At 42.2% G+C, this 57,671-nt stretch carries 54 protein-coding genes (1 of these 54 running past the window's edge); 38 read left to right on the top strand and 16 right to left on the bottom strand.

Going from position 1 to position 57,671, the window contains the following annotated elements:
* From L4D20_RS11860 to L4D20_RS11850, 3 genes are all read right to left on the bottom strand, one after another.
* A protein-coding gene (locus L4D20_RS11860) for a retention module-containing protein (RefSeq protein ID WP_428801800.1) crosses the window boundary here: on the bottom strand, positions 1-5,164 show its 5' end (the start). Its footprint begins 7,604 nt before the window's first position; the window shows 5,164 of its 12,768 coding nt (coding positions 1-5,164); its start codon is at positions 5,162-5,164; the stop codon falls past the left edge of the window.
* A gap of 354 nt (positions 5,165-5,518) precedes the next feature.
* On the bottom strand, positions 5,519-6,163 hold the full coding sequence (locus L4D20_RS11855; RefSeq protein WP_428801799.1) for a helix-turn-helix domain-containing protein: 645 nt from the start codon (positions 6,161-6,163) through the stop codon (positions 5,519-5,521).
* A 174-nt stretch (positions 6,164-6,337) separates the two neighbouring features.
* Entirely contained in the window at positions 6,338-7,150 is an 813-nt protein-coding gene (locus L4D20_RS11850; protein WP_428801798.1) for a hypothetical protein, read from the bottom strand.
* 305 nt (positions 7,151-7,455) lie between these two features.
* Here L4D20_RS11850 and L4D20_RS11845 point away from each other — a divergent pair, with 305 nt between their 5' ends.
* The 16 genes from L4D20_RS11845 (at position 7,456) to L4D20_RS11770 (ending at position 20,678) form a co-directional block, all read left to right on the top strand.
* Positions 7,456-8,373, top strand: a complete 918-nt coding sequence (locus L4D20_RS11845; RefSeq protein ID WP_428801797.1) for a cation efflux transmembrane domain-containing protein — start codon at positions 7,456-7,458, stop codon at positions 8,371-8,373.
* Between the two features lie 362 nt (positions 8,374-8,735).
* On the top strand, positions 8,736-10,004 hold the full coding sequence (locus tag L4D20_RS11840) for a serine hydrolase domain-containing protein (protein WP_428801796.1): 1,269 nt from the start codon (positions 8,736-8,738) through the stop codon (positions 10,002-10,004).
* A 112-nt stretch (positions 10,005-10,116) separates the two neighbouring features.
* Positions 10,117-11,397: a serine hydrolase domain-containing protein gene (locus tag L4D20_RS11835; protein WP_428801795.1), complete on the top strand. Its 1,281-nt coding sequence runs from the start codon at positions 10,117-10,119 to the stop codon at positions 11,395-11,397.
* Positions 11,398-11,697: 300 nt separating this feature from the next.
* Positions 11,698-12,501: a hypothetical protein gene (locus L4D20_RS11830; RefSeq protein ID WP_428801794.1), complete on the top strand. Its 804-nt coding sequence runs from the start codon at positions 11,698-11,700 to the stop codon at positions 12,499-12,501.
* A 102-nt stretch (positions 12,502-12,603) separates the two neighbouring features.
* A complete protein-coding gene (locus L4D20_RS11825; RefSeq protein WP_428801793.1) occupies positions 12,604-13,935 on the top strand; it encodes a YadA-like family protein in 1,332 nt (443 codons plus the stop codon).
* Between the two features lie 87 nt (positions 13,936-14,022).
* Entirely contained in the window at positions 14,023-14,187 is a 165-nt protein-coding gene (locus L4D20_RS11820; protein WP_428801792.1) for a hypothetical protein, read from the top strand.
* Positions 14,174-14,716, top strand: a complete 543-nt coding sequence (locus L4D20_RS11815; protein WP_428801791.1) for a phosphatase PAP2 family protein — start codon at positions 14,174-14,176, stop codon at positions 14,714-14,716. The genes L4D20_RS11820 and L4D20_RS11815 overlap by 14 nt, the downstream gene beginning before the upstream one ends.
* A gap of 11 nt (positions 14,717-14,727) precedes the next feature.
* Entirely contained in the window at positions 14,728-15,048 is a 321-nt protein-coding gene (locus L4D20_RS11810) for a hypothetical protein (RefSeq protein WP_428801790.1), read from the top strand.
* A 40-nt stretch (positions 15,049-15,088) separates the two neighbouring features.
* Complete coding sequence (locus L4D20_RS11805; protein WP_428801789.1) at positions 15,089-15,748, top strand: DsbA family protein; 660 nt, start codon at positions 15,089-15,091, stop codon at positions 15,746-15,748.
* Between the two features lie 3 nt (positions 15,749-15,751).
* Positions 15,752-16,093, top strand: a complete 342-nt coding sequence (locus L4D20_RS11800; protein ID WP_428801788.1) for a nucleoside triphosphate pyrophosphohydrolase family protein — start codon at positions 15,752-15,754, stop codon at positions 16,091-16,093.
* Positions 16,094-16,111: 18 nt separating this feature from the next.
* Positions 16,112-16,624, top strand: coding sequence for a type II secretion system protein (locus L4D20_RS11795; RefSeq protein ID WP_428801787.1), 513 nt, complete (start codon positions 16,112-16,114; stop codon positions 16,622-16,624).
* A 74-nt stretch (positions 16,625-16,698) separates the two neighbouring features.
* Positions 16,699-17,571: a zinc ABC transporter substrate-binding protein gene (locus L4D20_RS11790; protein WP_428801786.1), complete on the top strand. Its 873-nt coding sequence runs from the start codon at positions 16,699-16,701 to the stop codon at positions 17,569-17,571.
* 86 nt (positions 17,572-17,657) lie between these two features.
* On the top strand, positions 17,658-18,278 hold the full coding sequence (locus L4D20_RS11785; RefSeq protein WP_428801785.1) for a DUF1007 family protein: 621 nt from the start codon (positions 17,658-17,660) through the stop codon (positions 18,276-18,278).
* On the top strand, positions 18,268-19,080 hold the full coding sequence (locus L4D20_RS11780; RefSeq protein ID WP_428801784.1) for a nickel/cobalt transporter: 813 nt from the start codon (positions 18,268-18,270) through the stop codon (positions 19,078-19,080). The genes L4D20_RS11785 and L4D20_RS11780 overlap by 11 nt, the downstream gene beginning before the upstream one ends.
* A gap of 319 nt (positions 19,081-19,399) precedes the next feature.
* Positions 19,400-19,705 (top strand): isoamylase early set domain-containing protein, encoded by a 306-nt coding sequence (locus L4D20_RS11775; protein ID WP_428801783.1) that lies wholly within the window; start codon positions 19,400-19,402, stop codon positions 19,703-19,705.
* A 226-nt stretch (positions 19,706-19,931) separates the two neighbouring features.
* Complete coding sequence (locus L4D20_RS11770) at positions 19,932-20,678, top strand: substrate-binding periplasmic protein (protein WP_428801782.1); 747 nt, start codon at positions 19,932-19,934, stop codon at positions 20,676-20,678.
* Between the two features lie 83 nt (positions 20,679-20,761).
* Here L4D20_RS11770 and L4D20_RS11765 read toward each other — a convergent pair whose 3' ends face one another.
* From L4D20_RS11765 to L4D20_RS11740, 6 genes are all read right to left on the bottom strand, one after another.
* Entirely contained in the window at positions 20,762-21,190 is a 429-nt protein-coding gene (locus tag L4D20_RS11765) for a DUF3319 domain-containing protein (RefSeq protein ID WP_428801781.1), read from the bottom strand.
* A gap of 192 nt (positions 21,191-21,382) precedes the next feature.
* Positions 21,383-23,146, bottom strand: a complete 1,764-nt coding sequence (locus L4D20_RS11760) for a glycerophosphodiester phosphodiesterase (protein ID WP_428801780.1) — start codon at positions 23,144-23,146, stop codon at positions 21,383-21,385.
* Between the two features lie 247 nt (positions 23,147-23,393).
* Complete coding sequence (locus L4D20_RS11755; RefSeq protein ID WP_428801779.1) at positions 23,394-24,137, bottom strand: transglutaminase-like domain-containing protein; 744 nt, start codon at positions 24,135-24,137, stop codon at positions 23,394-23,396.
* Between the two features lie 218 nt (positions 24,138-24,355).
* A complete protein-coding gene (locus tag L4D20_RS11750; RefSeq protein WP_428801778.1) occupies positions 24,356-25,057 on the bottom strand; it encodes a DUF1028 domain-containing protein in 702 nt (233 codons plus the stop codon).
* Between the two features lie 19 nt (positions 25,058-25,076).
* Positions 25,077-26,468 carry a YfcC family protein gene (locus tag L4D20_RS11745; protein WP_428801777.1) on the bottom strand — a complete coding sequence of 464 codons (1,392 nt, stop codon included), beginning with the start codon at positions 26,466-26,468 and terminating at the stop codon, positions 25,077-25,079.
* Between the two features lie 141 nt (positions 26,469-26,609).
* Positions 26,610-27,857 carry a M20 family metallo-hydrolase gene (locus L4D20_RS11740; RefSeq protein WP_428801776.1) on the bottom strand — a complete coding sequence of 416 codons (1,248 nt, stop codon included), beginning with the start codon at positions 27,855-27,857 and terminating at the stop codon, positions 26,610-26,612.
* A 219-nt stretch (positions 27,858-28,076) separates the two neighbouring features.
* On the opposite strand from L4D20_RS11740, the gene L4D20_RS11735 reads away from it, so the two are divergent.
* Positions 28,077-28,814: a FadR/GntR family transcriptional regulator gene (locus tag L4D20_RS11735; protein ID WP_428801775.1), complete on the top strand. Its 738-nt coding sequence runs from the start codon at positions 28,077-28,079 to the stop codon at positions 28,812-28,814.
* Positions 28,815-28,876: 62 nt separating this feature from the next.
* On the opposite strand, the gene L4D20_RS11730 is transcribed toward L4D20_RS11735, so the two are convergent.
* On the bottom strand, positions 28,877-29,632 hold the full coding sequence (locus L4D20_RS11730; protein ID WP_428801774.1) for a helix-turn-helix transcriptional regulator: 756 nt from the start codon (positions 29,630-29,632) through the stop codon (positions 28,877-28,879).
* Between the two features lie 33 nt (positions 29,633-29,665).
* Positions 29,666-30,181 (bottom strand): GNAT family N-acetyltransferase, encoded by a 516-nt coding sequence (locus L4D20_RS11725; RefSeq protein ID WP_428801773.1) that lies wholly within the window; start codon positions 30,179-30,181, stop codon positions 29,666-29,668.
* Positions 30,182-30,502: 321 nt separating this feature from the next.
* Here L4D20_RS11725 and L4D20_RS11720 point away from each other — a divergent pair, with 321 nt between their 5' ends.
* The gene (locus L4D20_RS11720; RefSeq protein ID WP_428801772.1) at positions 30,503-31,951 is read left to right on the top strand and encodes a vanadium-dependent haloperoxidase; all 1,449 of its coding nucleotides are present in this window, start codon (positions 30,503-30,505) and stop codon (positions 31,949-31,951) included.
* A gap of 89 nt (positions 31,952-32,040) precedes the next feature.
* On the opposite strand, the gene L4D20_RS11715 is transcribed toward L4D20_RS11720, so the two are convergent.
* On the bottom strand, positions 32,041-33,216 hold the full coding sequence (locus tag L4D20_RS11715) for a sensor histidine kinase (RefSeq protein ID WP_428801771.1): 1,176 nt from the start codon (positions 33,214-33,216) through the stop codon (positions 32,041-32,043).
* Positions 33,217-33,378: 162 nt separating this feature from the next.
* A complete protein-coding gene (locus tag L4D20_RS11710) occupies positions 33,379-34,266 on the bottom strand; it encodes a LysR family transcriptional regulator (protein WP_428801770.1) in 888 nt (295 codons plus the stop codon).
* Positions 34,267-34,371: 105 nt separating this feature from the next.
* Here L4D20_RS11710 and L4D20_RS11705 point away from each other — a divergent pair, with 105 nt between their 5' ends.
* Together L4D20_RS11705 and L4D20_RS11700 are read left to right on the top strand one after the other, a co-directional pair.
* Positions 34,372-35,331, top strand: a complete 960-nt coding sequence (locus L4D20_RS11705; RefSeq protein WP_428801769.1) for a nitrilase family protein — start codon at positions 34,372-34,374, stop codon at positions 35,329-35,331.
* 155 nt (positions 35,332-35,486) lie between these two features.
* Positions 35,487-35,960 carry a hypothetical protein gene (locus L4D20_RS11700; protein ID WP_428801768.1) on the top strand — a complete coding sequence of 158 codons (474 nt, stop codon included), beginning with the start codon at positions 35,487-35,489 and terminating at the stop codon, positions 35,958-35,960.
* A gap of 100 nt (positions 35,961-36,060) precedes the next feature.
* Here the strand turns inward: L4D20_RS11700 and L4D20_RS11695 are convergent, their stop codons facing one another.
* Positions 36,061-37,395 carry a glycerophosphodiester phosphodiesterase family protein gene (locus L4D20_RS11695; RefSeq protein WP_428801767.1) on the bottom strand — a complete coding sequence of 445 codons (1,335 nt, stop codon included), beginning with the start codon at positions 37,393-37,395 and terminating at the stop codon, positions 36,061-36,063.
* A 370-nt stretch (positions 37,396-37,765) separates the two neighbouring features.
* Positions 37,766-39,208 (bottom strand): glucose-specific PTS transporter subunit IIBC, encoded by a 1,443-nt coding sequence (gene ptsG / locus L4D20_RS11690; protein ID WP_428801766.1) that lies wholly within the window; start codon positions 39,206-39,208, stop codon positions 37,766-37,768.
* Positions 39,209-39,524: 316 nt separating this feature from the next.
* Here ptsG and L4D20_RS11685 point away from each other — a divergent pair, with 316 nt between their 5' ends.
* The 13 genes from L4D20_RS11685 (at position 39,525) to L4D20_RS11625 (ending at position 52,771) form a co-directional block, all read left to right on the top strand.
* Positions 39,525-40,232, top strand: coding sequence for a response regulator transcription factor (locus L4D20_RS11685; protein ID WP_428801765.1), 708 nt, complete (start codon positions 39,525-39,527; stop codon positions 40,230-40,232).
* Complete coding sequence (locus tag L4D20_RS11680; protein ID WP_428801764.1) at positions 40,222-41,667, top strand: ATP-binding protein; 1,446 nt, start codon at positions 40,222-40,224, stop codon at positions 41,665-41,667. The genes L4D20_RS11685 and L4D20_RS11680 overlap by 11 nt, the downstream gene beginning before the upstream one ends.
* 14 nt (positions 41,668-41,681) lie before the next feature.
* On the top strand, positions 41,682-42,956 hold the full coding sequence (locus L4D20_RS11675; protein ID WP_428801763.1) for an ABC transporter substrate-binding protein: 1,275 nt from the start codon (positions 41,682-41,684) through the stop codon (positions 42,954-42,956).
* Positions 42,957-43,057: 101 nt separating this feature from the next.
* On the top strand, positions 43,058-44,431 hold the full coding sequence (locus L4D20_RS11670; RefSeq protein WP_428801762.1) for a sensor domain-containing diguanylate cyclase: 1,374 nt from the start codon (positions 43,058-43,060) through the stop codon (positions 44,429-44,431).
* 431 nt (positions 44,432-44,862) lie between these two features.
* Entirely contained in the window at positions 44,863-46,365 is a 1,503-nt protein-coding gene (zwf, locus tag L4D20_RS11665) for a glucose-6-phosphate dehydrogenase (protein ID WP_428802138.1), read from the top strand.
* The gene (gene pgl, locus L4D20_RS11660) at positions 46,362-47,078 is read left to right on the top strand and encodes a 6-phosphogluconolactonase (RefSeq protein WP_428801761.1); all 717 of its coding nucleotides are present in this window, start codon (positions 46,362-46,364) and stop codon (positions 47,076-47,078) included. The genes zwf and pgl overlap by 4 nt, the downstream gene beginning before the upstream one ends.
* 26 nt (positions 47,079-47,104) lie before the next feature.
* On the top strand, positions 47,105-48,553 hold the full coding sequence (gnd, locus tag L4D20_RS11655; protein ID WP_428801760.1) for a decarboxylating NADP(+)-dependent phosphogluconate dehydrogenase: 1,449 nt from the start codon (positions 47,105-47,107) through the stop codon (positions 48,551-48,553).
* A 362-nt stretch (positions 48,554-48,915) separates the two neighbouring features.
* Positions 48,916-49,491 carry a class I SAM-dependent methyltransferase gene (locus L4D20_RS11650; protein WP_428801759.1) on the top strand — a complete coding sequence of 192 codons (576 nt, stop codon included), beginning with the start codon at positions 48,916-48,918 and terminating at the stop codon, positions 49,489-49,491.
* Positions 49,492-49,731: 240 nt separating this feature from the next.
* Positions 49,732-50,439, top strand: coding sequence for a hypothetical protein (locus L4D20_RS11645; RefSeq protein WP_428801758.1), 708 nt, complete (start codon positions 49,732-49,734; stop codon positions 50,437-50,439).
* A 167-nt stretch (positions 50,440-50,606) separates the two neighbouring features.
* The gene (locus tag L4D20_RS11640; protein WP_428801757.1) at positions 50,607-51,083 is read left to right on the top strand and encodes a hypothetical protein; all 477 of its coding nucleotides are present in this window, start codon (positions 50,607-50,609) and stop codon (positions 51,081-51,083) included.
* 142 nt (positions 51,084-51,225) lie between these two features.
* Positions 51,226-51,588: a hypothetical protein gene (locus L4D20_RS11635; RefSeq protein ID WP_428801756.1), complete on the top strand. Its 363-nt coding sequence runs from the start codon at positions 51,226-51,228 to the stop codon at positions 51,586-51,588.
* Positions 51,589-51,722: 134 nt separating this feature from the next.
* Positions 51,723-52,172: a GNAT family N-acetyltransferase gene (locus L4D20_RS11630; RefSeq protein ID WP_428801755.1), complete on the top strand. Its 450-nt coding sequence runs from the start codon at positions 51,723-51,725 to the stop codon at positions 52,170-52,172.
* A gap of 146 nt (positions 52,173-52,318) precedes the next feature.
* Entirely contained in the window at positions 52,319-52,771 is a 453-nt protein-coding gene (locus L4D20_RS11625; protein WP_428801754.1) for a hypothetical protein, read from the top strand.
* 419 nt (positions 52,772-53,190) lie between these two features.
* Here the strand turns inward: L4D20_RS11625 and L4D20_RS11620 are convergent, their stop codons facing one another.
* Positions 53,191-54,345, bottom strand: coding sequence for an IS110 family RNA-guided transposase (locus L4D20_RS11620; protein WP_428801753.1), 1,155 nt, complete (start codon positions 54,343-54,345; stop codon positions 53,191-53,193).
* Positions 54,346-54,464: 119 nt separating this feature from the next.
* On the opposite strand from L4D20_RS11620, the gene L4D20_RS11615 reads away from it, so the two are divergent.
* The 5 genes from L4D20_RS11615 (at position 54,465) to L4D20_RS11595 (ending at position 57,278) form a co-directional block, all read left to right on the top strand.
* On the top strand, positions 54,465-54,791 hold the full coding sequence (locus L4D20_RS11615; protein WP_428801752.1) for a hypothetical protein: 327 nt from the start codon (positions 54,465-54,467) through the stop codon (positions 54,789-54,791).
* 189 nt (positions 54,792-54,980) lie between these two features.
* Positions 54,981-55,628 carry a glutathione S-transferase family protein gene (locus tag L4D20_RS11610; RefSeq protein WP_428801751.1) on the top strand — a complete coding sequence of 216 codons (648 nt, stop codon included), beginning with the start codon at positions 54,981-54,983 and terminating at the stop codon, positions 55,626-55,628.
* 135 nt (positions 55,629-55,763) lie between these two features.
* Positions 55,764-56,264 (top strand): GNAT family N-acetyltransferase, encoded by a 501-nt coding sequence (locus tag L4D20_RS11605; RefSeq protein ID WP_428801750.1) that lies wholly within the window; start codon positions 55,764-55,766, stop codon positions 56,262-56,264.
* A 71-nt stretch (positions 56,265-56,335) separates the two neighbouring features.
* Positions 56,336-56,761: a GFA family protein gene (locus tag L4D20_RS11600; RefSeq protein ID WP_428801749.1), complete on the top strand. Its 426-nt coding sequence runs from the start codon at positions 56,336-56,338 to the stop codon at positions 56,759-56,761.
* 127 nt (positions 56,762-56,888) lie between these two features.
* On the top strand, positions 56,889-57,278 hold the full coding sequence (locus tag L4D20_RS11595) for a GFA family protein (protein ID WP_428801748.1): 390 nt from the start codon (positions 56,889-56,891) through the stop codon (positions 57,276-57,278).
* Positions 57,279-57,671: the final 393 nt, after the last annotated feature.

The following is a 57,671-nucleotide window of genomic DNA, read 5'->3' as shown; positions in this document are numbered from 1 at the left end:
CAATGGCCTCAAGCAGAGTAAATGTATAAGAGCCATTGTCAGTTAACACTAAGGTAAAGACAGTGACGCCATTAGCCATACCTTGATAACTGGTACTGTTGGCATCGCCTGTCACTTTTTCGATGGTGATGCTTTCACCACCCGAGAACAACCCACTCGCTGTATCAGCTAAGTTTTGTAACTCATAAGAAACTACGCTATCCGCCCCTTCTGTGGTAACAAATGAGCCAGTGACTTGAGGATTGCTACCAGACAGCGCATCTTCATCAACACTGAATGTACTTGTGTTTGCCGTATCAACAATGGTTGGAATATCATCAGTAACGGTAACGGTTAACGACTTCATAGCCGAGTCGTCACCGTCGGTATCAACCGCATATAAGGGCAGTTTGAACGCAAGCTCGTTATTTTGTAAACCTTCAGGATGATCAATCGCTTCAATTAGGGTAAAGGTATAATTACCTCTATCAGAGCTGTTGGCATCTGCGTAATTATTAAACGCAATGGTGAAGACCTGAGCCTCTTGCCCTTGTGCATCCTTAGTGAAACCAACATATTGACCAGAGTCGGCCGGCTCTTCTTTTAACTCAACGACCAAACCGTTTGAGGTTAACGACCCGTCAGCATTAAACTCGTCACTGGCAATTCTAAAGTGGCTAACATCATCACTGCCTTGTGTGTAAGTAATAGACGCGGTCACGCTCGCGCTTGTAACGTTTGGTGAAGATCCATCATCAAGATTTGCTTCTGACAGCTCAACGCTTGGTATTGCATTGATTTCAGGATTATCACCATCTTTTATGGTCAGCGTCACCTTAGACGTCACAACATCTTTGTCACCATCACTAGAGGTGATGACAATAGACTTAACAATGTCTCCTTTCGAGTGGTCGAGATCTCGATTAGGCTCAAAGCGCACCTCACCAGCTAGAGTGACGTAAAGTGTTCCTTCAGGGAAATCAAACGCTTGCTCACTTGCTATCGATTGCTCAAGCGTAATGACATCTCCACCATCAACGGTGAATTGAGTGATTGTCGCGCTATCTGCACTTTGTGTAGGCAGTATATTTATCGTGTCTGTCGTTGGTGTTCCGCTGCTTAGATCTAATGCACTTGGTTCTGTGATCGTTAAGCTGCCATCTTTCATCACTTGTACATCATCGGTGATGCTGACCGTCAACGGTTTCACAATTGAATCATCACCATCAGTATCCACCGCGTAAACCGGTAGGTCGAAGGCGAGCTGGTTATTGTCGAGGCCATTGGGGTGATCGATCGCTTCGATTAATGTAAAGGTATAGTTGCCTTTATCACTGCTATTATCGTCAGCGTAATTATTGAAAACGATGGTGAATACTTGAGTCTTCTGCCCTTGAGCACCGGTGGTAAAGCCGACATATTGCCCAGACTCACTAGGCTCTTCGATTAGCTTAATCGTTAATCCATTTGAAGTGAGTGAAGTACTAGCATTGAACGCCTCAGTGTCAATTCTAAAGACGCTTACATCATCACTACCTTGCGTATAGGCAATGGACGCTGTAGTACTAACACTAGCAACATTAGGTGAAGAGCCATCAACAAGACTTGCTTCTGATAGATCAACACTCGGAAGGATATTAATTTCAGGATTTTCACCGTCTTCAATGGTTAGCGTCACTGTTGAAGTCGCCACATCTTTATCACCATCAGCTGAAGTGACAACGATGGATTTGACGATATCACCATTCGAATGATTTAAGTCTCGATTAGGCTCAAAACGCATCTCACCGTTTAATGTGACGTAAAGTGTGCCCTCATCAAAATCAAACGATTGTTCACCTAGTATTGTTTGGTCAAGCGTGATTGGGTTACCACCATCAAAGGTGAACTGGGTGATTGTCGCACCATCAGCACTTTGAGTCGGCAGTACGGTGACCATATCGGTTGTTGGCATGCCATTGTTTAAGTCTGATTCACTAGGCTCGGTGATCGTAAAGCTACCATCTTGCATCACTTGTACATCATCTTTGATGTTGACCAACAGCTGATCTACCTGTGAATCATCATCGTCAGTGTCAACCGCATAGACAGGCAGTTCAAAAGCTACATTGTTATTTTGTAATCCATCTGCATGATCGAGTGCCTCGATCAATGTGAAGGTGTAGTTGCCTTTGTCACTACTGTTAACATTCGTATGGTTATTGAAAACAATAGTGAAAATTGGGGTCTCTTTCCCTTGTGAATCTGTTGTAAAACCAAGGTATTTACCGGAATCTTTGGGCTCTTCTCTTAACTCTACAGCTGAGCCATTGGAGGTTAGTGCACCATTCGTATTGAACTCATCACTAGCAATTCTAAAGTGACTAACATCGTCACTACCCTGTGTGTAAGTGATTGATTGTGTGCAGCTTAGGCTGGCATTACTAGGTAAAGAGCCATCATCAAGACTTGCTTCTGATAAATCAACGCTCGGTACGAGGTTAATTTCTGGGTTTTCACCATCTTCGATAGTCAGTGTAATTGTCGAGCTAACCACATCTTCATCGCCATCACTTGAAGTGACAACGATAGACTTAACAATATTGCCTTTGGAATGGTCTAAGTCTCGGTTCGGTTCGAAACGCATTTCACCAGCTAAGGTCAGGTATAAAGTACCTTCATCAACATCAAACGCTTGCTCTCCCACTACCGATTGATCAAGCATGAATGGGTCACTGCCATCAAAAGTAAATTGGGTGATGGTTGCACCGTCTGCGCTTTGCGCTGGCATTAGGTTAATAGTCTCAGTGCTTGGCGTGCTACTGTTAACATCATCCAAGCTTGGCTCATTGATGGTAAGACCGCCGTCTTGCATCCCTTGAAAATCATCAGTAATGCTAACTGACAGCTGTTTCACTTCTGAATCATCACCGTCAGTGTCTACCGCATAAACAGGTAGTTCGAAGGTTAATTCGTTATTTTGTAAGCCATCAGCATGATCGAACGCCTCAATCAAAGTAAAGGTGTAGTTGCCTTTGTCACTACTGTTAATATTTGCATAGTTATTGAAAACAATAGTGAAAACTTGGGTCTCTTGCCCCAATGCATTCTTAGTAAAACCAACGTATTGACCCGAATCGCTAGGCTCTTCTTTTAACTCGACGGTCAAACCATTTGAGGTTAGAGATCCATCAGTATTAAACTCGTCACTGGCAACTCTAAAGTAGCTAACGTCATCGCTGCCTTCAGAATATATGATTGACTGTGTGCTGCTTAAGTTGGCGCTACTAGGTACAGAACCATCTTCAAGATTGACTTCAGATAGGCTGACACTTGGTACAACATTGATCTCAGGATTTTTGCCGTCGGTAATTTTAATATCAACGTTTGCTGTGTCCTCGTCACCATCCGCATCTTTTGCCGTAAACACAAACTGCTTAGCAATAGTTTCATTACTAGAGTGGTCAATATCACGAACCACAACGAACTCAAATTCACCATTTAGCGAGACAGAGAGCGTCCCTTCTGCAAAGGTAAAAATTTGCAATGCGCCATCAGCAGCACTTTGATCTAATTCATACGTCTCATCAGAGTAAGTAAAAGATTGAATCGTTGCAGTATCAGCCCCCTCAACGTTGAACAAACTATGAGATACCGACGTTTCGCCGTCTAACGTTGGCTCAGTAACGGTGAAGCTATTGTCCACCAGTTCAAGAACATCATCTTGAACATTCACTTGTATCATTGCCGCTTGAGCGTCAGCCTCTCCTTGAGAAAGGCTAGAACGGTCACCATCGGCATCAACAGCATAAACCGGCAGGTTAATGATCGTAGACGCATCCTCAGCACCAAGATGATCAAGCTGCTCAAGTAAGGTGAATTCATAGCCCCCTAAAGCCGGGGAGTCGATTTTCACTTCAAAAACCGTAACACGAGCACCGTTTATTTGGGCGTAACCTTCATAAGTGCGAATGCCATTTTCGTTGCTGACCAATTCAAGCTGAACGGGTTGCCCTTGCGATAACAGAGCACTGTCGCTGTTAAATTCGGTAGGTTCTAATTCAAAGTGATCGATAGTGTCGCTGCCTGCATCAACTGAGATTTGACCATTTCCTGAAACTATTGCTGCCCCTTCGTTAGAGCCACCAGTAACCCCTGACTCATCAAGATTGATTGAAGAGACATCAGTAATCACAGGATTGTTGCCGTCATCAATCGTAATCGCTGCGTCGATTGGAACAATCAGAGCATTACCCGCGGAATCAGCGCCTTGTATCTCAAATGAGATCGTAATTTGATCATCAACTATTGAAACCTGTCCGCCGCCAACAGATGACACATGGTCGATAGGTTGAGTTATCGTCGTCGTAAGTTCAAGCGTGACATTGCTTCCTAATAAAACAGCGTCAATGTCTATTCGAAGGACTTCGCCTTCACCGTTTGTTCCGACAATCGCATTTTCAGCTTCATCATAAACAAATTCGACGGCTTCACCGGATGAGGTGATATCTGAGTTAAGTTCCGTAAGTAGTAACTCTAGTGATACGGCTGAAGGTGAAAATGAACCGGGGTCTAAAGCAAGATCACTAGATTCAACAGTTATTGAGGTTGTAGTCGATTGAGGGTAAGAATTAAGTGATAAAGACCCTTCTTGGACTGATTGACTAATGCTTTCACCACCAGTTGGAAGAGCAGTCGTTCTTCTTTCATCATCAGCCGTCGCTATTTCATCACGAACAATCGCAGAGGTTTCAAAGAACGTACTCGCAAGGACTTGAGCGCCGTTATATTCAATGGTCACAAAGCCTGCGTTAGCTGAACCACCAACACCACCCGCAGCGGTTGCTTCTAATAATTCCGTTGGATCGGCGCCTGCTAGAATAGCTTCTTGAATGGCTGCGAGATCTTCTTCACTAATATCCGTATTCTCAAGTTGCTCTAGATTGAAGTTCACTTCACCCGCTACAGGCGCCACACCCCAACCACCGTCAGCGTCCCCACACGCTATACAGTTAGCATTCAAGTTAAGCTGTGAGTCAGCATCAATCATTGTAATCGTTGAGTTATACCCAGTGATTACAATATGGTCTTTAGTAATGATCTCGCCGACTTCCGCCTTTTTCGCGCTTCCATCAACCCAGACAACAACAACGTCACCCGACACTTCTTTTACGACTACATTGTGACGAATTACATCGACATCCATAAAAACCCCAAGCGCGCCAAAATGGCATCAAAACAAATGTAACAAGATATTTCTTATATCAGTAAGGATATCAATAATTGCGAGGGACGTCATGTTTATGGCAGCGTCAAAATGACGCTAGAAACAAATGAATATTTCTAATGTGTCAACATTAGCTTACAGAATTGAAAGCGTGATTATCAATCCTATAAAAGCGACTCAAATAAAGAGAAATTGTCTACGAAATAGTGAGGATTTGACGCGCGCTTATTCGCTCAATGCAGCAGTGAAACTCAGAGGAAAGGAAGTAAGCTTCAAGAGGTGAAACTTACTATTTGAATTGATTACTCGTTAAAAAAGGATATGTATCAGCGATTAGAATCTTCTCGACCAAGTACCCCAATACGCGACACCAATAATATCAATTTCATCTTCAGTAATCGTATGAAGCGGGCTTTGAGTCGTATCTTCACCATACCAAACATGAATACTATCAGACACTTTTACTAAGGTGAAAAAGTCTGGGGTTGGGTTATTTCCAATACGAGCGAGAACGATATCATCATTGACCCACTCTCTATCTCTAGCGATTAATGCCGCGCAATCCCATTGTTTCGCAATCGGGCCTTGAACATGGTAGACAACAGCAAAACAGTTCTCATACTTTTTATGTACAGGCATCGTGCCAAAAACTGGCGCTTCACCGGTATCAAAGAAAGTGTTCAGATCACTACGACGATAAATATTCACCGTCACCGCATCTGAACTACTCAAACTATTGATAGTCTCTAGACTCGTGTGTTTATCACCTATGCCAAAGCATAGCCAATGTGCCTCTACTCCTAGGTACTTCGCAATATCCTCTAACTCTTCTAGGCTTGGATAGGTTCTATTGTCAGAACTTGAAAGGTAGCGTCCAATTGTCGCCTTCCCTTTTCCAATTCCAGTTGCAAGTGAGGCGTTATTTTCACCACGCTCTTTTAGCAATGAGATGATTCTATCTTGATAGTTTTCTTGCATTTATGGCATCCCTTTAGCAAATAGGATTTATGAGTAAATCAAAAATGAAACTAAGTGCAAGATAAACTCTTTTATTGCTACGTTCAAGATTCGATTAGCACTCAATGCCATTCTAGTTCAAATAACTGGCCTATTTATGTGAGATGACTCTTTTCACCCTATAGGCCAATAGAATTAGAAGTAATAGAACATATTGACCCACCCTTTTGTATCGGTTTTGTTTTGAAAATGACTAATGTCATATTTGAAACCAACACTGGTATTACTAGAGGTCATATAACCACCGCCCAACTCAAGCTCGGTTATCCATTTTTTACTGTCACCAATGTAGTTTGCTTTCGGATTCGCATATAACCAATGACCAGAATCGAACGCGTACATTGCGTACAATGCAGGTTGAGCAACCCAAGTATCAGCTTTGGTTTTCAAGCCACTATTTTGAGTCTGGTTGTAGAGTTTACCGACTCCAAACATAGGGAATAACTGAATGTTGTCAGAAACAATGAACCGCTGCATCACCCCTGCTAACACACCATTGGTGTTCGAGTTTTTGGAGTTATCACCCATAACATCAACAGACCAACCAAACCCACTGTCGTCATCAGTATTGAAATAGCGTATGCGATGAGTAAGACCTTTATTTGAGTTAGAACCAAGCTCAACCACCGCGATATGTTTACCGCCACCGTAGATACCAGACACTGACCAAGCATCATTCGTACCTTGTACGCCGACACCTTTGAACGAGGCCATTGGATCGCCATAGTTAACTTGCTTTTCTTGTAATGTGTCTTCCCCTTCAGAGTCTATTTCATCTGGATAATAGATCGCCCCTAACATATCTTCATTTTCGGTATCCGCAACGATAACAACTTCACCCGTCTCTTCATCGAGATAGGCAGCGTGTGTGTAAGCAGACATACATACACCCGTTGCTAGGGCAATAAGAGAGAGTGCTGCAATCATTTTTGCTGCTTTAACTTGCATTGTTTTTTCCTGAAATAAGCCTGTGATAACAAGCCTTGGTAGATTGAAACTGGTTAGTCACCTAAAAGGCATCAGCTTTGATTCCACAATCTTGCTTTACCTTATCAATAAATCATAAATGACCAACGCCAACCATAAATATATCAAATAAAAACCAATCAATCCAGATATTAGCATCACAAATGAACCACGCACACTTTGTTAGAAACAAAAACAATGATAAAAACCAAAATTAGAATCACAATTGAAATCACAATCAGTCATCTGCTACACTCAAATTCAATTATGAATTTCATGGTGAAGTAATGAACAATAATATCGCAGCAATAGAGAAGAGAGCGCTGCTTATCGGTGTCATAGCGAACTTAATTATGGCTATTTCTGGATGGGTGGCGTTTAACCTTTCAGGCTCTGAGGCATTACTGCTCGATGGGAATATGTCCTTTATCTTATTCATTACCGCAATTGTTGCGTTAAAGATTGCCAAAATAAAATCGATGAAATCAGATGCGTTCCCTTTTGGTTTATACGTTACCGAAGCTCTGTACACCTTTATGAAAGGATTATTGCTTTTAGGAGTCGTTATTTCAGCCATCGTAACGAATAGTTCGAAAGTACTGAGTTACTTACAAGGAAACGAAATAGCGCTAATTAAAACGGGAATCATTGCTTATTACGCTATTGCTATGGTGATAATTTGCGGTGGGTTAGCACTGTTTTATCGGTCTCAAAACAAGAAGATTAACAACACCAGTTCAATGTTAAAGGTCGATCAGAAAGCCTCATTTATAGACGGTGTTCTTTCTGCATCGACAGGGGCTATTCTCATAGCTATCGGATTTATTGATCCAGCAGGCGCTATTGGCTTCTTACTTTATATAGGTGATTCTTTACTGGTTATCATCTTGGCAACGTTAATGGTCGGTCAACCGATAAAAATCATTAAAGAAGCCTTTGTTGAATTAGCAGGAGGCACGCTTAGAGATGAACATGGCTATAAAGATATTAAAGAGAAAGTTCATGTTTACTTAGATGTCGAAGAGCAAAAAATATCATCACTGCATATCTCAAAAACCGGATCGAGTTACTTGGTGGTTGTAGGCATGGATCATTCTCGATTAAGTGATACTGCCGCTAAATCATTACTTGAACGCAAGCAGACACTGACAAAAGAGCTACAGATTTCTTATCCTATTATAGATATTGAAATGGTGATTGCTTAAGAAATCACTTAAGAAGCGAGCAGTCTCTCTGCTCGTTTACTTATTACCACACCCTCCACGACCGTCTTTTAAACAGCTTAAATACTCTCATTAATCGCCTGTTACCTATCCTTTTTTTAGCCCTATTCGAGTAGGGCTGCTCTCAATAGTTATCAATTTAAAAACCACCCTAGCTCATTTGCATCATTTATGAACGCACCACTGATGTCACGAAGACTTAATTTTCATTTATTAACTCATAACACCTAAAAACCTCATAATTGAATCGCAAATGTACAAAAACCTTTCAATTGTGACTTTATTGATGTAGAGTGCTAATTGTTGAATCAATTGTGATTAAAAAAAGACAGGAGGCATCAATAATGAAAAAGACTCTACTAGCACTAGCACTATCGGCTCTTACTTTTAACATCAGCGCAGCTGAACTCCATAAGCCTGATGCAGCATTCATCAATGACGTTTCTTCAGTCGGCCTTTCATTACCGAACTGGGATTATGGCAAATCAACTAAGCTCACACTAAAGAATGCTTATCGTTTTACACACAACATTGAAATGTCTAAAGGCGAGTTTGTTCATGATCTTGGCAACGCGAGTGGGTTTGACTTAGATAGTGTTAGCGCACATGACTTCGACGGTGAACTACCAATGTCCGTGATATTGCGTGATCGTTTAAATCAAGAGTCATTAGTGATCCTTAAAGATGGTCAGTTGGTAGATGAATACTATTGGAATGGTATGAATAAGGATGCGACACATCTGCAGCGCTCTATTACAAAGTCGTTCACAGCTCTAACGCTTGCTGTACTCGCTGAGCAAGGCAAGGTAGATATGAATGCGCCTATCACGCAATACGTCCCAGAGCTAAAAGCTTCTCCTGCATTTTCTAAGGCTACTGTTCAAGAAGTTGCGGACATGCGTTCTGGTATTAAAGCAACAGAAGCAGAAAGCTGGGACTTAATGGGCTCCGTACAAGAGTGGAATGGTCCAGATACACTTGGCAGGTTTGGATCCATTGTTGATTACGGCGCAACAGTACCGGCACGTGATGATGTTCAATCTGGTGAAGAGTATGAGTACCTATGTGTGAATACTGAAATGCTAGGCATGGTGATCACTCGAGTAACCGGTCAGCCAGTAGCACAGGTAATGGAAGACGTTTTATGGAAAAAAGCAGGATTCGAACATAACGCTCATTTTATGTCTAACTCTAAAGGTGAAGCCGTGGCATCGGCTGGCTTGAATGCAACCGGACGAGATGTTGCTGTGATGATGGACATTCTTGTCAACGACGGTAAAAACCGAAACGGTGAGCAAGTTATTCCACAGCAGTTTATAAACAACTTACTTGAAGGCAATGACGACGTTCGCAATGCCTGGGCTCTTGGTAAAGAGAGTAAGTCGATTAAAGACGGTTGGTATAAAGACCAAATTCGTACTTTCAATCATGCGGGTCACACCTATTTAGCGTTTGTTGGAATTAATGGTCAAGTAACAGTCGGTGAACCTGCTACGGGTATTGTTCTACATATGAATGGAGCACAAGACGAAACCAAGGGCGATAGAGCCGTTGCGATTACTTTTCTAGATGTAATCCCTACTCTACTTAGCGCAGTTTCAACCAAGCAATAGAGTTAACCGAGCACTTAAAAACAACCTTCCCCAATCAATAACCTTAACCTTGTGTAAGGGGTATTTATCAACATGAAATACCCTTTTGCACATTTACTCACGGGCTACAATTATGAAAAAAACACTTCTGGCAACTGCGTTGTCTATTTTGGCTTTTGGCGCTAACGCAATTGAACTGCATAAACCTGATTACGATTTTATAAATTCTGCTACTAAGTTTGGCGTTACTCAAGCGAATTGGGACAACGGTAAAGCTGCCAAACTAACCATGAAGCACGCTTACAAGTTCACCTCTAATGTAGAGATGTCTAAAGGGCCATTTACTCATTATATTGGCAAGGCATCTGGGTTTGATCTCAACAGTGTTAGTGCTATTGATGCAGATGGGGAGCACCCAATGTCTATCATCTTACGTGATCGATTAAATCAAGAGTCGTTGGTTATTCTTAAACACGGCCAGTTAGTTGATGAGTACTATTGGTCAGGGATGCACAAAGACCAAACGCACCTACAAATGTCGGTGACCAAATCATTTACCGCGATGACACTGGCTACATTAGTTGATGAAGGTAAGGTGGATATGAGTTCGCCCATCACTGACTACCTTCCAGAATTAAAGACCTCGCCTTCTTATTCCAAAGCGACAGTACAGGAGGTGGCCGACATGCGTTCGGGAATCAAAATCAACTTTTCTGAAGGTAAGCTTTGGGACGATCGCATGACCAATGTTCAAGAATGGAATGGTGTAAATGAATACCCAGAACTGAAATCCGTTCTCGATTTTGGTTCATTGGTAGATGCTCGCACTGATGTGAAGCCTGGCCAAGCGTATGACTACCAATGTGTAAATACAGAAATGCTTGGGATGATTGTGGCACGGGTGACTGGCAAGTCCCTTGCAGAGGCGATGGAAGAACGGCTTTGGAAGAAAGTCGGTTTTGAAAACAACGCGTATTTTCAATCGAACTCAAAGGGTGAAGCGGTTGGCTCTGGAGGCTTAAACGCAACGACTCGCGATATCGCAATAATGATGGATGTTCTCATTAATGACGGAAAAAACCGAAACGGAGAACAGATCATTCCTCAACGTTTCATAAATGAGTTATTACAAGGAAATAATGACGTTCGAAACGCTTGGGCTCAAGGCAAGGAAAGCAAACTTGCTGAAGATGCGTGGTACAAAGATCAGATACGCACGTTCCACATTCAAGGCCATACATTCTTAGCGTTTGTTGGGATTCACGGCCAAGTTACCATTGGCGAGCCGTCTACAGGTATTGTGCTCGCAATGAATGGCGCTCAAGACGAAATGGAATCACACAGAACCGTAGCAATCACGTTCTTAGACGTACTCCCTAGCCTATTGGACGCTGTCGCGAGCTACAATCACTAATAACCCACACACTACTTATTGGAGCATTATAGGCATCAACAGTCTCTAATGACTTGATTAATTCGCCCCGCAAACATCAATAATGAAACCACAGGCCTTAAGACTCTATTCTTAAGGCCTTTTTTATAAAAAATTTAAACTTTTTTTAATCTTTAATGAAAATAACACTTCACAAATGATCTCGTCGTGTATATAGTCCACATCCAGAATCAAAAATGAAACACGAAAGACATGAGGTCTTTATTTTTGATTCAACCCAAGGACGGTTTTTCCATAAATAAATCAAATTAGGAATTACCAATGAAAAAATTAGCAGTAGCATCAGCAGTTCTAACAGCACTAACAGCAACAGCAGCATTCGCAGAAGTCACCGTAGACGTATACGGTGATCGTTCAACCAAATCTGAGTTCGGAAACAAAAGCACTCAAGGAGTAGAAGTTGGTTACGGTTTTGGTAACGGTCTTGCATTATCAGCAGAAGCGACCACCAACAAAGACCTAGACTTAGACGCGTCTTGGAAGTTCAACTACTCAGAGCAGTCTTACGTAAAACCATCTATCGGCTATGTATTTAAAGATTCTAAAACTACAACGATGACCAACCCAAACCTACCTAAGAACCAATACGAATTTGTTGAATTCTCAGGTGAAGATTCAAACGTAGCAAAACTTGGTTTGGAATTTGGTTCTGACTTAGGAAAGCTATTCACGTCTGCTCGCATTCGTTACGAAATGAACACAGACAAATATTCAGTTAAGCACGAAGAAGGTAACGTTGATTCAAAAGGTAAGCACACTGCCACTTTCTCTGAAACACGTGGAGCTCGTTCTGAAATCGCACGTATCGATGTAATGGCTGGTTATCGTTTTGACGGTGTCACTGTTTCCGCCAAAGGCATCACTAAGACTGAAGTCAATAAAGATCTTCGTCGCCTTCATGATCTTGCAGATATTGACCGTACAAAATCATCTTACGAATTTAAAGCGATGATGACAGCTTATGATGGCGTTACACCATACGTTCAGTACGCAATCAACACTTCAAATATCAGTGGCGTAGCAAACGACCACGTTATAAAGATTGGTACTAAATTCACATTCTAACAATTCCCCCCAACCAAGCTCGATATACGTCGTAGCTCAAGGAAGAAGATTGGCAAGGGATAGCCGTTTTTAAACAATTTAATTATTAACGGTATTAAACAAATGAAAAAGACTATTTTGGCTCTAGCTGTAACTTCAATCTTCTCTGTACAAGCTTTTGCTGCTGCTCCAACCAACGATGACGTTAACGCTTCCGACGTTTTCAAAAACTTCAAAGTAGTTACTGACGCTGACGGATTCGACACTGTTGTTACACGCGATGGTCAAACATACATCGGTGACATTGAATCAGGTGAAACAACTACTAGAATTTACGACCGCGACCTAAACATGGTTGAGATTGACAATGCAACGGGTGAATACACTACTACCAATTCTGATAACGTTATCGTTCATAACGGTAAAATCATCGACAACTCTGTTGCTCCTGATAACAGCAAAGGCCCAAGTGACCGCACTCAGACTAAAAAGCTAACTGATGCAGCTAAATACCTGGCATCTAACGGTAGCCTAAGCAAAGACGGTTCAACTATCACTCTTGATAAAGGCGACTACGCAGGTCACAAAGTTGATCTTAACACTGGCAAAGTGACTAAAGACGGCAAAGAAGTAGCGAACATTACAATTGATGGCATTGAAGAAGGCCGACACATTCGCGTTAACGAAGTAAAGACTCCTAATACTGATGGTAAGAACAACGATGCTGCTTACCGTCCAGAAGATCGCAGCAACGGCCAAGATAGCCACATAAAAGAACGTTATGTAGCTATGGCTGACGGTATGGATGAAGCTCTTGCTCACGCAGTTAACGGAAACCACGCAGTTGAAGTAGACGGTGTTAAATACACTAACGAACAAGTACGTGACGCTGCTAACTACTTCGCTGATATGTCAAAAGAAGAACGTGCCGCTGCAATGGCTATGATTGAGAATCAAGTTGAACACGGTGACATTAAAGATGTGAAGATTGTTGATGGTGCTAGTAATGATGACAGCAACAACAACGATATTATTGCGATTGATGGCGAAGTAAATGCTCGTATCGCTGAAGCAGGCAAGCAAGTTTATAAAGACGCTGACACTTACGTTACAACTACAAACACGAAGCTAGCCGACCATGAAAAACGTATCGGCACTCTTGAGCAAGATATGAAAAAAATGGGTAACAAGATGCTAGTTCTTGAAGACCGCATGGATGGTGTTGTTGCTTCTGCTCACGCAATCACAAATGCTCGTCCGGTACTTTCTCAAGCTGGTCAATTCGGCATGGGTGTAGGTGTTGGTGCTGCAGGTTCTAAACAAGCAATCGCGCTTGGTGGTGCTTACCAAATCTCTGAAAGCTGGTCGGGCACTATGAGCGTGAACTACGAAACTAAAGGTAAAGTTTCTGAGCACCAACTTTCTGCTGGTGTCGGCGCACAGTACATCTTCTAACTAAAGAGCAACTGCTAGAATTCCACGGATGGTGTTCATTGTCCTAAGCAAAGGCCGCTCTGCGGCCTTTTTTGAAAGGTTAATTCAATGACACTTAATTTAAAAAATACAAAACGATTAAAGTTTGGAAAGCAGGTCCGTGTTACTGGGATCTACTGGCTAATCTTGGTGTCTTTACTTGGCTTTATTGTTCAAAAGCACTCAAACAAAGCTCACCAGTTACAGATCGAGGTCAGTAATGTTCTCCGTTAAAAACATCCTGATCGCTACGTCGATGCTAATCCCCTTTTCACTTCACGCCTCCTCCAACACGGAAACGGCTGGCGACATTGGGCAAATTGCTATTCCAATGTTCGCCCTAGGAACATCGTTATACAAAAATGATACCGAAGGGTTTTGGGAAGCAACAAAAGTCATCGCGATTACCGCAGGTACTACCCATTTATTGAAGAATACAACCGGAGTTCTTCGTCCGAACGGTTCAAACTTTCAATCGTTTCCATCGGGGCACACCTCGGCTGCATTCAGTGGCGCTGCTTTTTTACATCACCGTTATGGCATTGAGTATGGACTCCCTGCTTATCTAGCCGCTTCGTATGTGGGTTATTCACGCTGCTATGCCAATAAACATTGGCAATCGGACGTGCTCGCAGGTGCTGTACTCGCTTATACGGTGAGTTACTTCGTCACCACAGAATACAACGATCCGAACCTAAGCATTGCCCCCGCCAGATTTGGTAATTCAGATGCGCAAGGCATCACTATTCAATACAAACTTTAAAGAGAGAAATCATGCTAGGTAATCAATTTTCTGCAATGGCCTCTGTCAATTCATTCTCTACCTTTTCCGATTGGGTAACGATTGAATCAATACGTCTTGTGGGAATCAAAAATGAACCTCAAAACCATATTGGATTCAACTCCGATACGGCCATAAGAAAAGCGGATGCAAACTATCGCGAAGGCGTGGAAATCCACATACGCAATGCCAATGGGCTTCGTTCCGTTATTGCTCAAGTGGGAATGCACTCTCAATTCAAACAAGGTTCAGCAGTACTACAAGAGGTCATCCAGAACGGCCAGAAGTTTCTTCGAGTGCTTCCAAACCGATGACGTTTGAATACCTCAACGACCTATTAATAAGAGAGCAATTATGAGCTTACCGAACTTAAATCAAATTATCCCAAAGGAACGAGCACAAGCACTAGTTTTGAGTTTCGCCTTTTGCGCACTCATTGCTGTATTAGCGATTGTCGCAACCAAACATATGCCAAAAGTAGAAGCCTCTGAATTCGTAGAGGGTGTTCACTACTCAATTTTGCCAATGGCAACCACTCAAGAACCTGAAGTTAAGATGTTTTACACCCCCTACTGTCAGCCGTGCGCCATGATTCACACACCACTTAGAAGCATGACAGAACGCACTGATGCAACTTTTAAAGAGGTTCCAATTAAGACTGGTTACTTAGGGCAAGAGTTACAAGAAGTCATCATCACAGCTGAGGCTCAAGGTGTTGGGAAAAAATATCTACAACAACTACTTAAACTCATTCACGACAAGAAAGGTGCAGGACCAACTTCTAGAGAAGACTTAGCGCAGCTGCTTGAGTCTTGCGGGGGTAATGCAGACGAATTTCGTAAAGGTTGTTCAGCCACACTTGAAAAAGTCGCAGAACTAGACCGACTTACCAAGCAGTACTACGTGAGAGCAACACCAACGATCATCGTTAACGGTAACAAACAATTACACCTACAAAGCGTGAATAGTTTTGACGAACTAGAAGAACTGCTTAACACCCTTATTGAGGCTTAACCCATGCTAGAAATGAAACTAGAACAAGCGAAGAGATTCGGTACTCAAGGTCTTACTCGTACTCTTGATTTTGACTTAGCCAAACTCGTGGAAGAAGTCGGTGAACTGGCGGTCGAAATTCAAATCAATCAAGGACGTCTTCCCGAATCAAAAGGCGGTGACGATGGTGTTCTTGGTGAAGCGGTCGATGTCGTCAATGTAGCTTTGGATATCGCTTTCATTGCAATGGCGCAAACAGGCGATCACTCCGTTGACTTAATGGCTCAAACGCTACGCGATATTTCAGAAAAGAAACTGGCTAGATGGGCTGACAAAGTCGCCATTCTAGAAGCTTCAAATTACTAATCAGATTTAGGAAAAACAATGAAACACTCTCAAGGCTTCACTCTTATTGAAATGATCGTCACCATTTTGATCGCCGCTATACTTGCAATTACTGCAACCCCATATTTTATTGATTTGGCTAAAGACGCTCGAATCTCAGCACTTAAGGGGGCACAAGCTGCAATCATTAGTTCTGATTGCCTCGTTTATGGTAAGTCAGCAATGGCTGATACTCATAAAATGCCAACAAGTGAGGTGGTGATTGAGGAAATTAACGGAGAGGTTATTGAAAGCGTAACAGCCATTTACGGACACTTTATCAACAATAAGGAGAACCTACGCAAAGTAGCAAACCTTGATGGATACTCTATACATGATATTAAAAGTGGCACTTTTGATGATGACAAAGATAGCAGCACGATCATTACTCTAACCCCAAAAGGTGAAGACGACAGTTTTGATATTGATGGCTTAAACAAGTGCTACCTAGTTGTTAAGCAAGCTAGCAAGAACGGAAGGCTTGAGTTCGATTTAATCGATACCGAGTGTTAATTCCGATTGAACTTATAATCAGCATATAACCACCCAGTAAAACTGTTAGTCGGCTTTCCCTACTTCGGATTATTATGAAATTTATACATATTGTAGCCATTGCTGCTTCCTCATTGCCTGCATACGCTTTGCAATTGGACATTCTAACTTCTATTAAGCCTATCGAAATGATCGCACACGAACTGGTTTTAGAAGAGGATACCGTTTCATCATTGTTAAACGCTGCAGCGTCACCACACGATTATGCGCTAAAACCTTCTGATGTTGTACGAATGAAAAAAAGTGATTTAGTTATCTGGTTTGGCTCTGAGCTAGAGTCATTTTTAGCAAAACCTTTAGCCAGTCAAAGCAACACATTAACACTGTCAGAGCACGAATCGCTATCGCTTCGAAACTTCGGAAAAAAGTGTGGCTGCGGTAAGAGCCACGGAAGTCATGACCCTCATATCTGGTTAGGTCCGCAGCAAGCAAGAGAAGTCGCAGAGATCATTACAGACCAACTGATTTTAATGGATGAGGAAAATACCGTTCAGTACAAATACAACCTATATCGATTCAATATGAACCTCACTAAAACAGAACTCAAAATTGGTAAGCAATTGAAGCAAATAAAGCACAAGGGCTATTTTGTTTTCCATGATGCGTACGGATACTTTGAAGAGTACTTTGGGACGAACAACCTAGGGCGCTTTACTGTTGACCCAGAACGTAAAACGGGCGCTAAAAAATTAATGGCAATTAGAACAACACTGATTGAACAAAACGTTCAATGTGTTTTCACCGAGCCTCAATTTCAGCCCGGCGTCATTGAGTCTACTGTTCGAGGCACATCGACAAAAATCGGAAATTTGGATCCACTGGGGGTTGATATTGAAGTCCATGATGGAAGCTACTTTGAGTTCTTAGAATCAATATCTATAAGCTTAACTAACTGTTTATCCAGTTAATACTGTACTTGGTAACCAAGTAATCCAATAAGGTCATTAACTTGGCCTTATATTACTCAATAATACAGCTTAAGACCTCATTCAATATGAAAACATCAATCTTTCTCGCAGCCATGCTCGGGTGTGTATCTGTGGTTCATGCCCACCCCCACTCATGGATAGAAATGGACACCTATATCCAAGGAAATGGTAATACGATTACTGGCTTTGCTATGAAGTGGGAGTTTGATGCGATGACGTCGACTTACATCCTCGATGGGGAGCCCAACACCAGTAGCCAAACGCTTCAAAACATCGCAATTGAAGTTCTTGATAACATGCTAAGTAGCCACTACTTCACCTATTTTTATCAAGCTGATAATCCCATCAAATACCGCCGGGCTATTGACCCTACGATGAACTACCATAGGGGTAAAATCACAATGACGTTTGATTTGCCTTTATCTAAACCCATTACACCAAATGATGAAGAGCTTAAATTGCTCATTTTTGACCCGTCCCACTTTGTGGATATGAGCTGGAATTCAAAAAATGCCATTCACGTAAATGAAGCGCTTAACTGTACCGTGAGATTTGAAAAACCAACGCCTACAGCTGAACAAATCGCGTACGCTTTAGCACTTCCCATTGATGCCGATCCTGACAATGAGTTAGGACAGCTATTTACTGAAACTCTATACATCAAGTGTGAAAACCATGACCAATAAACAAAAACTCATCATTATTGGGACCCTTACGTTACTTGTCATACTCATCACTCTACTTGTCTGGTGGCCAACACTGTGGCTTCAATCATTAAAGCTAGAAAGAGTATTAACCAATGAACTGGGCGAGTTGCTTTACGATATACAAGATCAAAAACCTGCGGCAATCTCGACACTTATTGTGGTTAGCTTTCTCTATGGTCTACTTCACTCACTTGGCGCAGGCCACGGCAAATTCTTGGTAACCTCTTATTTAATAACGAACAAGAGCTCAATACTGACTGCGTTGTTTATTACGATTACATCAGCATTTTTACAAGCGTTCGTCGCGATTGTAATTATCGAATTCATGATTGATGTTTACGCCTCTTCTATGGAAGAAATGTACAACCAGATAGATGTGATGATTAGATTTAGTTACGGGTGCGTCATCGCTCTTGGCTTTTACTTGATGTTTAAATCGATTCGTTCAAGTAAGGAAAATAACGCCAGTATTTATGGAATCATTCTGGCGGTCGGTCTGCGGCCCTGTACAGGCGCAGTCATGGTATTGCTATTTTCTAACATGATTAATTTAAGAGACGCAGGTGCAATAAGTGCTCTTACCATGGCATTTGGAACAGCGTTGACCACCAGCATTATTGCCTGCGTTGCTGTGGTGACTAAAAACACATTCGCCATTTGTTTAGGTGAAAAATCTCGTTTCGCTCTAATGGTTCTTAAGTTCAATGGAGGAGTGTTATTGGTTTTGTCTGGGTATTTTTTGATAACTCGAAGTAATGTTCTTGGGTTAATTCAATTTTAGTTAAAAATATATTTGCCCCCTTTGAACAAACCTATTTTAGGGTGATTAAGGTGATTCTTAACCATCAGATCTCGATTGATGTCTATAAATGATCGTTCTATATAAAACAGAATCTTCAAGCTAATGGAAAAACCAGTGTTGGACAACTCTACCTGCATAAAGATTCAACCTATTTTGACCTTTGCATCAATAAGCAACAGCTTGCACCAAAGCTGTGCTCATTGTAGGGTAATGGCAGTTGAAACGAAGGATAAGCATGCTTTTTTAATTGGCACTTTACTTGCTTTAATTCAAACAGTTAAATTCAAAGGGAATAGATATGTTTACAAAAAAATATTTTAAGACAAAAAACGAAGTAGAAATTACTTTCCAGTGGCCAAAAGAAGATGTGGAAACAAAGAGCGTCGCTGTATGTGGTGATTTCAATCAATGGCAATCCACGCCAATGAAACTCAACCGCCAAAAAGTGTTCACGACTAAAATTCGCCTTCCAAAAGAGAGCAATTTTGAATTTCGTTACCTCGTTAACGACACTCAATGGGAAAACGACCCTGCAGCTGACGGTTACGTAAGTAACTCATATGGGAGCGACAACTGCCTGCTTTCGACACACGTCTCAGCGTAACACTACCTATATACTAATTAAGCCCAAGCGCAATGTTTGGGCTTAATCGCCTCTGTAGCTTCGACAAAATCCTTAATTTATCAAATGGTTAATGCTTATTTACAAGCTCCCTATTTGTCTACCCCGTTTCACCCAACAAACATTTTAATGCTACTGACCTTTAATTAGCTCACACATAAAGAATATTGAAGTATGCTAATAATGTGGGTTGATTGCAGGTAATGGTATGAAGTTCATTGTTGGATTATTATTGTTTTCTCAATATGCATTTTCTGAAGTGTTGATTGCACACTGTCGAGACAGGCCTCCTGAGTTACAGATAACACAAGATGGCTGTGGTGGCCCCGTTGCCGAGATGATCGAATTAGCTGTCTTACGAATTGGGCATGAGGTTAAGTGGGTCAACGTGCCTTGGGCTAGGACAATTAATACCGCAAAATCAGGCATGGTTGATATTATCCCCCGCCACTCTATTTCAGCCGAACGACGAAAATTTCTCCATGCCGTTTCGTATGGTTGCCAAGTAAGACACGTTAGTTTTATCGTGAAACTTGGAAGTGATATTAAAATTGAAGATTCAAACTCTTTGTCTAGTTATAGAGTTGGGGTTATCCGAGGTAGTTTCTACTCAAACTCAATAAGTAAGAGACAGTATTCTGGTTTACACGCAGTTGACGATAATGAGCAGTTGATAAGTATGCTGTTGAATAATCGTATCGATATAGCTATAACATCCTCAGACCATGGCGTAGAGATATTTAAGGCTCAAGAAGGTCTCGCTGAGTTAGACTATAAAGAAAAATTTCACAACTCACGGTATATAAGTATGCCAAAACAATCGGATAAGAGCCGCTATTACTCAGACTTTGGTATTGAGATATTGGAGATGAGACTTTCAGGAGAGGTAGCCAAAATATTTTCCAAACATAATTTACCTCCCCCAGAACAAAACTGTCAGATTAATAAGCCATAAACAACTCATCCATAATTAATGGCCCATCAGCCGTAATTCATGGAGTATTTCGATCGGGATAATGTAAATAGAATGGGAGAGCGTTAATCATCAACCTTCGACCGCTTCTGTTCTAATAGATCGAGAGCTTCAATAATCTTCCCCTTAGATCCTTTCATCAGCCTGCCGCGATAAGTGATATACCATTCGTTATCGCCTCCATGGTCATTTTTAAGTTTGAACTCTTTATGATCAAACGTAAGCTGCTCGGAAAGTTGCTGCTGGCTTTTCTCAAAATGTTCAGGAGCAACAATGACCTTATGATCACACCATTGGTCTACTGACATCTTCAAGTATTCCAACTTACCTACCATAGAACAGTCAGTAATAGTCGCGCTCCAGTAATCTGGGTGCGCGGGGTTTCGTTTAAGCAAGTGACCTCTATAAAACTCGGTTCTCACCATGTTTTGTTTTTTAGACGAAGAATCCTTTGGTCCAAACAATGCTCGTAATGCTGTTGACATTATGCTCATGACTTCCCCTCACCACCGACATAGTGTGATATTAGTTCAATATATCAGGTTATAAATGTCACTTTTGTTTCTAACTCAATATTTGGGAATCAAAACATACTAAATATGTGAAAACATTGATGTGGGCAGAAAATTCTTCGAGGCAAATCTAGAGTTTTCGACGACTGTTAGCTTGTCAGCTATTCCTACCGCTTATAGAGATAACCAATAACGCAAGGTTAATAATGCACGCTCTGAAAAATCCATTTCATCAATGACGGATTGAGTATCTAATGCGAGTTTTGGTTCATCGGTAATAATGCCATCAACCCCAAGTAAGAAAAGCCTCTGCATAGCCGCTGAGTTGTTGATAGTCCAAACGAGAACCTCTTGTTCTCGCTGCTGTATTTCTAAGATTCGCCACGTATTGAGCCATTGATCACTCACCATCAACATATCGACCTCTCGTTCTATCTCTGCTTCACCAACACTGGCGGCATAAATGAGCGCATAACGAAGTTGTTTCGGTCTACTTTCTGTTAATTCGCTCATTGTTCGAGTTAATAACTCGACATCAAGACTCGAAACAATCATTGCTTGTTGATAATCAGGAAGTAGCTTTGCCATCGCGATAGCAAGCTTAAAGCCTTGGTTGTAGCGCTTTAACTCAATATTGAATTCAATGTCTTGAGCATAGTCGTCCAACAGCTGCGTCAGCAACGGCGGTGGAATTCGGTCTTGCTTCCGATAAGCTGCGACAATTTCCGCATAGTTAGATTCTTCAACCACTAAAGAGGAGCCAAGCAAGCGACCTAAATCTTTATCGTGATACACCACCACTTGTCCATCTTTGGTGACCTGCACATCAATTTCAGTACTCCGAATCCCCAGTGAGATAGAGTACTGTATGCCCGCTTCACTATTTTCAGGTTGGTTGAATCCCCCTCCCCTGTGTGCGGTGATATAACCCGATGTGCCCGTTTGTAAATGTTTAACGAAATTACGAACGTCTGAGTAGCCATTAAACGCTGCAAACGCAATCAGCAATAACATCACACTACTGAGTGAAGCTCTACGTTGTGTACTTTGTTTCAGCCCGACGAATCGCTCTTGATCATTAACTAGTTTCAGGCGTTTGGTTTGCAAGCGAAGCACATAGTATTGACAGCTCGCATAGATAAACCGATCGACAAAACTGAGAAGTAAAGTCAATCCAAACAGCAGTAAACTAACCAGCATGAGCCACGGGTAACGCTCTGGATCAGAGGTGGCCCACTGCAGTATGGGCCCAAGTGTAAATAAAATGCTTCCGGCAAAAATAGCGGTAATAGCGACACGAACAAATAACCACGCGACATGACCAACGAAAATATGCGGATAAATGTCTTGGCTTAAGCGTCTAGCTTGTTTGAATAACTGCCATTGTGAGCAATTTTGAAAAAGGCTGAGTGGCAATGCTAACCACCAATTCGCCCAGTAACGAAGAACCAGTAAAACACTTGGTAAAGTGATGAGTATCAGCAAGCCAACGGCCGCCCATAAGGAACTCAGTTGATTAGTAATGTAGTAGTTGATATCCCAGTCATTGAGCATCAGCCCATAAACCCAGCGTCCGCACCAAAGTAAAGTGGCAAAAAGTAAACTCACCCCTATAGATTGAGCAAGTACCACTTTAATCACGCGCCAACTGCGTTGAATAATCAGTCCAAACGTATCAAGGATCGACCGTTTCCCTAGATCGTGTTGAGCAAGCAAAATACTAATCGTTGATTGCTCGATAAAAAAAGCGAAACTCAGCTGGGTCACAAACCATAAGGTCAATAGAAAACCTACTGGTGAAAGAAGGAAAGCAAGTAGCTCCTGATTAGCAATAGCATTCACGCCATAAAAGCCCATCAACTTTGAGCTGAGCCATAAATCGAATGGGACGAATAAAGTAATAAGAGCACTTCGTACTAGAATAAAACAAGCCAGCATCTGCAAACCACTGGCTTTGAGTCGATGCAACATAAAATACAAAATATGCCGACTGCGATGAAAAAATGCACTTATCAAAAGTTTGTTTCGCCTAATTTGTCTTAATCTTTCAGACCTCAATTATAACACTGGAAGTGATGGGAAGATCAGTTTGGAGTAAAGAAGCGAAGTAACGGTTATTTAAACCCGTTACCACTGCTTACTCATCAACATTTATCTATTCACACTAAAAGCTATCAATACTTAGTTAAGCCAGATCAGGGATCCCGTATTGGCGGATCTTGTCGACATTGCGATTCATTAAGTGGCGCAGTACAAAACGGAACATAACTTTCTTGATACCAGAGAGATTACTTCCGTAGTTTTCGTAGAAGTCGTCCGGTTGGGCGTATGTCCCATAATCATCAGCAATACCTTCACTTTGAATATAGGTATCTCGCCCGTTCCAATTCACATCCGGATTAGACAAACACTTTGTAGAAATAGCGTAACCCGAGAAAGATTCATTTTGATCCGCAAAGCGCGTTTGAATCTGTTTTAGATACTCTTTATCTAAAATATAACCTTCTAGATTCACCCATTTTCCATCTTGATACACTTCAACCCAGCTGTGAATAATACGAGGAGGGGCAACAACAAATAGATAGTTCGGAATAGCCCCACGCTGTAGTTCATTATAAATCGTGAAACCGTGGAAACGCGTTGAAATACCCACAGCTCGAAGCAGTGCCATTAGTAACGTGCCCTTGGTATTGCACTGACCATAACCATCTTTTAACACTTGGCTTGCCGGTAGACGATCATCACTGTTGTAGCCAAACTGTATCTCATCACGAACAAAGTGATAGATAGCACCGATGGCATCATATTGAGACAATGCTCGCCACTGTCTTTGTTTGACTAGGTTTTCGATTTCTGGGTGATTGAAATCCAACATTGGAGTGATTTGTAGATATTCTTTCGTGAGTTCATTCATACGTAATTCGCTCATGGGGTATTCCTCTTATTGGACTTTCTTCTCATTGGTTTTCTCACAATGGGTATGACGAAAGAATAACGAGAGTGGCTTAGTAAAAATTGAATAAACTGGCTATGTATGAAAAAACTGCGCTAAAAAAACAAAAGCTCACCAACATACGCTAGTGAGCTTTATAGATTGATTCATCTTGTATAGATTAAGGTTACTTTGATTAAGTTTGGACGGTGAGTTTACTTCGTTGGGAGACAGCTTAAGAACGAGTCAAAAGGCTCAGCTCTTACACGACGTAAAATCCCTCTCATATCTAAAATTAGCGAATCATCTGACCAATCCACGCGAATATCAATGGGTGCTTGCGTCATGCTTTCAACTCTCAGTGAGGCTGAATACGTTCCTCGTTTATCACCACCAGCAAGAAGCGCACTCTCTAATGAGGTGATCAACATTTCAGGTAACGAACGTTCATACCCCTCTTTATAGATAGGGGTTTCTCCGCGGCGGACATCTTCACTGTTAACCGTAACAAGCTTAGTAAACGTCGTGATAAAGGCCGTTAGTACAGTCTCACTTTCTAGCATATTTCCTGCGACGGCAATATGAGGAAAGGCGACAGAGCCCGTATAAGCAATATTGCTCTCACCATGAATAAACGCGCTGTTTCCAAGTCTATCCATCACCATACATTGACGCTTATGGAACTCACTATCTTGCTGTTTGAGAAGTTCGATCACCTCATCGCAAGACAATTCATTCGTCAAATGTGACTTGGCGTATTCCGCATACCAAGGATTAGTATATAACCCCTGGGTCGCGCAACCACCAAGGCCGCGCCAACTGTGATTCACATACCCACCAACGGAAACACCACCAGTTGCAGATAGGGAAGCAGAAAGACCTGTTTCTGGATTAAAGTGAACTAGAGAGATCGTCATTATCTTTTTGCTTCAACCCTTAATAGCCAACAAGCTGTCCGATGAACAACGCTACAAAACACAATAAATAAACAAACAGCATGAAAGGAAGAATTGCACGAAGCCACTGCTCGTACGACACCTTACCTAGCGCTAGCATCGCTAATGTTCCGCCTGAAGTAGGAACTATCAGGTTCGTTAGGCCATCACCCACTTGGAATGCCGTGATCATCAGCTGACGGCTCATACCAACCAAGTCTGCCACTGGTATCAAAATTGGCATAGTAACCATCGCTTGACCAGAACCAGAAGGAACGAACAGGTTAATCAAACCCTGTACCAAACTAGCAACGATTGCAGAGATAGCGATCGGCATATCTTGAATCAAAGAGCTTAGCGCATAAACGATGGTATCAATGATCTGAGCTTGGTCGAGAATCACTTGAATCGACGCAGCAACACCAATCACTAGTGCACCAGCTGTTACGCCGGAAGCGCCTTCCATCATCTGCTTAACAATGCCATTCGCACTGAGTTTGTTCACCATACCAATAGCGATCGCCATCATCAGGAACAAGCCAGCAATTTCATTGATGTACCAGCCGTTAGCAAAAACGCCGTACAGCATGATGCCAAGGCCAGACAAGAATACACCTAGTGTTAACTTATCTTGCTTACCTAAATGGTAATCCGCCAAGTCTTTTGACAGACCTTCACTGCCTTCTGGCTCTTTGAAATCCATCTTAGTTACTTTAGCGCAGATGTAGTAAGCCAATAGACCTAGTGACGCTAAAACCATCACAGTACGAAGCCACGCACCAGAAAACGTTGGTAATTCAGCAATACCTTGAGCAACACCGACTGTGTATGGGTTAATTGGAGATAGCGCGAAACCAATGCCAATACCACCTACTGCCATTGCCGTTCCCACGAGGCTTGAATAACCAACCGCTGCAGAAATAAGTACAGCAACAGGCACGAGGGCAATGTTGTTTTCAAAACCTACAGCCACACCAAAGAAGCCGTAAATAAACGTACCGATAACGATAATCAGGTTACGGTTCTTCACACCTACTTTATGAACAGCAACGCCAATCGCATTCTCTAACGCACCCGTCTTTTGCAGAATATGGAATAAACCACCCGCAATAAATACGATAAATAAGTACGGCGCAGCACTAATCAACCCTTGAGGGATTGAAACAAAAATATCGAAAACATGCACTGAGGGAGCATCTTTAAGATAAGTGAATGAGTCTGCTATCACTGATGTTTGGCCATTAATGACAACACGTTCAAACTCACCTGCTGGCACGACAAACGTTAATAGAAACGTTGCCACAAGGATCATGAAAATCAGCACCATTGGATCTGGCATATTTTTATACCAAGGCGTTTTTTGCTGTGTTTCCATCTTCTCTGTTATATCCATAGAAAGTACTCTCCATATTATACAGCTTGAATGCCCACTATCGCGAACAGACAACCAGTAACAAGCGTGACCAAAGGTCATTTAAAGAACTCTGGATTGTTATTTGGTCATCCTTATGACCCAATCCAGACGATTTATAATTTATTCAGACTGCATTGATAGACAAAAATGGTTCAGGACATTAAGTGCTGAAATGAGGTCATTTTGTAAAATGGCTTCGTCAGGGTGATGGCTTACGCCCCCTTTACAGCGTAAAAACAACATCGCGATTTCAGTTAAGCTCGACACAGCAAGCCCATCATGACCCGCGCCACTAAACAGTCGTTTCTCTTCAATTTCAGAATCGACTACCGCTTGAGCTAAGCGATCCGTTAACGATTGAGAACAAATAACGGCTTGCTGCTCATACACTTGCTCATGGCGATAAGTTAGGTTGTACTGCGCCATTAAGCTCTGAATCTTCTCAAGCATCTCCGTTCTTGCAGCCAGTCTTGATGCGTCATTTGGCGAACGAAGCTCAATCGTAATATCCGTTTGTGCTGGAATGACATTTACGCCATCAGGGTAGTTTGCGATCTTGCCCACCACACCAACGAGGTCATCTTCGCGCTTACAAAGCTTATCGAACATATCAATGATTTGAGCCGCACCGACTAACGCATCTTGACGCATTCCCATTGGAACAGTTCCCGCGTGCCCGGCTTTACCAAAGATCGACAGCGTATGACGCTCGATTCCAGTAATGGCCGACACCACACCGACAGGCAAGTTTGCTTGCTCTAACTGTGGGCCTTGCTCAATGTGCAGCTCAACGAAACCCAATGTCTCTTCTTTCTTGTAAGCATCTTCTGCAATGCGGTCAGGCTGACAGCCAAACATCATCAACGCTTCTCGCAGTGACATGCCATCTCTGTCTCTCGCTTCTAGCATCTGTGGATCGAAGATTCCGGAAATCGCTTTCGAACCAAGCAGTGTTGACTGAAAACGCGTTCCCTCTTCATCGCTAAACGACACGACGTCGATATGAAACGGAAACTCTATATTGTTTGTGTGGAAATGATGAATCAAAGCAATCGGTAAAAGGACACCCAATATTCCATCGTACTTTCCACCGTTAGGAACGGTATCTTGATGCGATCCAAAGATAAGCGTTTTAGCCGAATCGGTTTTACTCGCGTAGCGACCAATCAAATTTGCAGCATTATCGAGACGCGGCGCCATGCCAGATTCTTCCATCCAGCGTCGCACTAATTCGTTCGCTTTTGCATGCTCTCTCGTTGCACATAACCTTGTGACCCCTTGTGCCTCTGGGTTGTCGGTTTCTGAACAGTTAGCGATTTCTTCTAACCATTCCCAGGCTAAGCTGGCGGTTTCTACGAATTTATTCATGATTATTTGCTTAAAACTTATTCCAATTGCAGGCAATTTATCATGATAAATTAAAAATTAAACCCATTTATCATGATAAATAGGTTTGAACTGTGAGCTTTGGTTAGATCATAACCAGACAGTTTCATAACATTGGTTGACACAAATAATGGGTGACTTTTGACAAAATCACGTCACAATCAAACTGTTAAATGACAAGCATCTAGTATTGAGGGAAACGTGGCAGGAAACGTAAAAGGTAGACGTACACAACAACTTGCTGAGTCCATTAAGACTTGGATCGTTGAACAATCTTTGCGACCAGGCGATCGTTTGCCCAATGAGTTACAGGTAATGGAGACATTCGACGCTTCTAAAAGCACGGTTCGAGAAAGTATGCGCATCCTTGAGGCTCAAGGGATCTTGAGAACGAAAACAGGGCCTAAAGGCGGGGTTTTTGTTAATGAGGTGAGTGAAAGCAAAGCGCAATCACTACTGAGTAATTACCTGTTTTTCAAAGATATTTCCATCTCTGATATCTATCAAATTCGTTTATCGTTAGAGCCAGATGTTGCCGCTTCACTTGCTGGAAATCTTAATGAAGATCAGCTTCAAGCACTTGAGCAACAAATAGATAAATACCGAACCCCTCCTGCTGATATTTATCAAGAGCGCGATCATCATATTGCTTCAATTGAATTTCATAGCATGCTTGCTCAGTACTCAAATAATGAATTACTTAAATTCATTATTCGTTTTACTTCTCAACTACTTACCAATCTAACCATCTATAATAAGCTTTATGAGCCAGGTAACCATAAGCTTTGGCAAACGGGTATTCAAAGCCAAAGCACGTTGGTTGAAGCACTAAGACAAGGTGATGCGGTAAAAGCGAAGCAAGTTATGCAGCAACATATGCTTTCTGCACATCAGCTCATGAAGCAGCAAGAAGTCACCGTCGCTAACCGATTTTTATAGATGCTTAATGGCAGCTTGAGGCACTTATCCTAATATTCTTAACTTAAGACGCTTAAATAAGCCTACGTCTGATTACGCTGTTTCAACTGAAATATGCCATTTGCCTGCCGGATGGTAATGCCAAATGTGCTCTTGAAGGTACGGCTTAAATGAGCGCTATCAGAAAAACCCGCTTGATAAGCAGCATGAGTGGCAGATTCACCATTTAAAATCGATTTCACTGCGCAAATCATTCGACACCACAACAGGTAAGGCCGCCAAGGGATCCCTAACTCTTCACTAAAAAGGTGGAGAAAGCGGCTTTCAGATAACGCCATAGACTCGGCCACTTCTGATGCTCGCCAATTGGTTGGTTTGATACAGTCGCCACCTAAGCATTCATGCAGCTCTATTATGAGTTTTCTGATTCGTTCATCTACAACTTGGCTTTCATTAAAGCTGAGTGATTGAACTGGCAACGCTAGCGTTTCAAATAGAGAAGAGAGCAGCACCACGATATCGTCAACCTGATCATCTCCCTGATACGCACTGATTGTTTCTAATACGTAAAATGGCTTGTCGTTTAATCGGGCTGATAATGCGACGCCAAGTTCACTGGTCGGTTCAACCAATAGAATCCAACCCTCCTCCATCTGTAATTGATGTTCGACATTAGAGTCGATAATTAAAGGAGTCGTTACTTGCTTATCACCAAACCGACACGTACGTTCTTTTCTCGGCCACGCAAGCTGAATAGCATGGTGTTTATGGGAAACCGCATCAATCGACTCCCCGTAAATGATGACTAACCCTGCTTTGATCCAAACATTTGGCTTCATTCCTTTGCGCCTCTTTTCAATCGCACAACCTTATTAAAAAGGAATACCAACCAATTTGACTTCACTTTCAGGCCAAGACTGATTCAGGGCATACGCCATGACCTTACCAACCGCCACCCACTCTTTCTCAGGGCTAAGCACCGTTATATTGCTTTTGCATTCATAACCGCTTGAGCCATAGACTTCGACATCGCCAAACAGTACAGAGAAGGCATCACCGCGTTCTGCTCTGTCTTGGTGAATGTTATCTAGCAGCTTTTTCACCAAGCCCTGCTTTCGATAATCAGAGTGAACACAAACCTCTGCAATACCACAGATCAAATATGTCTCGTCATTAATTAACACCTGCTTATCATGGACGGCAACGTGAGCAACAAGCTCGTCTTCATTCCACATCATATAACGATGCTGTGGCGGTTCATTATAAAAACGTTGACGACTGAAAGTTTCTGAATCTTGCCCGTTTACAAACGATGCACTCAATAGTGCTCGTAACTTTTGATCCAACTCTTCGGTTACTTGATGGTCTTCGATGTACTGGTAAATCATCTCATATCACCTAACTATCTGTTTATATTTCACATTAATAACGTTCTCTCTCTATGAATATATCACTGACTAGAGGTTCACGGAAACTTAGCGAAAGTCCCTCTACTTTCCGAAGAAAAGTTCTTTTCATATAAAGAGAATTTCGTTTCAAATCGATCGTTTAACCACGCTTTCGTTCCAAATAATGCTGCGCCCACATATGTAGTTACTCACCAAGAGTAGAGGCTACTTCCAAATATTATTATTAAAAAGAATTGCTCCGGAGCTTGGCTATATTTAGCTTGTTTACGCCTCACTATTAATAATTCAAGGAAGAGTAATATGTTTATAACTAAACTGATTCCAACTCGATTGATGGTTTTGCTGTCCATATTTTTTAGTATCAACGGTTTTTCAACCGACTTAACAAATGGAAATGCCGCAGCCGAAGTTGTTATCCCCAGCGCTATAGGCGCAATATTCGAAGCATCACCAAGTGGCGGGGATGCAACTCTAGTACTACGAGCCACCACACTGCTTACCAATGCATGGTTTGACGCATCCGCCCCCTACCACCCTACGGCTATTGGAGTTTACTCTGTTATTGAACGACGCCCAGAAAGCGAAAGTAACGACAATCGCAACATTAATATTGCCCTGCTTTATGCTTCACAACATATATTGAAAAGTCTTTATCCGCATCGCTCATCTGAGTGGGAAGCTATGCTAACCAACCTTGGTTTAGATCCAACCAACACGTCTACGGATATTACTAGTCCGATTGGTATCGGAAATGTCGCAGGGCAAGCGATTGTCGAAATACGAGAGCACGATGGTATGAACCAGCTCGGTGATGAGGGCGGTAAAGTCTATAACCAAGTCGCTTACCAAGACTATCTAGGGTACAAACCCCAAAATACCGCCTATCGACTGATCAACCCTTCTGCTTGGCAACCGGCTATCCTCAGCACTGGTCATGGTTTGTACCGTGTTCAGCAATTTGTTACCCCCCAGCATCGTAAAACTCTTCCCTACACCTATGACAATGTTCATGCCTTCCGCTCACCACGCCCTAAGGCGAGTAAGGTTTACAATTGGGCTGACTATGTAGAGCAAGCAGACCAAGTACTCGCAGAGTCCGCTAACTTAGATGATCACAAGAAAATGTATGCTGAGCTATTCGATAATAAAATTTTTAGTCTAGGATTCTCAGCTCTGTACGCTTCACAGGTCAATAACCTCAGTTTACTTGAGTTTATCCACTACGATTTTCTCACCAATGTCGCGGCGTTCGATACCTCAATCGCGATTTGGAAGGAGAAGTACAAGCACGATGCGGTGAGACCGTTTTCCGCTATTGGATTTATCTATCGTGATAACCCAGTAACCGCTTGGGGTGGCGTAGGGGCCGGCACTGTTAGTGACTTACCCGCATCACAGTGGACAAGCTATCTTAATGTGGCCGATCACCCAGAATATCCCTCCGCCTCTGCCAGCTTTTGTTCTGCCCATGCTCAAACCAGTCGATTATATTTAGGCTCCGATGATCTTGGTTATGTTGTTCCTGTCGAACAAGGTTCTTCTATGGTAGAGCCCGGTATCACACCTTCTCAACCCATTGAGCTAGTATTTGAAACTTGGACAGACTTAGAGGATAAATGTGGACAAAGTAGAGTCTGGGCGGGGGTTCATTTTCCAGCATCCGTTCCTGCCGGTCAGGATATCGGTCGAGAGATCGGTCAAATCGCTTACGAGTTTGTAATGAACAAGATTAACCCAGCCGCAGAATAAAGTTCGACTGCGTTTTTTAGCACTAGACGTATTAAAGGTGAGCAATATGCTCACCTTTAATTGAAAATGCGTCAAGTGACAAAACACGGCTAACTGATCACCTCTACGGGGACAATAATTTCGTACAAGGTGCCCTCACCTAACGAGCTTTGACAGCGAATTTCACCCTTCATATTTGAGATGGTATTGTAAACAATGGTCATACCTAGGCCAGTACCGCCCCCGCCTCTACGTGTCGTATAGAAGGGTTCAAATATCTTGGCGACTTGTTCTCCATTCATACCCACACCGTTATCTTGAAAAAGAATTACGAGCTTACTTGTCCCTTCCAATGAGACTTTCACATCAATTTTCCCGTCCGATACATTAGAGAAGCTATGCTCGACCGAATTACTAAATAGGTGCGTTAAAATTACAATAAATCGATTATGATTAGCATTGATCCTGAGGTCATCAGGGCAGTTAAGAGAGACTTGTTCAGAAGTGATTTCATGTTTGTAAACCAATGAGTTAATAATATCACTAAGGAACTCTTTAACGTCAAACGGACGATCGTCAAGCGTGCCTCCTTCCGCCGCCACTTGCTTAAAGATCTTCACTAAACTTGCGCTTCTAGTCAGGTTGACTGAAGCAATATTTATTGCTTCTTCAAGGCTTTTAATTAAATCTTTAGTCTCTTCAGAGGCTTCCTTACCTTTTGAGTTTTTAACCACTTCTTCCATATAAGAAACGGCCGTTATACTCGCACCTAACGGGGTGTTAAGTTCATGAGCCATACCACTCATTAAATGGCCAAGTGATGCCAATTTCTGGGATTCAATGATGTCTTGCTGGGCAGTACTGAGTTTATCCAATGAGTTTTTAAGGGCTTTGTTCTTTGCTTCAAGCATTGAGGGGCTTGGTATCGATAAAAAGAAAGGCAATAAAAACCAGATCCAAACACCCGTTGCTAATGAAGTAACGGCGGTTATTGCTTTAACAACCGCTGACACGCCGTATATGGGCTTCCAAATGACGATTGCACCAACTAAGTGAGAGAGCCCACAAGCGAGGAATATGATGGAACCAGCTAAAATAAAGAACCATGGATAAGGCAAATCTTTACGTTTACGAACAAAAACGACGACTGCAATAGTAATAGAGAAGTAAGCAAGAGCCGTCACGACATCAGATATGACGGAGGTCCATAAAATATCGGGCCTCCACGCGTAGCACATTCCATGAGGCATAAACGAATCGATATTAAAAAATGAACCTTCACCCATTTCAGCACCTTAGCCAAAGCTTATTGGACCTTGGTTAAGCATATACCTGACTGTCGATCACTGCCGAGTTTCATAATGCTTAATGACTCTGATACCCGATTCCTCGACCCCCTAATGGTTTAGCAACGACACTCTGCTACTCGTTTATGTCGCCAAATTACATTAACCGACAATATCATTCCGCGATATTGCAGACTCTATAAACTCGACAAATCGGTCAACTAAGGGGTTCACTTTTCGCTGTTTCCATATCAGGCCAACTTCCCAACTGCTCCCTTTTCCTTCTAGCGGAATCAAACGGACATTGGGTGGACAGATTTGATGAACACTTGCAGGCACGATAGTGTAGCCAATGCGGGCCGATACAAGTGCAAGCAAGGTTAAGATATCATCCGACTCTTGCTCAGCTACCAACGGTCTATTCTGATGCAGAAGATACGTGTCAATCTGCTGAGTAAGGCCAGGTCCCCTTTCTGGGTTGAGTTTTAAATAGTTCAATTCGGAGAGCGATTGCCATAATCGACCGTCATCAATCACTTCACCTTCATGAACCGCCAGTACGAGCTGGTCCGTAAAAAGTGGCAAACTCACCAATGGTTCACTCACAGGTAATCGATTAAAGCTTAAGTGCAACTCACCACTGTGGAGCTGACTACTCTGTATCGCCGACGGAATATCATTTAGAGTAATTTTCACCTTAGGATACTGTTGTTTGAATGAAGCGATATACTTAGGAGCGAGATGATAAGTGGATATTCCAAAGCCAATATTCAAATGTCCTACCGTCCCTTCCGCAACAAGATGAGACAGGCTCTTAAAGCTATTGAAATGGGCGACTAGCCTCTGGGCATCAGAAAGTAATGTTTCTCCTGCCAACGTAAGTTTTGCTCCTTGTCGACCTCGCTCAAATAGCAGTGATTCAATTGACTCTTCTAGCCGTTGGATCTTCTTCGTCAATGCGGATTGGGTTATACACAACCGCTCAGAAGCTACACGATAGTTTCCGTCCTCTGCAAGTTGGCAAAAAGCATGTAATTGATCGACATCCATTCCACATCCTCATCAAAAAGTGAATATCTTTCATTATATGGAATGAATGGAATTTAATAAACTTGTCTCATCAGTCATCAGCAACTAATAAGCAGGAAATCAGTTATGAAAGATATACGTGTTGCATCAGTCCAATTTAACCATCGCGCAAATGACAAAGCTTACAACTTCTCGATCATTGAGAGTTACGTCTTACAAGCCCGCATTGAACAAGTCGAACTCATCCTTTTTCCAGAGATGTGTATTACCGGATACATGCACGTATCAAACCTAAGCCGTGATGAAATTCAAGCAATCGCGGAACCTGTTCCACAGGGTCTCTCGACTCAAAAGTTACTGCGATTGGCAGAATCAGAACAGATGACAATTGGCGCTGGATTGATTGAGCAAGGTGATGACGGCAAGCTCTACAATACATTTGTACTGGCTATGCCGGATGGCAAAATTGCCAAACACCGTAAACTCCATACATTTATTAGCCAACATATGGATAGCGGTGATCAATACACTGTTGTCGATACGCCTCATGGTTGCCGTGTTGGGATCCTCACTTGCTGGGACAACAACCTTGTTGAAAACGCCCGAATGACCGCTCTGAAAGGGGCGGATATTTTACTCGCTCCTCATCAAACAGGTGGCTGTGACTCTCGAAGCCCGAATGCGATGGGTTTGATTGATCCTCAACTATGGCACGAAAGAGCAAGCAACCCTGAAGCAATCAAAAACGAAATGCAGGGCAAGAAAGGTCGCGAATGGTTGATGCGCTGGTTACCGTCACGTGCTCATGACAACGGAATGTTCGTTGTATTCAGTAATGGCGTGGGTGTGGATGAAGACGAAGTAAGAACGGGTCATTCAATGATCTTGTCCCCTTATGGCGAAACCATCGCTGAAACTGACAGCGTTGATAACGATATGGTAGTCGCAACACTTCAGGCAAAAGAGTTAGAGATGTGTACAGGTCGTCGCTGGATACGTGGTCGTAGGCCAAATTTATACCAAGACCTTTCCATTCCACAAGGCGACGAACTGAATGCGCATCAAGCTCGTTACGCAAAAAAATAACACCTGTAATACTCAGCTGTTCAGGTAGTTACAACATATCGTTCCACTTAATTTACTCGTAGTTACATTTACCCATTGTAAATGCGAGTAATTTTCATTAGCATCATTATTAGTTAAGAAGAGCCGCTATAACAGACCAATAGAAGACGAAGAAAATGGGCGACAGAAACAAAGACAAAAAGCTCAAAGAAGACGATATAGCGAAAGCTAAGCGTAAATCGTTAAAAAAACTAAAAAAGCTCGCGAGAAAATCGGACAAAACGATTGTTCAATTAGAGCTCCCTTCGTCAATGCCAACCGAACTTCGCGAGGCAGCAAATCAAGCCATTCTTAACGCGATTAATGAAATTACCGATTCTTTTACCCCCACAATTTCTTGGGTTGATGGTAACGATGAGCCTCGATGCGAAGATGAATTAAAAGAGACACACGCTTATTCAGAATCAAAGCGTCGTAAAGAAAAACTGTGGCGCAGTCATGGTTTGGTTAAGGCCTCTAACACAATACAGTCGTCATCGATCATTCCAACCGCCGATGTTCCATTAAAGTCTCCTCCTTGCAAAAGCTGCCCTGCATTGCAATTAGGCTTGTGTAAATGCGCAATGAAAAGACTTCAAAAAAGCGCCTAACTCTCCCTTTTCTTAATACCTATGCGAAAAAAAGCCAGCAACCTAAATTGCTGACTTACGTAATCAACGCCTATTGACTGAAAAAAGGCGTTATTCGTAACTAATTTCTCTCAAGCTTAAAATAGTTAACGTTAAAGTTGGTATTGTTGGATGAATCGTCAACACGGAACGTCATGCTGTGCTCACCCTTCTTTAAAAAGATCTCGCCCACTTCCTGAATAAAGAAAAGAGAGTGACTGCTGGTGTTCTTAACTTCATGGCGAAGGGTCTCTTGACCTTCAAACTCTAAAAAGAAAGCACCTGCTTCTTGCTGGCGAGCTGACACTCTTGCACTCACTGTGTAACTTCCTGTCTTAGGCACATCCACCGTGTAATTGATCCATTCACCATTACGAATCCAGCACAAATGTACTGCGCCATTTGTATCACAAATATCAACACTGTCGTACGCTCTTGAAACACTGCCTTTATTATCTGGCGTTGTATCGTAATAAGAAACCCCAGGCCCTTTAGTACCAAAAGCGTCAGCCATGACGACTACGGTTTCATCTTTCTTTTTACTGTTTGCCGAACCGTGCTCAATGTAATGGGTAATTTCTTCAATGTTGTCGGTTTGAATCATGCTGGTGTACATATCGTTAAGCAGCACGCCCCAGCCTTGGTCTGGATTAAGGTGGCTCGCTTCATCGGTATAACCTGCTCCAAGTCCATACCACAATGAGTTGACCCAAATTCGGCTGTCTTTACTTAAACTCTCTAGTAAATCAGGTTGCACATGTGCTTCAGAGTGATGACTAAATACCATTTCATAAGCAGCTGGTGTATGACGGTCAAACTGCTCAATATGATCAGCATTCGATTCACGGACAATATGCATGTACAGCACATTGTTATCTTGATCTAGAAACTCTTGCACTACTCTTGGGTCATCATTACTTTTGAACAAACCAATATTAATGGCATTGTTCTCTTCTAAAATACGGTAGATGTCATCTCTTAAACCCCAAGCGTGGTCCAGATTAATCAGCGCTCGGCCATCAGCAGCATCAATCACTTCTTCTAAAGTAGGGATTTTATATTCGGTAATTGGCATCTCACCGCCCTGCTTCCCTCTCAAGTAATATTGCTGAACCTGAGCTAACGTCATTTGATCAATTCGACCTGAGCCGTTTGTAGTACGGTCAATCGTTTGATCATGAGCAACAACAATATGTCCATCAAGCGTCTTTTTAAAATCAAGTTCAACAACAAGCACACCTTGCTCTATAGCTGAATGAATCGCTGGGATTGAGTTTTCAGGAGCCGATCGCCAATCAGCTCGGTGAGCCACCACCATAACTTCTGCATTCGCTGAGGTGTCTTTTAGAATTTCTTCCGGTGACATTGCTTGTGCACTAAGACTTGTCGCTGCAATGAGTAATGCTAATTTTTTCATTTTATCCTCGTGAATTATAATTATTTTGTATTCAATTCATTGAGTTGGAATTACCAAGCCAATCTCAACGAGGCTAAATCATCACTGTTTCAAATTTGATAATGAGTTCCTTTTCATCCAGGTATTTGACCCTTCTTGACTTAAGATCAATTTTCAAACCTCTGTAATATTAATCACTTACGGAGTTAACTTAAGGGTGGTAAAGGAGCGGAAAGATATTTTGGTGAGACAACTAAAAAGCCAACCCATAAGAGTAAATAACTCAAAGGGTTGGCTGGAAATCTTACCGAATGCTGTTACACACTAATGCAGTACAACACATAGGGGGGGGTGGTAAGATCAGGAGACATATTTATTTAGGAAAACTTCATTAAGCTACCCCTAGTACACCGTGTATCTCAGTTTTAATCCTGTCTGATTGCGTGCCAAAGATGGCTTGTAAGCTGTCACCAATCACCAGTACTTCACGTGCACCGAGCTGTTTCAGCTTTTCTCTGTCAACGTTCGCAATGTCTTTCACGCTAACTCTTAAACGTGTAATACAAGCATCAACCGACTTAATATTCGGCTTACCGCCCAGTGCTGCAACAATATCAACCGCTACCTCATCGGGTTGGCCTGCAATTACTACTTCTGCGATATCCGTTTCACGACCTGGTGTTTTAAGATCTAGTTTAGTAATAAGCAGACGGAACAATCCGTAATATAGGCATGCCCAAATAGGACCAATGATGAAGAACATCCAAGCATTACTCGACATTGGGTAGTACAAGAAGAACTGGATAGCACCGTGCGCAAAGTCCGTACTGTGCTTGATTTCCAAGAATGCCGTTAACGCAAACGCTATACCCGTCAAGAAGATATGAATAACATACAAAACAGGTGCCACGAACAAGAACGTAAATTCAATCGGCTCTGTGATACCCGTTAACCAAGAAGTAAGCGCCGCTGTTAACATTAATCCACCAACAACTTTCTTACGTTCTGGCGTTGCACAATGATAGATAGCCAATGCTGCTGCAGGCAATGCCCACATAGAGTACATGAAGCCGCCCGATAGGTAACCCGCAGTCTTATCGCCAGCAAAGAAGCGAGATAGTTCACCAGTGATTTCTTTACCTGTTTCAGGGTCAATATAACTGCCCACTTCAAAGAAGAACGGAGCATTCCAAATATGGTGCAACCCAACAGGAAGTAAAGAACGTTCACCAGCTCCGTAAATGGCCCAAGCCAATACAGGATTTTGATACGCAGCCCAATTAGAGAATGTATCAAGCATCTGACCGACTGGTGGCCATAAGAACGCTAACACTGCACCAACTAATATCGCGGTTATGCCTGTGATAATGGGTACAAAACGTTTTCCGGCAAAGAAACCAAGGTATTCGGGTAATCGAATATTATAGAAGCGGTTATACATCATAGCGGCAAAGGCACCGATAATAATCCCACCGAACACCCCCGTTTGCAGCGTTGAAACGCCCATTATTGTCGCATCGGTTTCTAGGCCTCGAAGACCAGTAACGATACCTAATGAAGCGTTCATGATGATAAGCCCTACTAAACCCGCCAGTGCTGCCGCACCATCGTTGCCTTTCGATAAGCCGAGAGCAACGCCGACAGCAAACATTAACTGCATGTTTCCAAATACGCCATCACCTGCTGCCAGCATAATTTTACTCAGCGCATCAGGAATAAACGCAAACCCAGCATTACCTATTCCGAGCATTAAGCCGGCTACAGGAAGTACCGCAACGGGCAGCATTAATGAGCGCCCTATTTTTTGTAGTTGTCCAAAGATATTACCTAACATTCTTCCCTCCTAGTTGGAGATTGTTATTCATTCCACTATTGGTTTGTAAGATCATGGTTTCTAAGTTCATGGTTTTAGATTCATTGATTTGAAATTTGTTTATGAAGCCTAATCATCATATCGAGGACACAAACGCTGAAGGTTACAAATGAATAGGGATTTGTAAGCGAACTCTTACAAAAATAGTGCTTTGTAAGTAGCAAATTACACCAACTAAAATTGAGTTCGCGAATGTGTCGATGCATGATATTGATGAAGCTGTTCTATAAAGTGCCAAAGCGATATAGAGCAGAGAGAGATCAAAGGAATGGACGCTATGGATAACAAGCAAATTTTGGTTGTTGATGATAATTTGGAATTACGTGACGCACTATCAGACTACCTTGGCCGCGCAGGGTTTGATGTTATTGGCGCTGAGAATGGAGAGGTAATGTGGCGTCTGTTAGATGATCACCAGCCCGACCTTATTATTCTCGACATTATGATGCCCGGTGATGACGGCTTTACACTTTGTCAAAAACTGCGCCGCTTATCGGATGTCCCGATAATCATGCTTACCGCGGTTACCGAAGAGGCTGATCGCGTTGCAGGATTAGAGATGGGCGCAGACGATTACATCACTAAATCGTTTAGTCCGAGGGAGCTTCTCGCTCGTATCAAAACCATATTAAGACGTAGCCATTTGTCCAGTCACTCTCAACTTGCACGTAAAGTTCACTTCGCCGACTGGCAACTCGATACTGTTACTCGACAGCTCATTCATACGCCAACACGTACCGTCAAACAGCTTAGTGGCGCAGACCTAACGTTATTGTCACTGTTTGTTGGTAATGCCGAGTCTATTTTGTCTCGAGATGATATTGCTAGGGAAATCTGGGGCAGAGATGCCGACCCATTAGAACGCGGCATAGATGTGCAGATCAGCCGATTAAGGCACCACTTAGAAGACAAAGATCGTTCATTAATCATCACCGTTCGCAATAAAGGCTACATGCTCACGACCGGTGCAAGTTATGAAGGTTAAAACGTCTAAGCGGTGGTCTAACTCGCTGGCTGTTCGTACTAGTATATTCCTTTTGCTGGTGATTATTTTGGCGCAAGTATTAGCTGGAACCATCTGGTATCAACATGCTAGTGAACGAGATAAACAAGGGCTAACAACAACCGTTAACAGCTTGGCTCGAAGTGCATCATCGACTATCTCTTTTTTTCAAACCCTACCTTCTGAATACCGTCACCTTGTTCTTAATCAGCTTCGCAGCATGGGGGGAACTCGGTTCTTTGTCTCTCTCAATGATCACGAAATATCGGTTAAACCACTGCCTCAAAGTGAGCGTAAAACACTGGTTATTAATGAAGTAAAAACGGTTCTTAACAATGAACTAGAGGGTACTCCTAATATTAAGGTCGAATTTACACTACGTGATGATTTACGCGTATTTAATAAGGAGTTATCGATTGATGGCCTTCCCCTTCTATGGGCCCACTACTCGTTATCCTATGGCGATCTCAATCCGCCTATTTTGGTTATGCAAATCGAAGTTGCACCTGAAGAGTGGTTCTATTTAGCCGCCGTTTTACCTGGTCCTTATGTTGCACTGGAGACCAGTTACTTTGATCTTCGCGAATGGTTTACCTTGCTGCTTTCTGCTGTATTGCTTTTAATATGTACTTGGTTTGTTGTCCGCCGTGAGATCCGCCCTATTCGTCAGCTTGCCAAGGCTGCAACGCTTATGTCGAGTAAGCTAAAAGTACCCGAAGTGAAAGAAGAAGGCAGCGCCGAACTTCGAGCAGCAGTACGAGCATTTAATAAAATGAATCGCCGTATTGATAGCCACATTAAAGATCGAGAAATGCTTTTTAGCGCGATTTCCCACGATTTAAAAACGCCAATCGCCTGCTTAAAGTTACGTTCCGAAATGCTTGACGACCCAAACGAACGAGAACGATTTACCCGTATTACCAATGACTTAGACCTCATGGTCAAAGGTGCATTGCAATGTATTAAAGAGACCGACATTCATGAGGAGATTGAGCTTATCGATATCGAACAGCTTGTTCAGCATATCGCCTCTTTTGTCTCTCAAGATCCTAGAAAAATCACAGTGCAGGGAGAATCCCATACTCCACTAGCTGGCAAGCCTCTAGCAATAAAACGTTGCATACAAAACTTAGTCGATAATGCCATTAAATATGGTGACCAAGCCGATATTCAAATCAATGATAGCGAAGAGCAGATCACTATTGTTATTGAAGATCATGGTCATGAAGTGGATAGCACATTGATTGAGAAACTGTGTGAACCCTACTTCCGTGCGAATACCAATTCATCAACGGAAGGTAGCGGACTTGGCCTTACCATTTCGCAAAGCATTGTGAAAGCCCATGGCGGTACTCTTGAGCTTTCCGTGACTCATCGCGGCGGCCTACGCGCAGCGTTAATTTTCCCGAGAGATTGATTTAGAGAAATATTATGACCATCAAGTTACGCGGTAACAAGTTTCACTTTACTACGCTGCTGGCATTGCTGAGTTTCAGTGCCAGTGCAGACGTAGAGTTCTTACATTGGTGGACATCCAATGGCGAACAAAAAGCACTGAATATTCTCGAGGATCACTTAGCATCCTCTCCGCTTAGTATATCTACCTCATCCGTTTTGGGCGGAGGTGGTGACAGTGCCATGACAGTGTTGCAAGCTCGAGCATTAGCAGGCAATACCCCGAGCTTTGCGCAGATAGAAGGACCGAGCATTAAATCATGGGATGCCATCGGCATTTTGCATGGCATTGATGATGTGGCCAAACAACACCGTTGGGATGACGTACTCTACCCGCTCTCTATCGACATAAATAAAACAGAAAACGGGTATGTTGCGCTGCCACTGACACTTCATCGTTTAAATTGGCTATGGGTAAATCACCGTTTATTAACGCAACTGAAGCTCGACACACCTAAGACGTGGCCCGATATGTTTGATGCGATGGATAGAGCGAAGCAACAAGGCTTAATGCCATTAGCCATTGGTGAGCAACCTTGGCAGATAGCCCAGCTATTTGAAAGTTTGGTCATTGCATCAGGCGGTGTGGATTTCTATAAAACCGCTCTGGTCGAGCTTAATCGTAACAATATCGACTCTGCACAAATGCGCCATGCGCTAAAACAGTTTAGACGACTAAGTGAACTTCTCGACACTTCAGGTGCAGAAGAGACTAGCAAAATTCTAATAAATCAAAAATGGGACACTGCAACTGCTGCGCTTGCCAATGATAAGGCACTGTTTCAACTTGGAGGTGACTGGATTCTTGGCGATTTGCTCGCAGCGAATATCGATGTTCCTACTCATATTGGCTGTTACCCCGCACCACAATCGCACAATATTTTTCTTTATAATATGGACAGCTTTATCTTCATGACGCGTAAAGACTTCAATCAAGATGATGCGATAAACCTTGCGAGTATACTTGCTGACAAAGACTTTCAAATGCGATTCAACAAAGTAAAAGGCTCAATTCCTGTACGATCAGATATTGATTTGGCAACGTTCAACCCATGCCAAGTAAAGTCCTATCACGACTTTAACTACGCTATGGAGCACGGTCTTGCTGCACCGAGTATGACCGATTCCATGGCGGTAAACCCAATGGCACAGCAAGCCATTAATTCAGAAATATTCAGATATTACCGAGATAACACCGTGAGTGAGGACGAAATCATAAAACGCATCATTTCTATTGCAGAAAGTAATTAGAACGTAATTAATCGTCTACAATTAGCGTTATAGGATGGTCCTGTTACTAACAAGCTGAATACCTAACAAATCAGCAGCTTCTTACTAAAAACTCATCAATTATGACGAAGTTCATTTCACAACAATTTATCTCAGCCAAGTCTGTTATTACCATTATCTCTTGGCTATTTTCCGCCATGGCGATCGCCGTAGTGGGTTTCCTTATTTACTTTTTAAGCTCTTTAGACAACTTAGCGACTCTTGAACTAAATCAGCGGATGGACTTAGCCCTTAAACTAGAGAATCAGCACAGAGCGTCCCTACTTGAAGAATACACCTACTGGGACGAGACCTATAATATGGCCATTATTGATCAGGATACCCTTTGGATTGAAGAGAACACAGGCGGGTACCTTCTAGACAGTAAAGGTTTTGATTTTAGTGTGGCTATTACGCAAGGGACTCAAAAAGCTTACCTCGTTAGCAGTGATGAAATAAAGGCGCCGAGCTTTGACGATATTATGAAACAAGGGCTGATACAGATGATGGAACAGTCCAAAACACTAAATACTAGAACGAAAACCACCAGTGGCTATTTTCTATTAGGCGACAGTTTATATGTGGTTGTCGGTGGGCCACTTATTGAAGAAGATACAGGGATAACTAGGGACGGTACTTACTTGGCTCTTGGGACCCTTATGGATAGATCAGAGTTAACGGTGTTTGCCAAAAACCACCAGATATTTGATTTAAAACTGATTCTTGATACAGAGCCGCAACAATACGGTACCGCTATTATTGCGCCTAATGGGGAAAAAATTGGCACATTCACGTGGAAGCCTTACCTTCCAAGTAAAGAGATAATCCCTTATGTCACTTTGGTCGTTATCACCTTCAGCCTGATTACCATTTTCGTCACTCGGTTAATACTAATGAGAGAGCAAACAAATAGAGCGGCTTACGAAGAGAAGTTGTTCCTTGAAGCGACACAAGACTCACTCACTAAGATAATCAACCGGCGGTATTTTTGGGATATTGGGCGGAAAGAGTTTGCACTGTATCGCAATGAAAGTAGCTCATTTAGCGTTGTCATTCTAGATATAGACCACTTTAAACAGATCAATGATCAACACGGGCACAGTGTTGGAGATAAAGCATTAGTGCATTTTACCCAAATATGTAACCAAGGGCTTAGAGATACCGACATATTCGGACGCGTAGGCGGTGAGGAATTCGCTATTATTTTACCCAATACAAACTCAGAGAAAGCACTCGCAGTGACGAATCGTATTAGAACTTTGTTAGTAGACAACCCAATGGGTATACACCCCAACGAAATTAAGATGACGGTGAGTATAGGTGTAGCCGTTATTGATAATAACAGTAGTTTTGACTCTCTTATTGAACAAGCAGACATTGCGCTCTATCAAGCCAAAGAAAGTGGACGAAATAGAGTGACACTATATCGCCCCAACTCTGAACCTACAGAACCCTAAAATCGAAGCCCTCATTTTTCTACCCGTCTAGTTTTGCACCTTTAGATACCGCCGTTCTTTATCGCCCGTGCAAGAAATAGAAAACTACCAATAAAACGAAGGCGATCGCACGGTATTGCCACCTTTCCTGTTTGGTTCAGTATTCAGCTTTTGTTAAGCACTCTACGATCGCAAAATTTCCAACTGGATTTATTGTCGATAAAACACCCGATCAGCGATAAATATGTGCTTCTTGACGCTGCCTGACTTGATGTAAGTCAATTTGTAATACACAATATGCGCCCGTATCAGGGTGAGTTTTTTCACCTTCATTACCAATCAAACATCATTGGTTTTACCTATTATGATAATAGGCAGGACCTAATATATATTTTAGGATGCAGCTGTTACCGTTAGCGCATACTAAGTAACTCGTTTTTAAAGGAAAGATGATGGTAATACCTGAAAATAGCAGCATCGTAATCTTTGGTGCTTCGGGAGATCTTACCTATCGTAAGTTAATCCCTGCTTTATACCACCTTTATGCGAACAATCAGCTTCCTGAATCATTTGCGATTCTAGGTGTAAGCAGAACTGATTATAGCGATGAGTCTTACCGCTCGAAATTAAAGCAATCACTTCAGGAAATGGAAAAAACTGAACCAGAGGTACTGAATGCTTTTATTGAACATTTACACTATCAAGCAATCAATACTTCAGATGTCAACGACTACGCACGTCTTGCGAGTCGCCTTGAGCAAATAGAAGAAAAGTATCAGTTCGAAAACCACAATACTTTATTCTATTTAGCTACGCCGCCTAGCCTTTACGGGATTATTCCTGCAAACCTAGCAGCGCATGGTCTGAACGACGAATCAAATGGCTGGCGTCGCCTTATTATTGAAAAGCCGTTTGGTTATGATCTTGAATCAGCTCAAAAGCTGGATACAGAGATCCACCATCACTTCCAAGAACACCAGATTTACCGTATTGACCATTACTTAGGTAAAGAGACGGTACAAAACTTATTAGTTCTTCGCTTCTCTAACGCTATGTTCGAACCACTGTGGAACCGTAACTTTATTGATTACGTTGAAATCACAGGTTCTGAGTTCTTAGGTGTTGAAGAGCGTGGCGGTTATTACGATGGCTCAGGCGCTGTCCGTGATATGTTCCAAAACCACCTGCTGCAAGTACTCGCAATGGTTGGTATGGAGCCACCAGCGCAAATTAATGCTGACTCAATACGTGATGAAGTCGTTAAAGTACTTCAGTGTTTGAAACCATTGGAAGAAGACGACCTACGTAACAACTTAGTATTAGGTCAATACACGGCGTCTGACGTGCGTGGTCAGCACCTAGTAGGTTACCGCGAAGAGCAAGGCGTTGCCGACGATTCTCGTACTGAGACTTACATCGGTTTAAAGGCTTACATCAACAACTGGCGTTGGAATGGCGTTCCTTTTTATGTTCGCACAGGCAAACGATTACCAACACGTGTAACCGAAATTGTTATCCACTATAAGAACACGCCTCACCCTGTTTTTGGCCAAAATGCTCCTGAGAATAAACTGATCATCCGTATTCAACCGGATGAAGGTATTCAGATGAGCTTTGGACTAAAAGAGCCGGGCGCTGGTTTTAATGCCAAAGAAGTGAAGATGAACTTCTCTTATTCTGATTTGCCTGAGACTCAAATGCTGACGGCTTACGAACGTCTTCTTCTTGATGCGTTAAATGGCGATGCGACACTGTTTGCACGTACTGATGCCGTAGAAGCGTGCTGGAAATACGTTCAGCCAATCTTAGACTTCAAACAAGATCCTCAAGCACTGTTTGGTTACGCTTGTGGAACTTGGGGCCCACAAGAAGCGCATGATCTTCTACAAAGAGATAATCGCTCTTGGCGCTTCCCATGTAAAAACTTAACTGACACGGATTATTGCGAATTATGATCAACCATAAGATCTTTGCAACACCTGAGCTAGTTGTAGAAAACCTAGCCAATGAAATGAAAGCGTATAGCGAACAAGGTACGCCTATTCATATTTCTCTTTCTGGTGGTAGTACGCCTAAGATGCTGTTCAAGCTTTTAGCGGCAGCACCTTATGCAGAAGGAATTCAATGGAATAACCTTCATTTCTGGTGGGGCGACGAGCGTTGTGTTGCACCTGATGATGCAGAAAGTAACTATGGCGAAGCTAATACTCTTCTTTTCAGCCAAGTAAACTTACCGGCGGAAAACATTCACCGTATTCGCGGTGAAGACGAGCCTAAAGTTGAAGCTGAGCGTTTCGCTAAAGAGATGAGCGATGTGATCCCAACAGAAAACGGAACGCCTGTTTTCGATTGGATCTTGTTAGGTGTTGGTGCTGATGGCCACACAGCTTCACTTTTCCCAAATGTGACTGACTACCAAGATGAGAACCTGTCTGTACTGGCTTCTCACCCTGAGTCTGGTCAAATCCGTGTTTCTAAAACAGCAAAAGTTTTAGAAGCCGCAAAGCGAATCAGCTACCTAGTGCTTGGCGCAGGTAAAGTTGAGATCGTTAAAGAAATTCATACAACCCCTGCTTCCGATCTGCCTTACCCAGCAGCGAAGATCCAGTCTAAGACTGGCGAAACAGAGTGGTTCCTAGATTCAAATGCAGCAAGTGCTATCGCTTAATTGCGACTAGCCGTAAGGAGATAAAAATGAAAGGTGATATCGGTGTAATCGGCTTAGCAGTAATGGGCCAGAACCTTATCCTAAACATGAACGACCACGGCTTCAAAGTTGTGGCTCACAACCGTACTGCTGCAAAAGTAGACGAGTTTCTAGAAGGCCCAGCTAAAGGGACTAACATTGTTGGTGCTTACTCTTTAGAAGAGCTGGTTGAGAAGCTAGAAGCGCCACGTAAAGTGATGCTAATGGTTCGTGCTGGTGACGTTGTAGACAAGTTCATCGAAGCTCTAACACCACTACTAGACAAAGGCGACATCATCATTGATGGTGGCAACACTAACTACCCAGACACTAACCGTCGTGTTGTTGCTTGTCGTGAAAAAGGCATTCACTTCATCGGTACTGGTGTTTCTGGTGGTGAAGAAGGTGCGCGTTTCGGTCCTTCAATCATGCCAGGCGGTTCTCCTGAAGCATGGGAAGCGGTTAAGCCAATCTTCCAAGGTATCTCAGCGAAAACTGATGCTGGCGAGCCTTGTTGTGACTGGGTTGGTAACGATGGTGCTGGACACTTCGTTAAAATGGTACACAACGGTATCGAATACGGCGACATGCAGCTAATCACTGAAGCATACCAGTTCATGAAAGATGGCTTGGGTATGTCTGCTGACGAGATGCAAGCGGTATTCGCTGATTGGAACAAGACTGAGCTAGACAGCTACCTTGTTGAAATCACCGCTGACATCCTTGGCTACAAAGATGAAGACGGTGAAGCACTAGTTGAGAAGATCCTAGATACTGCAGGCCAAAAAGGTACTGGTAAGTGGACAGGTATTAACGCATTAGACCTAGGTATTCCTCTAACGCTTATCTCTGAGTCTGTATTCTCTCGTTGCCTGTCTGCACTGAAAGACCAACGTGTTGAAGCCCAAGCGCTATTCGAGAAGACAATCACACCTGTTGAAGGCGACAAGCAAGAATGGGTTGATGCACTGCGTCAAGCTCTACTGGCTTCTAAGATCATCTCTTACGCGCAAGGTTTCATGCTAATGCGTGAAGCGTCGAACGAAAATGGTTGGGATCTTAACTACGGTAACGTTGCTCTAATGTGGCGTGGTGGTTGTATCATCCGTTCTGCTTTCCTAGGCAACATCCGTGATGCATACGAAGCGAACCCTGATATCGCATTCCTTGGCTCTGATGACTACTTCAAGAACATCCTACAAAGCAGCCTAACAGCGTGGCGTAAAGTTTCTGCGAAATCACTAGAGTCTGGTATTCCAATGCCTTGTACGATTTCAGCACTTTCGTTCCTAGACGGCTACACAACAGCTCGCCTGCCAGCTAACCTTTTACAAGCTCAACGTGACTACTTCGGTGCTCACACTTATGAGCGTACTGACCGTCCACGTGGTGAATTCTTCCACACAAACTGGACTGGTACAGGCGGCGACACTGCTTCTACAACTTACGACGTTTAATCGTTAGTTAGATTCAGTTCTTCGAACGATAAAGGATGCCAAAATGGCATCCTTTTGTTTATGTGGAACATTCGCACATCAACGAACAAGTAACTCAAACAACCTGCTAACAGTAACCCTTCATTAACTACTCCTACCCCACTGTTCATTCATACATAAAAACTTATCTCAAAAATTAATTCTGTTATACGGAATAATTCCGCCTTTTGTGAACAACATAAAACTTACCAGTACCCAATACACTGATTTGCATATGTAAATGATTTACTATGGTTAGATTCTAGAAAATTAGAAGGCGGTAGCGTGGATTACTATACGGAATTAGTCCGTCTATTAAGCGTTATATGATTAGGAGTGACACATTGAGTAAGTGGGATAATATCGCAGAGATTGTTGATTTCAATCTTGAAATTTCAACGGAATATTTCACAGCATCAGTACCTAAAAATGCCAAAGTTCTTGATTTCGGTTGTGGCTATGGGCGTATTACAAATCAGCTATATGAACTAGGGTATCATCACTTAGTTGGAGTAGATTCCTCACTTGAAATGATTAAAAGAGGCAACAGTGATTATTCATCGCTAGATTTACGTCACCTTTCAGGGAGTATTCTACCCTTTTCTGATAACGAGTTTGACTCAATTGTTACCTGTGCAGTGTTCACTTGTATTGCGACTCAAACTGAACGTAAATACGTCATAGAAGAGCTTCATAGGGTTTTAAGACCCAACGGCATTCTCTATTTAGCTGAGTTTTGTTCAAATAACAGCCTACGTTTCGAGTCATCTACAGGCGTTCCAATGTGGCATAGCCAACAAGAAGAGCTCGAGCTCATGCTTGAGGGGTTCAATATTGAATTATCTAATGTAGTTGAAAGCGCAACAATGTCAGGGCATTCAAGTAAAGCTAGCCATATTATTGCACGCAAAATCATATAACAAATTGTTCAACTGGATTCCAAAACGCTTGGCAATTTTATAATGGTCAATATTTGTGATTCCGGTGGTCCTATTAGGTTTGGTGGCATTGTTTTGTCACTAGTTAACAAGGCGTTATAAGCCATGAGATTACTTCCCTCCCATTCGGGACTCCATTCTGTTAAACTGTGCCTTTAATTCTAATCATAACCCTTACTCTTAGGCTCCAACTGAGTAATAAATAAAAGGTGTATTTAGGTCATGTTCGCGAAGCTGAAACCATATAAATCATTACTCTCATTGGCGATCGTCTTTGGTCTTAATATTTCAGTCCCCTCAGCAGCACATGCAGAGGTTAAACAAACTTCAGACTTAACCCACTGTAAAAACGTGTCTAATGCATTTAAAAATGATCCAGCAGTGAAATGGTCTGATCACGTAAAGTCATTAAATCATCCGACTCAAGCGAGAGAGGTTAAAGTTATCTATCGCGAGGGAGTTGTACTTGGTTGCAAAGCTGTAATATGGAAAGGCAATAGTAGTACTATGAGTCGTAGTCCTCTATACACTCAGTTAGACTTTTCTACAGACAAGGTCAAAGTTAAAGTTTATCACGCTCCTATACCAGCACCGTCTTTGATTGCTAAGCGTAATGCTATTGCTGAGGCTAAGCAAAAAGAAGCTAACCAACCTGTGAAACCGTTGTTTACTCAAGAAGAGCTAGCGGCAATGAAAAAGCATGACGAACAGGTTGAGCAAGACAAGGAGCGCTTTAGTCCAATCTGTGAATCCACGGCGCAGGACTTAGCAACAAAGCTTTTAGGTGACCTACATCATGTAATGTTCACATACAAGCAAGGTGATGCCATAAATTGTAGTGCTGTGATTATCTCAGACGGCAATATCCAAAATATTAGTATTAAGAAAGACCTAAATAGCAATAAGTACACTTATAGAAGTCAACGATAGTTATTCATCGTGACTTTAAAAAATGGCTTATAACAAACAATTTAAGAGTGATTCCCCACGCTTGGCATTTTGGGTTTGGGTCAAGTTCAGTGTTTACAGCGTTCTAGTTGGGTGTCGTGGTAGCGTGGTTCACACCTTAATTGGGCGTTATGTTCTTGGAGGATTTAGTGAAATTCAAACTTACATTAAACGAAGTTTTTACGTTGGTTATTGCATTAATATCAATGGTTTTGGCTTGTTATTCGTTACATTTGTCACTAAAAGCGAAGACCCCTAAACTCAGCATTGAAACCGAACAAACCAAATGTTCAGGTGGTAAAGATTGCTTTAAAGTATTTGTATTTAACAACGATGACGCACCATGTTTCGAGTTCACTTTAGAGTATGCGGAAGAAGTTGGGCAAGCTTTTTACATGCAAGGTTATGAAAAATCGAGCTTATTCAATAGTAGTGTTATGAATAATATGGTCGTATTTCCACCTATGATGATGATTCCATTGAACCGTGATAGTGGAAAGTCATGGCTTGGCTTTCTAGATAATAAACAAATAGCATACTTTACATTTCTACCTAAAGCTTCAATACCCACAAAATCAAAACTAAAGGTTACATGCGTTGGCTTTGAAGAAATAGTTCAACTGTGAGCTAAACATAACAAATTACTTAACAAAGACTCCTAACGCTTGGCGACTACAGTCGCAATTTCGGCTCCGCGTTTATGGCACAATATTCAAGTTAAGTGGCATCGCGTTGTCGCTTGTTAGCAAGGCGTTATGTATTTAGGTCATGGGTGAAGTAATGAGGAAGTTATTGGTTGCAATTACAGGAGATTGGGATGGCGGAAATAATGGTGAATATCCTTTAATTCTTGAGTATGACTCTTCTGAATCGGATGTACCTTTTATTTCTAGCCAAGGATGGGGACATGGATATTCAGGTAATAATTTTAGTCTTGATACATTAAAGAAATACAACATTATTGAGTTATATAGTAAGCCTGAATCGTTTTGGGCGTATGAAATATTGATTGAGACGTTAAAGGAAAACCTAGATAGCCATGAAGCTGGTAAATCATTGTTATCAAACTTACATGGTAACGAACCAAATCTCCCCCCTGACTTATTGGCTATTTTGCAAAGAAATGCATAACAAATTGTTCAACTGAATTCCAAAACGCTCGACACTTTTGTAATGGTCGGCTTTTGTGGTTACGGTGGCCATATTGAGTTTGTTGGCATTGTTTTGTCACTAGTTAACAAGGCGTTATATGGTAGGAGTACTCAATGCACTTAAAACATAAAATTACTGATCCTGAGTGCTCTGATTTTTCAGCCTTAACAAACGAATTAAATGTCGCTCTTAAAGAGATAACATCTGATACTGGTGAAAGCTCATTTTTACGTGATGAATTTTGTCCTACAACAGATGGATGTTTAGTTGTTTATTCAAAGGGTAAAGCTGTAGCTTGTGGTTTATTTCGTAAACACAATGACAGCTCTTGCGAATTGAAGCGCATGTATTCAAATGTAAAAGGTGCTGGTAGTTATTTGATTTTACAACTTGAATCATATGCCGCCCATAAGGGTTATGAGCATGCAATATTGTCGACTCGTATATTAAATAAAACGGCGATTAGCTTTTATAAACATCATGGTTACCGAGAGATCGATGCTTACGGAAAATATGCACATACCAACAGTTCAATCTGTTTGGGTAAAGCGTTAACCATATAACAAATTGTTCAACTGGATTCCAAAACGCTTGGCATTTTTGTATCGGTTGGCTTCAGTGTTTTAGGCGGTAATTTATAGTTTGGTGGTTGGCGTTTTTCCACCAATTAACAAGGCGTTATATTTTTTTGGGGGGTTCTGAGTCCAAAATGAAAAGCATTAGTAAGTATTATATCCCGATATTGCTTAGTTTTATTTGCTTTAGCACCTTTGCTGAAAGCACTAAGGATGATTTCGAACAGTTTTTAGAACAAGAAGTTTCACTCAGTTCCCTGAGGAAAGTTGGCTACAAAGCTGGAGAGATGTGGCCAATATTGCTACAAGCTCATCGAGGCGAAGTTTTGTTAAGTAGAACCGATGCCGAAACTTTCGTTGTTAAGTTGATAGATCTAGATATGTGTTTAAACCAGATCCATGAAGAGCATCCGTATGAACCAGATATAAAATCAGCTTATTTCGTCACGTTAGACGATTCAGTGCTTTATGTAGAAGCAGTTAACAGTTTAGGTAGGCTAATTGGAGATGACGATTCTCACATTCAAAAATTGGTTTCGAATGTTATTTGTGGTCAATATTTATCCCCAGAGGAATTAAAAATATAACAAATTGTTCAACTGGATTCCAAAACGCTTGGCAATTTTGTATCGGTTAGCTTTTGTTATTACGGTGGTCATATTAGGTTTAGTGGCATTGTTTTGTCACTAGTTAACAAGGCGTTGATATGACCCCCACTGTCAATTAGAACGTAGAAGTTTCTGCTCCTACATTTTCAGAGCCTTATTCTGTTTAGGGATAGTGTTACCGCATAGATGAAGCAAGTAATTTCGTCGGTTCTCATGCTGATATACGTGGATTACTCATCATTTGATGAGCAGCGCCTACCTTACTTATTCCGTCGTGACACCTGTCTTCAGTCTATGCTCGAGGTTCAATAAAGCGTGAGCTTTATTGCCATCCTAACGCCGTCGGTGGTTGTGCCACACCCGATGCTTCACCCATTGCGATAACACTAATTTATTTCTCATGCTGGTAGCCTTGCTATGCGAGTTTTAGGATCCACGTCGGTCACAACGACCTCTCTTGCGATGGCCCAGATATACGCAATCATCTCACGTGCAATGGCGGCGACCACAACATTGCGGGGCTTTCCTTTTTGTAAGAGCCTTTGATAACGTCGACATAAACGTTGTTGAGCTTGCCAAGCGATATCGACAATCTCTTTAGGCAACCCTTCTTGCCGACGCTGTAGCTCCGTTGAGATATTCGCTTTGTGTTTGTACGTGTGAGCGCCTTCTATTAGAAGCCGTCTTGCTCGTCCGTTACCACACTTGGTTAAGCTTCCTCGACGTGTTTTATTCCCACTTGAGTTTTCGGTTGGAACAAGGCCTAGATACGCCATCAATTTTCTGGGATGGTCAAAACGTCGCAAGTCTCCGAGCTCGGCAATGGTGCCGAGAGCGACCAACAGTCTGACCCCGCGCATCGCTTGAATGGCTTTGACGACAGGGTAGTATCGCCAGTTTTTGACTTGATGAATCAGTTCATTATCAAGTCGTTGTAACCTCTGCAAACGTTCACTGATGGTAATTATCATCTCTTGAAGTACGATTTGCTGACTATGGTGAGGCAGTATTAATTCCGTCAGCCAACGTAGATGTTGTTTTGACCAATTGTCTTTCACCTTAGCTTRAATATTATTGCGAAGTAGAAAGCCTTTGAGCTGAAATTTAGCGTCCTTTAAGTCTTTCATAGCGGTTTCTCTAGCTCGAGATAAATCACGAATCGCTTCATCTTCTGCCTCCGGTACATAGATAGGCGTAAGCTCTTCGGCCTTAAAGAGTTTGGCGAGTTTTTCTGCGTCACGCTTGTCTGTTTTCACTCGGTCTCCAGGCTTTTTAGGGATAAGAGAGGGAGCGATGACATAACAGCAGAGTCCAAGGCCGGTGAGTAGACGGTACGTCCAGTAGCCACAAGGGCCCGCTTCATAAACAAAGTGCAGTGTTGCTTTGGGATATTGAGATTGAAGTTGTTGGACGAGCTTAATCAGTGCCGACTTATTCGACTTGATACGCCCCATATGTTGAGGAACGGCTCCACGATTACCTTGTAACACTGCGACTTGGATAAAGGACTTATGCGTATCTAAGCCAATGAAAATTATGCTATCGTTATTCATGCTAGCCTCCAAATTTAGTTGTTTGCACACTAATTATGGCTCTGGCTTTACGCTAACCCACGAAATTGGAGGCTAGCACCTCGTGGGGGTCATTATGTCTATGCTCTAGGAGTTTTAGAATGAATAGTAAGATTTCTGAATTATTGTTTCGTTCGTTGGGTACACATGCCCTTAAAGAGTTTTCGTTGTCCGGAAGTGGTCTAAAGCTTGTTGTCGCGCCTTGGGACGACCTTGATAATGAGGCTGTGGCAGTTTTTAGTGAACTTGAAATTAGTTACATTGAAGCAGACTGCGGTATAGAAGGTAGCATTTCAGATTTTAACCTGCCGTGGGACATAATCAGATTTGACTCGCACCACAAGGATGGCGATGTCTGGGAGTTCGGCTTATGTTGTAGCGAAATCCAGGTAGGTTTTCGAGCAAATATGCCCCAAATTTCATTTTGACTGTAGCCGAGTGCTAATAGCAGACAACGAACATAGCAAACTGCTCAAGGTGGACTACCAACGCTTGGCAATTTTGGTTCGGATTAGTAGCGGTGTTTACTGTGGTAATTTTTAGCTAAGTGGACGTATTTTTCTGCCAGTTAGCTTAGCGTTATGAGTTTTCGCAACTTTAGAGGCAAGGAGTCAATTTTGTTTAAGCTTTATTATTCTCCAAACAACGCAAGTCTAGCTCCACATTTTTTGCTTCACCACTTAAAAGCAGACTATGAGCTATTGTTAGTGGATAGAAAATCAAACTCACAGAAATCAGCGGATTACCTTAGACTCAATCCAACAGGTCGAATACCTACCCTAGTAATAAACGAACAACCAATTTTTGAAAGTCCTGCTATCTGTACATATATTTGCGAATTGCATCCCAAATCGGGTTTAATGCCATCGATAGGTAACCCGCTGCGTCCTTTATTTTTTCAATGGTTAGCGTTTCTAAATAACACGTTACAGGCAGAGCTCATGATTCGATATTATCCTCATCGCCACACTAATGATGAAACGAACATTCCAAGTATTATAGCGGCGCAAGACGACAGAATCGCAGATGCACTATCAATTATCAACGACCAACTAAAACACAATGATTACTTAGTTGGTGACTCGCTCACAGCATGCGATTACTTTCTTTTTATGCTTGCTGGTTGGTCACTACCCGTTAAAAAGTCACCTCTGGCTTATAACCATTTAGCAATGTACTTAAAGCGACTTTGTAAAAACTCGACGATTCAATTTGTCTGTGACTTCGAAGGAATAGATATCACAGAATTTGAGTCATACTCATAACAAATTGTTCAACTGGATTCCAAAACGCTTGGCAATTTTGTATCGGTTAGTTGTTGTGGTTAATGTGGTCAAATTAGGTTTGGTGGCATTGTTTTATCACTAGTTAACAAGGCGTTAGACTTCAAGGAAGAATCAGTGGAAATTAATCTAAGAGCAGCAGTCCAAACGGATGTTCAGGAAATCGCACAAATTCATGTGAGCTCATGGAAATCTGCATTCGAAGGGCTTATGCCAAAAGACTATATTAATGGCTTTACCGTCTCATCCCGTGTGGAAGAATGGCAGAGAACAATTAAAAACAACACCGAGTCAGTAGTTGTAGCGGTACGAGGAAGCAAGGTTGTTGGATTTATGTCTTACTCTGTTCTTCCTGAAAATGCAGAAATTATAGAACTAAGCAAACTCTACCTATGTCCTAGTGTTTATGGTCAAAGGCTGGGTAGCAAGTTTCTAGCTAATTTAGAGCATGAGTCCCAAGCTCTAGGGACAAAAACGATTAAGCTGTATGTGCTCGACAATAATGAAGCAGCAATTCAGTTTTACTCTAAACATGGCTTTGAGTTCGCAGACGGTTTTATGACTGAGGAATTTGAAGGTTCAGTTATTATCGATCTACTGATGGCCAAGCGAATTTAAGCCTAACAAAGCGTTTAAGACAGATTCGAAACGCTCGGCTTTATGCTCATTCACAAATAGGAGAACTTTTAGTGAAAGGAAGTTGCCTGTGCGGTACAGTTACATTTCAATTACTCGGTGAATTACCGCCAATTTATCAGTGTCACTGCTCACTTTGTCGAAAAGTATCTGGTTCCTCGTCTAACTCAGCACTAGTTGTTGGAAATACAAATTTCAAATGGCGCTCAGGCAAAGGTCAAATAAAATCATTCGCATCCCCTTCTGGCTTCAAATCTGAATTCTGTAGTAACTGTGGCAGCCCGGTGCCAAATATAAGTTCTGATGGTCAAACCTACTGGGTACCTGCGGGTTTACTGTCTGAGCCTATTAATACACAAGTAGCTGCTCATGTTTACGTGGATTCACACGCAAATTGGGACACTGGCTTTCTAAATGATACCGTCGCTAAGTATGATCAAATGCCTAGTGACGAAGAGTGGTCGCTACTATGTCGGTAGTACACGCATAATAAATTGTTTAACAGAGACAAAAAACGTATGCCATTTTTCGCTTCGTTACCGAATATAGCACACTAGTTTTGCCCGTTAACAAGGCGTGATGAGTAATCCCTATAGTGAGGTCTCAATGGTAAATGGAAGTTGTTTGTGCGGTAACGTTAAATATGAAATATCAGGTCAAATTGGCGATATAGTCCATTGTCACTGTCAAACTTGTCGTAAAGCTCATGGCTCTGCGTTTTCAAGTGTTGCCGGTGTCAGTGACTCAGACTTTAAATTATTGGGTGACGTGAGATTAGGTTGTTATGAATCATCCCCTGGAAAAAACAGATATTTTTGCCCAAATTGTGCAACCCAAATCTACGCAAAGAAAGAAGGCACTAAACATATAGTTTTACGTTTGGGGTCATTAGATGATGATCCAAAATCTAAAGAGATAAATCATATTTGGGTTTCTCAGAAAGCGAGTTGGTATTCGTTAAATAGTATTATTCCAGAACACCTTGAATTCGAGTAATACTCATATCAAATTGTTCAACTGGATTCCAAAACGCTTAGCAATTTTAGTTTAATCAGCTTTAGTGTTTACGGTGGTAACTTTAAGCTAAGTGGTTGTGTTTGCTAACCTATTATCAGGGCGTTGATATGACCCCCACTGTCAATTAGAACGTAGAAGTTTCTGCTCCTACATTTTCAGAGCCTTATTCTGTTTAGGGATAGTGTTACCGCATAGATGAAGCAAGTAATTTCGTCGGTTCTCATGCTGATATACGTGGATTACTCATCATTTGATGAGCAGCGCCTACCTTACTTATTCCGTCGTGACACCTGTCTTCAGTCTATGCTCGAGGTTCAATAAAGCGTGAGCTTTATTGCCATCCTAACGCCGTCGGTGGTTGTGCCACACCCG

It is taken from the genome of Vibrio kyushuensis (genome assembly GCF_050337325.1).
Classification (GTDB): domain Bacteria; phylum Pseudomonadota; class Gammaproteobacteria; order Enterobacterales; family Vibrionaceae; genus Vibrio; species Vibrio kyushuensis.
The sequence above is the reverse complement of the archived record's forward strand: the minus strand, read 5'-3'. Positions and strand labels throughout refer to the sequence as shown.

Coding starts and splice junctions, on each gene's coding strand:
- ptsG (WP_428801766.1), bottom strand. CDS start 39,208: ATGTTAGGTAATATCTTTGGACAACTACAAAAAATAGGGCGCTCATTA.
- L4D20_RS11625 (WP_428801754.1), top strand. CDS start 52,319: ATGAAAAGCATTAGTAAGTATTATATCCCGATATTGCTTAGTTTTATT.
- L4D20_RS11760 (WP_428801780.1), bottom strand. CDS start 23,146: ATGCTGGCTTGTTTTATTCTAGTACGAAGTGCTCTTATTACTTTATTC.
- L4D20_RS11770 (WP_428801782.1), top strand. CDS start 19,932: ATGAAGTTCATTGTTGGATTATTATTGTTTTCTCAATATGCATTTTCT.
- L4D20_RS11705 (WP_428801769.1), top strand. CDS start 34,372: ATGAAAGATATACGTGTTGCATCAGTCCAATTTAACCATCGCGCAAAT.
- L4D20_RS11695 (WP_428801767.1), bottom strand. CDS start 37,395: ATGAAAAAATTAGCATTACTCATTGCAGCGACAAGTCTTAGTGCACAA.
- L4D20_RS11820 (WP_428801792.1), top strand. CDS start 14,023: ATGACACTTAATTTAAAAAATACAAAACGATTAAAGTTTGGAAAGCAG.
- L4D20_RS11785 (WP_428801785.1), top strand. CDS start 17,658: ATGAAAACATCAATCTTTCTCGCAGCCATGCTCGGGTGTGTATCTGTG.
- L4D20_RS11670 (WP_428801762.1), top strand. CDS start 43,058: ATGACGAAGTTCATTTCACAACAATTTATCTCAGCCAAGTCTGTTATT.
- L4D20_RS11855 (WP_428801799.1), bottom strand. CDS start 6,163: ATGCAAGAAAACTATCAAGATAGAATCATCTCATTGCTAAAAGAGCGT.
- L4D20_RS11630 (WP_428801755.1), top strand. CDS start 51,723: ATGCACTTAAAACATAAAATTACTGATCCTGAGTGCTCTGATTTTTCA.
- L4D20_RS11800 (WP_428801788.1), top strand. CDS start 15,752: ATGCTAGAAATGAAACTAGAACAAGCGAAGAGATTCGGTACTCAAGGT.
- L4D20_RS11805 (WP_428801789.1), top strand. CDS start 15,089: ATGAGCTTACCGAACTTAAATCAAATTATCCCAAAGGAACGAGCACAA.
- L4D20_RS11780 (WP_428801784.1), top strand. CDS start 18,268: ATGACCAATAAACAAAAACTCATCATTATTGGGACCCTTACGTTACTT.
- L4D20_RS11685 (WP_428801765.1), top strand. CDS start 39,525: ATGGATAACAAGCAAATTTTGGTTGTTGATGATAATTTGGAATTACGT.
- L4D20_RS11790 (WP_428801786.1), top strand. CDS start 16,699: ATGAAATTTATACATATTGTAGCCATTGCTGCTTCCTCATTGCCTGCA.
- L4D20_RS11710 (WP_428801770.1), bottom strand. CDS start 34,266: ATGGATGTCGATCAATTACATGCTTTTTGCCAACTTGCAGAGGACGGA.
- L4D20_RS11755 (WP_428801779.1), bottom strand. CDS start 24,137: ATGAGCGAATTACGTATGAATGAACTCACGAAAGAATATCTACAAATC.
- L4D20_RS11595 (WP_428801748.1), top strand. CDS start 56,889: ATGGTAAATGGAAGTTGTTTGTGCGGTAACGTTAAATATGAAATATCA.
- L4D20_RS11740 (WP_428801776.1), bottom strand. CDS start 27,857: ATGAATAAATTCGTAGAAACCGCCAGCTTAGCCTGGGAATGGTTAGAA.
- L4D20_RS11850 (WP_428801798.1), bottom strand. CDS start 7,150: ATGCAAGTTAAAGCAGCAAAAATGATTGCAGCACTCTCTCTTATTGCC.
- gnd (WP_428801760.1), top strand. CDS start 47,105: ATGAAAGGTGATATCGGTGTAATCGGCTTAGCAGTAATGGGCCAGAAC.
- L4D20_RS11825 (WP_428801793.1), top strand. CDS start 12,604: ATGAAAAAGACTATTTTGGCTCTAGCTGTAACTTCAATCTTCTCTGTA.
- L4D20_RS11635 (WP_428801756.1), top strand. CDS start 51,226: ATGGGTGAAGTAATGAGGAAGTTATTGGTTGCAATTACAGGAGATTGG.
- L4D20_RS11615 (WP_428801752.1), top strand. CDS start 54,465: ATGAATAGTAAGATTTCTGAATTATTGTTTCGTTCGTTGGGTACACAT.
- L4D20_RS11645 (WP_428801758.1), top strand. CDS start 49,732: ATGTTCGCGAAGCTGAAACCATATAAATCATTACTCTCATTGGCGATC.
- L4D20_RS11815 (WP_428801791.1), top strand. CDS start 14,174: ATGTTCTCCGTTAAAAACATCCTGATCGCTACGTCGATGCTAATCCCC.
- L4D20_RS11715 (WP_428801771.1), bottom strand. CDS start 33,216: ATGGGTGAAGGTTCATTTTTTAATATCGATTCGTTTATGCCTCATGGA.
- L4D20_RS11810 (WP_428801790.1), top strand. CDS start 14,728: ATGCTAGGTAATCAATTTTCTGCAATGGCCTCTGTCAATTCATTCTCT.
- L4D20_RS11750 (WP_428801778.1), bottom strand. CDS start 25,057: ATGACGATCTCTCTAGTTCACTTTAATCCAGAAACAGGTCTTTCTGCT.
- L4D20_RS11730 (WP_428801774.1), bottom strand. CDS start 29,632: ATGAAGCCAAATGTTTGGATCAAAGCAGGGTTAGTCATCATTTACGGG.
- L4D20_RS11745 (WP_428801777.1), bottom strand. CDS start 26,468: ATGGATATAACAGAGAAGATGGAAACACAGCAAAAAACGCCTTGGTAT.
- L4D20_RS11775 (WP_428801783.1), top strand. CDS start 19,400: ATGTTTACAAAAAAATATTTTAAGACAAAAAACGAAGTAGAAATTACT.
- L4D20_RS11680 (WP_428801764.1), top strand. CDS start 40,222: ATGAAGGTTAAAACGTCTAAGCGGTGGTCTAACTCGCTGGCTGTTCGT.
- L4D20_RS11700 (WP_428801768.1), top strand. CDS start 35,487: ATGGGCGACAGAAACAAAGACAAAAAGCTCAAAGAAGACGATATAGCG.
- L4D20_RS11795 (WP_428801787.1), top strand. CDS start 16,112: ATGAAACACTCTCAAGGCTTCACTCTTATTGAAATGATCGTCACCATT.
- L4D20_RS11675 (WP_428801763.1), top strand. CDS start 41,682: ATGACCATCAAGTTACGCGGTAACAAGTTTCACTTTACTACGCTGCTG.
- L4D20_RS11845 (WP_428801797.1), top strand. CDS start 7,456: ATGAACAATAATATCGCAGCAATAGAGAAGAGAGCGCTGCTTATCGGT.
- L4D20_RS11765 (WP_428801781.1), bottom strand. CDS start 21,190: ATGAGCATAATGTCAACAGCATTACGAGCATTGTTTGGACCAAAGGAT.
- pgl (WP_428801761.1), top strand. CDS start 46,362: ATGATCAACCATAAGATCTTTGCAACACCTGAGCTAGTTGTAGAAAAC.
- L4D20_RS11725 (WP_428801773.1), bottom strand. CDS start 30,181: ATGATTTACCAGTACATCGAAGACCATCAAGTAACCGAAGAGTTGGAT.
- L4D20_RS11830 (WP_428801794.1), top strand. CDS start 11,698: ATGAAAAAATTAGCAGTAGCATCAGCAGTTCTAACAGCACTAACAGCA.
- L4D20_RS11840 (WP_428801796.1), top strand. CDS start 8,736: ATGAAAAAGACTCTACTAGCACTAGCACTATCGGCTCTTACTTTTAAC.
- zwf (WP_428802138.1), top strand. CDS start 44,863: ATGGTAATACCTGAAAATAGCAGCATCGTAATCTTTGGTGCTTCGGGA.
- L4D20_RS11720 (WP_428801772.1), top strand. CDS start 30,503: ATGTTTATAACTAAACTGATTCCAACTCGATTGATGGTTTTGCTGTCC.
- L4D20_RS11835 (WP_428801795.1), top strand. CDS start 10,117: ATGAAAAAAACACTTCTGGCAACTGCGTTGTCTATTTTGGCTTTTGGC.